The sequence below is a fragment of the Flagellimonas nanhaiensis genome (assembly GCF_003382275.1).
GTDB classification, from domain to species: Bacteria; Bacteroidota; Bacteroidia; order Flavobacteriales; family Flavobacteriaceae; genus Flagellimonas; species Flagellimonas nanhaiensis.
In genome coordinates this window covers 1498974-1556644 of record NZ_QTJX01000001.1, presented here as the reverse complement: position 1 = coordinate 1556644, position 57671 = coordinate 1498974, and the positions used below count along the sequence as shown (strand labels likewise).

Below are 57671 nucleotides of genomic sequence, written 5' to 3'. Positions count from 1 at the left end.
AAAAGAAGATACTCTGGTGGGTCTTGTACATCAATTTTGGGTTTTTCGTTATCGAAATGACCACGGGTTGGATTTCTTCCTCGATGGGCCTTATTGCGGATTCACTAGATATGCTAGCCGATTCCATTGTGTACGCGTTGAGCCTTTTTGCCGTAGGCGGCGCTATTTCCAGAAAAAAGAAAGTGGCGAAGTTCAGTGGCTATTTTCAAATGGCCTTGGCCCTGCTGGGATTTTCGGAAGTCCTGAGAAGGTTTTTGAGCAGTAGTGAAACCCCTTTGTTCCAATGGATGATAATCGTTTCCATTTTCGCCCTTATCGGCAACCTCGTTTCCCTATGGCTGATAAACAAGGCCAAAAGCAAGGAAGCGCATATGCAGGCAAGTGCCATCTTTACCTCAAACGACATTATTGTGAACGGCGGGGTAATACTGGCAGGGGTGCTGGTTTATTTTTTAGACAGTAAATGGCCCGATTTGGTCATAGGCGGTATTGTATTTGCCTTTGTGATGCGAGGAGCCATTAGAATTTTAAAATTGTCCAAATAACGTATTGGGAAGAAAAGAAATAGCAAAAGAAAGATTTTGGAAAGGAATCCAAATGCCATATCCCGAATAGGACTCAAAACTACCCTCGTAGGTATTTTGATCAGTGCATTATTGGCATTGATCAAAGGTTTGGGCGGGGTGTTCGGGCATTCTTATGCCCTTATTGCCGATGCGATCGAATCCGGGGCGGATGTGCTGACATCCGCACTATTATGGGCCGGGTTGAAATGGTCGTCAAGGCCACCGGATGAAAACCATCCCTACGGACACGGTAAGATAGAGGCCCTGGTGGCGGTGGGTATTGCTATAGCCCTAACCATTGCAGGTGGTATAATCATAAGGGACAGCATCGACCATATTCTGGTACCCCACAAAACTCCTGCACCCTTCACACTCTTCATACTGGTATTTGTTGTCCTCACGAAAGAGGCGTTGTATCGTTATGTCATGAAAACAGGTGATGAAATCAATAGTTCGGCCGTCAAGGCCGATGCATTTCACCATAGGAGTGATGCCATTACGTCGATAGCCGCTTTTATAGGTATTTCCATAGCATTGATCGGTGGCGAAGGGTTTGAGATAGCGGATGATTTCGCGGCACTCATTGCAGCGGGCATTATTCTGTTCAATGCCTATAAAATAGCTAGGTCATCGGTAAGGGAGTTGCTGGACGAAGCTGTTGAGCCCGAATTTCGAAATGAGGTTATCCGACAGGCCGAAGCCGTTCCTGAAGTGGTAAGGGTAGAGCGCTGCCATTCCCGAAAGATGGGAACGGCCTTTCATATCGATATGCATATTTGGATCGATGGGGAATTAACTGTGACCGAGGGCCATGATATTGCACACAAAGTAAAGGAGAGATTGTTCAGGTCATATTCCGAGATACTTGACGTGCACATCCATATCGAACCTAGCAAAGAGAGAAATGTTAAAATGACAGAATTATGAACAGTTGGCTATGGGTACTCGTTTTGGGCCTAGCGGCCTGGGCAGCACACTGGGGTGCGGATCGATTGTTGACCCCTTTAAAGTTGCTCCGCAAGCAATGGGGCCTTACCGCTTCCGCTGGAGCCGCTTTTCTTGCCTTTGTAACGGCAAGCCCTGAAGTTGCCATAAATATTACCAGTGCAGCTCGGGGAGTCTCCAATATTGGCCTGGGAAATTTGTTGGGTTCCAATATTATTTCCATTCCCTTAATGGTGACCATAGCTTATTTTGCTTCCCGGAAACAGTTCAAGAACAACAAGGAACATCAAGAGCATCTTGATAAAAACGTTCTGGCATTGAACAAACGTTCGGTTTCCGTACTGTCCCTTCCATACTTGGGCATTATCGCCCTTGTGGCCATTTTGACCTTGCCAAAGCCCTGGCGCGGGCTACAACCAATAGACGGGTGGATTATGCTGGTCGCTTATGCTGCCTTTTTGACTCACGCAATCATAAAAGGCAAGGAAAAGGGCAAAAAAGTAGAATGGAACAAAAAACAGGTCTGGTTATCGATTGCCGGGGCCTTGGCCATAGCAGTCGGAGCATTTTTCATAGTGAAGGCGACCGAAAATATTGTTTCTGCCCTAAATATTTCTGAAATCGTGGGAGGCCTTTTCATCACGGGCATAATGACCACCGCACCGGAAATATTCAAGACCTGGAGCGTGGTAAAAGGGGGAGAGGTGACTGCGGGTACCACCAGTGTTATAGCGGACAATGCCGTAACGATGACGGTGGCATTTTTTCCGCTGGCGTTGGTAACCACCCCCATTGAGGATTTTGAACTGTTCTGGGTCAACCTGGCCTTTGTCGGGCTTATGCCGCTGCTTTACACACTATTTGTGCATCAAAGCAAGGAACTGCACGGTTTCTCTCGTTGGCAAATTTTTGTGTTTGATGCTGCCTATGTCGCCTATTTACTGGTCATGGTTTTTTTCGTGTTGAAACTTTTTGATAGATGAAAAAGGAACTTTTTAAAGATTGCTCGATGAGGCTCAATATGCTGGATGAAAACATCCACAAATTGGCCGTAAAGTATGCTGAAGAATACTATATAACAAACCAATGCTCCAAGGAGGAAGCCCTTGAACGCGGTATTGTAAAAGCAGAGATGGAAGGGCGAAAGCTCTAAAAAAAGTATAGAATATGGACTGGACATTTGAAGATTTCAAAACAAAGCTTGATGGCCTACAGCCGTCAGTTCGGAAGAAGGCCCTCAAAATTGCGCAAGAATTGGTAAAGGAGAATGGGTATTCTCGTGAGAAGGCCATTACGGAGGGAATCAAACGTGCAGAAGAATGGTTTTATGACCTTAGGGGATAGCATTGGTGCGTTAATTTAAGTAAAGCACAGTACATTATGTCACGGGAAAGGAGAAAGCGGAGACTAGAGGAAAAAAAGGGTAATTCAATAAACAAAAAAGTGAGAACCAGAAAGGAGAAAGCGTATTGCCTGTTGGTTTTTGTGGCAATGTTCCTTGCGGTGCTGACAATTGCCTTTCTAGATGCAATTCTATATGGTTTTTACCTGCTTTTCAATTGAATAATTAAACCTAAAAAGAAAGATTAATGAAGTCAAATCAATAAAAACAAAATGATATGAAAGATGACGGAATTTTAATACCTGTAGATTTCACAGAGGTTTCAGAAAATGCGGTGAGCTATGCTATTGGGCTAGCACAAAAATTGAAATCAAAACTGGTTTTTGTCCACGCCTATTCAGTGGCATATCCATCCGGTACGCCCATCGGGATGGCAACTATGGCACACAATGTAACAGATACCACAGCATCACAAGAAAAAATCAATAAAGAAAAATTGGATAAGTTTCTAAGAGGCTTTCCTGAACTGGACAAGTTGGAATTTCAAGCAATGATCGGTTTCGGGGCAACGGTCGATGTGATTTCTGGCCTAGCTAAGGAAATAAATACCAGTCTTGTCGTTATGGGTACCAAGGGTACGGCTTCGGGATTTGATGAAATTTTTATTGGAACCGTTACCGAAAAGGTGACACAAAAGGCACCTTGTCCAGTACTGGCCGTACCTGAAGATGCCAGCTATACTGCATATAAGCGTATCGGGGTCGCAGTGGATACGGATAGTATGGATAATAGAATAGATTTTGAAATGTTGTCCAAATTATTGGAAAACTATAATGCACAATTGCACTTTGTACATATAGCGGACAAACAGGAAAGGGTGCCGGAGAAAGCATTTATTCGTGAAAGATTTGGCAAACTTCTTGTACCTAATCAATGGTCTTTTACAGTTATCGAGGAAGGCAAACCCGAAGAGGGTATCGATGAATTTTTGACTGAAACCCCAATAGACCTATTGGTTTTGCTTTACAGGGAACACGGATTTTTTGAGGCAGTTTTCAAAAAGGGGCTAAGAAAAAAAATGCTGTATGCCTCCAAGGCCCCATTGCTGATAGTTAAGTAGCCCTTCTACTTATGTGCTCTAGTAAATATTAGTTTTCGCTTACTACGCGAAATTATCGTGCTCATTCTGGAAGCTAGTGGACTTGCCACAATGTGGGAGGCCGTATTTGCCGATGTGGGAGTAGCGTTATTGGCAATATTCAATGCGGTTCGATTGCAGAAGATGAAGTGGACTTAGGAATAGTAAGTATCGAAATATAAATTTTCATTCTGACCAACGCACAATTTCCCACAGTACGGGATTTGCATAATTAAATCAACAACCCTTTTAAGATGTAAACACTTCTTTCTTGATAAATTACTATAAATAAATTTAGACTAAACTAAAAATATATTTATATTTACAAAAATATAAATATAGCAATGCCTAAAATTATTCAATTTTACATTGGTCTGTCCTTAATCGCTCTACTTGGCTGTGAAAATTTCGGCCCCGAAGAACCTATGGAGTTTGAGTTATTGGATGGGCCGTTGGATGGATTGTCCGTTAGTGAGCAACAGCGTTTTTTAGCCGGGGATATTGCCTTTAACGATGATGTTTTTACCGTTGAAAAAGGCCTTGGTCCCTTGTTTGTTGGCACCAGCTGTGCAAGTTGCCATTCAGGGGATGGAAAAGGTCACCCATTTAATCAACTTATTAGGTTTGGTAACAATGATTTGACCATACCCTCGATGTTATCCTTTGGTGATGGCAGGAACCAGATTCAAAATAAAGCCATACCGGGTTTTGAACCGGAGACCGTGCCGGAAGGCTTCCCATTTTCCATTTTGGTCGCTCCGGCGGTGACGGGATTGGGTTTGTTGGATGCTGTCTCTGATGCGGATATTTTGGCTCACGCAGACCCTTCTGATGAAAATCAGGACGGCATTAGTGGAAGGCCTCACTACAATATTCCTCCTGAATTCACCAAGATTCGGAATAATAGTGTTCCCCAGGGAAACAATTATATCTTCAGGTTTGGAAAGAAAGCGGGTAGTTATGATTTGTTGCACCAAAGCGTCAGCGCATATAACCAGGACATAGGAATTACATCCCTTTATGACCCTATAGACCCGTTCAGTGGACTTGAAGAGGATCCTGAAATAAGCACCCAGACCTTGAACGATGTCGTTTTCTACCTTAAAACCTTAAAAGCACCAATTCCCAGAAATCAAACAGACCCCGATGTAATTGCTGGGAAAGAACTCTTTGAATCTGTACAATGTGCTGTCTGTCACACACCCACGTTGACCACAGGATTTTCCCCAATTGAATCGTTATCCCTTAAGGAATTTCATCCCTACACGGATTTGTTGTTACATGACATGGGGCCTGAATTGGATGATGGATTCACCGAAGGAAATGTCGGGACTTCTGAATGGAGAACCCCACCGCTGTGGGGAATCGGTTTATCGGCCAATTCCCAAGGCGGGCAAATGTTCCTGTTACATGATGGAAGGGCTTCGAGCATTGAAGAGGCAATTGAATTGCACGGCGGTGAGGCCGATAATTCAAAAGCCCGGTATTTGTCCCTGACCCCAAAAGAAAAATCACAACTGATAAAATTCATTAATTCCCTATAGGTGCATAGAAAAGATTTTATTAAACAATTTGGATATCTGATTGCAGTCCTGCCAGCTTCTTCCGCTTTGCTCAGTAGTTGCGCAGGCCTGTATTATGCTTCCTTTGTTGAAGAAGGGAGAGTGCTACGAATTTCAAAGGGTGAGTTTCAACAGGTGAAAGGGGGAAAGCAGATTGAACGTGATTTCGTAGTCATCCAGAGCGATTCCATGCGATATCCGATCGGAATATTCAAAACACAAAACAGTAATTATCTGGCCAGTTTGATGCAATGTACCCATAGGGGCTGTGAACTCAACATTGGCGGCGGCATATTCAACTGTCCATGTCATGGCAGTGAGTTCGACCGTTCAGGCAGGGTTTTAGAAGGGCCGGCCGAAGAAAACCTAGAATCATTTGAAATAACCACCGATTATGAGAATATCTATGTGCATGTCCGGTAAAATATATGTGGCCTTTGTCTTAATGAACGTCTGCGTTTTAACCCTTAGCTCGCAAACCATCGATAGGGACAGTATTCGGGAATCCATGAATATGGATGCGGTTTATGACCGTCCGTTTTTGACTTTCGATAAATTTCCAGTCAATCTTGGTGGTTATCTTGAGGCGAACTCAATCTACAGTATTGAGGACGGATTGTCGGAGGGGCTTTCTTTTCAGGCCCGAAGATTGACCCTTTTCGTTTCGGCGTCCATTTCAAAGCGCATTAAGTTCTTGACCGAACTGGAATTTGAAAACGGGACAGAGGAAATTGCCATTGAATTCGCCTCAATGGACATTGCCTTGCACCCCTTGTTGAACCTTAGGGGAGGCATCGTACTGAATCCAATAGGATCCTTTAATCAAAATCACGACGGACCAAAATGGGAGTTTGTCGAGCGGCCAGATGTCAGCACCAATTTGTTGCCCGCCACTTTCTCCAATGCCGGATTTGGTATATATGGAAAGGCATATAAGGGAGCTTGGACCTTGGGCTATGAAGCATACCTCACCAATGGCTTTGATACAAGCATTATAGATAATGAGGAAGAAAGGACATTTTTGGCCGCAGTCAAGGAGAATTCCTCGCGTTTCGAGGAGAATTTTAGCGGCAATGCGCTCCTCAATGGAAAGTTCGCCATCAAGCACAGAAAATTAGGAGAATTGGGCATTTCCTATATGGGCGGGGCATACAACAGGAAAGAAGTTGATGGGCTTCAGGTTGATACAAAATCAAGAAGGGTAGATGTTCTTGCCCTGGATTTAAATACTGCCATTAAAAAAACGGGGACAAGGTTTATCGGTGAGATGGCCTACATATGGGTCGATGTTCCGGACACTTTTACGCAGCAATTTGGTGATCGGCAAGTTGGTTTTTTTGTGGACATTGTTCAACCGATACTAAGTACCGCAGTATTGGACTGGGAAGATGCCATACTCAATCTATCGCTCAGAACGGATTATGTGGATTACAACATTGGCAGGTTTGCCCAGACCAATACGAATATTGGGGATGATTTATTCGCAATTACACCTGCAATAAGCTTTAGGCCCGCACCACAGACCGTTCTAAGGATTAACTACAGATACCAGTGGCAACATGATATTCTCAACAATCCATCCTCAAGAACCGCTACATGGTATTTTGGATTCAGCACCTATTTTTAATAAAATATTCTACAAAGCTGCTTTGATTTCATACCGGGTAGAATGTACTTAAGTAAGGTGTGATTTTAAAAGAGCATCGATGGATAGTATTATTTAAGTATTTGCTTAAATAATTATATTAATATATCTTTGTCAAAAACAGTACTATGGCACTTGAATTAAGTTGTACACGCGCCGAGGCCGACCAAAAGCAACTAATGCGTTGTCGCGAAACCTTAGGAACAAACTCAGAGGCAATTTCCGAAATCAGCAAAATACTCGCGCTGGCCGGTAACGAAACACGGTTAAAGATATTATTCCTGTTATATGAGGAAGGTGAGCTTTGTCCCTGTGATTTTGCCGATATACTTGAAATGAGCGTGCCCGCAATTTCACAGCACATACGTAAAATGAAGGATGTGGGACTGATTGTTTCGAGACGTGAAGGGCAAACCCTGTATTATTCATTGGTCCAGAATCATAACGAAATATTGGAAAATGTGTTTATTAAAATTCAGAAAAATAAAAAGGTAGCATAAAATGGAAACAGGAAAAACCTCGAACAAGGTAGCCTACGCAGGAATATTGACGGCCATGGCGGCATCAATATGTTGTATAACCCCGGTTTTGGCTTTGATTGCAGGAACCAGTGGAATCGCATCCACGTTTTCTTGGGTGGAACCATTTCGGCCTTATCTTATCAGCAGCACTATACTCGTATTGGTCTTTGCCTGGTACCAGAAACTACGACCAAAAACACAGGAGGAAATTGACTGTACCTGTGAGGATGATACAAAACCCTCCTTTTGGCAATCCAAAAGCTTTCTTTTAATAGTTACGGTTTTCGCGGGATTGATGCTGGCGTTTCCATATTACTCCAATATGTTTTATGCACAGCCGAGTAAGGACATTGTCTATGTCTCGCAATCCAATATTGTAAAGCACACGTTTAATGTTGAGGGAATGACCTGCGCAGGGTGTGAAGCCCACGTAGAGAGCGAGGTCAACAAATTGGATGGCATATTATCCGTCAAGGCCAGTTACGAAGGTGCGAATACCCTAGTGGAATATGATAAGACCAAAACCGATTTGGCCGCAATCCAAAAAGCGATAAACAGCACAGGTTATAAAGTAATCGATGGTGAAAACAAAGAAAACGAGTAGATGAAAAAGTACGATGTTTTTGTTATCGGTTCCGGGATGGCAGGGATGACCATTGCCAATAAATGTGCTTCCAAAGGCCTTAAGGTAGGCATTACTGACGAACTGCCCTACGGTGGAACCTGCGCGCTAAGAGGTTGCGACCCCAAAAAGGTAATCATCGGTGCGACAGAAGTAAGGGATTTTGCAATACGCTTAAAGGATAAGGGTATCGATACGGTTCCCAATGTCAATTGGCGGGATATTATGGCCTTCAAACAATCCTTTGTGGATGCAATGCCGCCCAAAATAGAAAAAGGATACAGGCATAATGATATAGACACCTATCATTCTTCGGCAAAATTTCTGTCCAAAAATACCCTACAGTTGGGAACAGATACTATCGAAGCCGACAAGATTGTGATTGCAACGGGCGCAAAACCAAGGGTACTGGATTTTGAAGGTGGGTACTTGGCACTTTCGAGTACCGATTTCCTCAATTTAAAGGAGCTACCCAAATCCCTGCTCTTTATTGGCGGAGGTTACATCGCCTTTGAATTTGCACATATCGCCGCCCGTTGTGGTGCCGATGTAACTATTGTACATAGGGGCAAACGACCTTTGGAAAACTTTGAACAGGATATTGTAGTACACTTGATAAATGCCACGAAGGAATTGGGAATAAAACTGGTTCTAGCGACCGAGGTTTCTAAAATCGAAAAGAGAGATAACCACTATACAGTTAAAGGAACTACCGACGGTAAAGAAATGACATTTAGAACGGAAACCGTTTTCAATTCGGCCGGTCGCCCGCCTGCAATTTTTGATTTGGAGCTGGACAAGTCCGGAATATCCTTTTCAAAAGAAGGGGTTGCCGTCAACGAATATCTTCAAAGCGCATCGAACCCAAATGTTTATGCGGCCGGAGATGCGGCAGATTCAAAAGGACTGCCCCTGACACCTGTTGCCGTTATGGAAGGACATATTGTAGCTTCGAATATCATCAAGGGGAACACGAAAAAAGTGAGCTATCCACCTATGCCCTCCGTAGTTTTCACTTTGCCAACATTAGCAGCCGTAGGTCTGACCGAGGCAGAGGCCAAATCACAAAAAATCGAATATCAGGTCAATTATAACGAGGTGGGCAATTGGTTCAACGCAGAGCGGTTGAATGTTAAGGAATATGCCTTTAAGACTATTGTCGATAAAGAAGATCATACGATACTGGGAGCACATTTAATTGGTCCCAACGCCGAGGAAACCATCAATTTGTTCGCAATAGCGATAAAGACCAAGATGAGGATCAACGATTTAAGGACTATGATTTTTTCTTATCCAACATTATCCTCGGATATTCCCTATATGCTTTAACAAAATATCAAAATTTATGAAAAGTGATGAATACACTAAAAAGCACTGGGAAGAGGTTTATACCGGAAAAAGTGATGAAGAAGTAAGTTGGTTTGAAGGGAAACCCTCGACTTCATTGGATATTATAGCTTCCCTTGACTTACCCAAAGATAGTTCAATTATTGATATTGGCGGGGGGAACTCAAACCTTATCAGTCATTTGTTGAAAAATGGCTATAACAACCTGTCCATTCTTGATATTTCAGAAAATGCACTTCAGCGTACCAAATCAAAATTAGGCAAGTCAGCCACAAAGGTGCAGTGGATAAATTCGGACATATTGAATTTTGAACCGACCCAAGACTTTGAGTTATGGCACGACCGGGCTACTTTTCATTTCTTCACACGGGAAGAAGATATCTTAAAGTATATTGACATACTAGGTCGTTCCCTTAAGACGGGAGCGTATTTTATACTGGCAACTTTTTCGACCACCGGCCCAAAAAGATGTAGTGGATTGGAGATTGCCCAATATTCTCCTGAAAAACTAAAGGAATTGTTTAAAGTAGATTTCACCCTATTGGAATCCTTTGAAAAAATTCATAAAACCCCTTTTAAAACAGAGCAAAATTTTATTTATAACCTGTTTCAGAAAAAATAATATGGACTACGAGAGAATCCTTTTAAATTCAACCATTACCTGTCCCGAATGTGGACATACGAAAGAGGAGGAAATGCCAACAACGGCCTGTCAGTTTTTCTATGAATGCGAAAACTGCAATCAAATATTAAGACCAAAGGAAGGCGATTGCTGTGTCTTTTGCTCTTATGGGACGGTAGTCTGCCCACCAATACAAGAAGGCTCTGGTTGTTGTTGAATAATTTCGGGATAAATTTGTAGAGCACCCCCAGTACAATTATATATTGCCAAAATTTTAAAATCGATGATACCACGAGATTTAAGCAAGGACATAAAAAAGAGGTTGCAAAGTATCAATGGGCAAATTGGTGGCCTCATTAAAATGCTCGATGAAGATACAGACCCAGAGAAGATTTTAATACAGTTCAAGGCAGCACAGAAAGGATTGGATAAAGCTCATTTTCTGTTACTGGACGAAGTTTATCGAAAAGCTTTGGCCATAAAAATATCTGAAACTGTCGAAGCCTGCCCTGGAAACTGTGGCAATGAAGGCCGTATCGAATTTATAAGAAAACAGTTTCCAGATTTGGAATTGGACAGCCTAACGGAAAAGATGAGGGAGATAGATGCACTAAAGGCCAAGCTCGAAAACCACAAAAATGCTTGACCCCCGCAATCACAACCGATTTGATGGCCTGCACGACGCGGGCCATTTTTTTGAAATTTTATTTGGAGACCACCCTACCCACCAATCTACCTTTGATTCGTTGTTTGAATTCAATGACGCGTAAAGAAATTTTAAATAGTTAAAAAACAGAAATATGAAACGTCAAGTAGAAGTTTTTACGGCCAATTGTCCGGTCTGTGACCCAGTGGTCAAAATGATAAAGGAAATGGCCTGCGATAAATGTGAGGTAACCACATATGATTTGGTCAAGCAATGTGAAGACAAGACCTGTCTTGATAAGATGGATGAATATGGCATAAAGAAAGTTCCCGCTGTGGTAGTGAACGGTGAGCTCTTGGAATGCTGTAAGGATTCGGCTATCACCGAAGTGAAATTGGTAGAAGCGGGAATCGGACAATCCTAATTATAATGTGTTTGAGTATGATTAACAAAGTATTCCCTAAAATATCATTGAACATTCCCTATCTCAAATTGATATTGTTATTGGCCATATCAGGATCGGCGATGGCCCAAGGCCACGGCCCACTCTATGGGCTTCAGACACCGACCCTTGCCAAAGGTGGGGTCGATTTGAACGTGGCGGGAATGAGCCTAAGTACGGAGACCGAAACGTCCTATATGCTCCGCTATCTGTTTTCCTATGGCATTACGGAAGACCTGCAGATAAACCTGACCACCCCCACGATGATAGAAAGGTTGGGTGATGCACCGAGGACACGGGGCAACAGCAATATGCCCGCCAACGGGGATATTGAGGCTTCCCTTTGGTACCGGTTTTTCTCGAACGCCTTTGGGGTTGGAAAACGCTTTGAGTCCACCGCCATCGTGGGCGTTTCTGCGCCGACGGATGATGTCAGGGGACAGGCCAATGTGGGCAACTCGGTACACGCGGCCATTTCAACGGGCTATGCCTCGCGCACTTGGTATGGATGGATCGGTGGCGGATACCAATATTATTTTGAGAAAGGTGGCGAACAATTGGGCGACCTGCCCTACGCCAGTGCGGTAGTGGGGTATCGCCCCAATATATTTATGGGCGATTACCCAAAGCCCGATTGGCGCATTTTCATAGAATCATTGGCCGAATTCCCTGGCGACAATAAATTTGAGGGGCAAATGGACTTTACAGATTCGCGCAGTACAAAAATACTGGTCGGGCCCTCTTTTCTTGGACTATATGGCGCTTGGGGAATATCGTTCGGTGCGATGTTTCCGGTCGTACAGGACTTGACACTTGGGGCAGTGAAAGAAAGGTATCGATTGGCCATAAACTTAAGCTATTGGTTATAAAGCAAGAATTTTAAAAATGTATAAAATGAGAAATATATTTAGAATTATGATGATAGGTCTATTCGGAATTGGCACAGCATCGGGGCAAATTACCAAAGTTGACCAAGAAGTTTATGGAATGGATTGCGCCCCTTGCGCCTATGGCCTAGAGCGGGGACTGAAAAAGATGGATGGGCTTCAGGAAGTGCGTGTCAGCCTCAATGACGGAAAGGCATATATGGGATTGGCTGCCGAGAACGGACTTAAATTACGTAGCATTCAGGAAGAGGTAAAAAAGAACGGTTTTTCGGCAAAAAAAGCTGAAGTGACCCTAATTGGAAACGCAACGAAAGAAGATGGCCAATGGTACATTGAGACCGCTAATGAACGATTTTCGGTATCGCAGGATACGCCTACGGCGTTGTTACAAAAATTAACCGTTGGAACAGCAAGCATAAGCGGAACGGTGCAGGATGAGGAAGATGATAACCTCTCTGGCCAATGGTCCATCGTACTAACCAAAATCGAATAGATTTTATGAAGACTATTTCCAAAATGGTATTGGGAAGCAGCTTGGTTGCCGCCCTTCTTCCCTTGATGTGCTGTTTTTTGCCTGCTCTGCTATCGGTCGGCGCGGGATTGGGTTTCTTGGGCGGAAGTTTTGAATGGGTACATCCTGCCCAACCCTTTCTGACCACATTTTCGGTCGGAGCCCTTGGGTTTGCCCATTTTAAGAATTTTAAAAGTTCAAAAAAATGTAGTGGAGGGGAATCCTGCCAAAACGACAAAAGTAAACGTACCATCAATACTTGGTTTATGTGGACATTTACCTTGCTGATTCTTGCTCTTATGATTTTAAACTACTGGTATGAACTTTAGAAAGTTATTCATTTTTTCGGTTTTTGCTTTGGTTCTTCTCACATCCGGTTGTGAAAGAACGAAAGAACAATGGCAGTTCGAACGGAAAATTATACTTCCCAAAGAAGCCCGCCCCTTGGCTTTGGCCAAGGACGAGGAGGCCATTTGGTTTTCAGATCCGGATTATTTCCGCTTGTATAAAATCGACCTGAATGGAAAGGTGTTGGATTCCATCACGAGGATACAACGGCCGATGAACATCCATATGGATAAGGAAACACTTTACATACCCGAATTCTTGACCGACACCATCTGGCAATATAAAAAAGGTAAAACCAGTCCGTTGAAAATCAACAAACGGCCACAGGCCCCGGCGGGTGTTTCTGTATATGGGGATACCATTCTGGTAGCCGATTTCTATAACCATCGTATCATCGTTCAGACACCAAATTATAGCTATACTATTGGAAAGCAAGGCCATAATGAGGGCCAATTGTATTATCCAATAGATGTAAAACTAAAGGATGGTAAGGTATTCGTGGCCGATGCGTACAACCATCGGGTTCAGGTCTTTGATTTTGAAGGCAATCATATTGTTACGATCGGCCAAAATGAAAAAATAAACGTGGCCTCTGGCATTACTTTGAGCACTAATGAATTAGCTATCACCGACCAAGAAAATAACCGGATATTAATTTTTGATTATCAAGGAAAGTTGCTGCAAATATTAAAGGAAGGCATTTTCTATCCAACAGATATTCACTTTGACAAGGGAAGGCTTTTCATCGCCAATTTCAAGGACAATTCTATATCCCTTTATGGCAGGTAATATCAATTGGATATTTTTATAAAAGCTATCTTATGCGTTCATACTCCGTAAATTCGAACGTAGTCTCGCCATTTTCGTTTTTATCCGATTCACTTCTGACAAGTAATTGTTGGGCATTTAATTGAATTACAATATGGTATTCACTTGTATTAGAATTAACATGGCTCAGTTTTCCTGATTCTTCGAGAGACCAAGTGCCAATTTCAGTGAAAGTTTTTGATATCTGGCTATGACAGGCAATTGCCCCGATTCCCCAGAAATAGCGGTTATCTTCTTGCTCGTTACCCTTAACATATCTGAGAATATCATCTTTTCGGCAATTTTCGAATTGGGCAAACAAATCTTCCAAGGGCTCCAATATGCCCAATGAATCATTTGGTTGCCCTCTAAATTCTGCAATCCTTTTCCAATCTCCTGCTAAATTATTTTCGGTAAACAAAAGGTTGACTTGTTGTGAACTTTGGTCGTCTTTTTTGCAAGACCACATAACCAACAAGGAAAGTGACACTATGTAAATTGTTTGTTTTGGCATTACTTGATTGATATAAAGTTACATCTTATCCTAACATTTAGTACATCTATTTTACAGAACTATAGTTAGATAGGTTCCAAGTTGTTTTAAATGGCCATTCACTATATAATTTCAAAATACAAATAAGATTCTCGCATTGGAATTTAGACCTATTGGGTTGTCAAGGCCAAAAAAGTCTATCCAATTAGCGATGTTGCCTTTACGTTTCCCGTCGTTTTCCTGAAATCTCAAGTATTTTGACCTGATAGACAATCGGATTTCCCCTTTCGTATAATTTGCTCGAAAATTCATTGATAAACTCAACCTCTCTCCGTTCTTTTCTACGGATAATGCTCTTCACGCCTTCGGTAAAAAGGTGTAACTTTTGTTTGGCAATATTGCCCTCAAGTTCTTCGAATGTGCCGTGCACCATGGCCGATTCCCAATTGAACATCGATTGTATTTCTTCTACCTGTACGGTAACCGAGTTGTTATTTCGCATCGCATTGATTTTATGGCCATCCGAGGTATAGCTAATGATCGTATTGTCGGCAGGATCAAAATAATAGGTGATGGGAATCAAATAAGGCTTCCCTTGCCATAGATAGGCCAAGTGGCCGAGGTAATTGTTTCTGAGGACGCGCTCAATCGCACTAGTTGTTAAATCTGTCATTGCTATTGTTTTTGAATATTACTGATTGCTTATGTGTTTTTCAAAGTGTAGTTTCCACTTGTATTCCATCATCGATTATATATTTCCTTTTTTAAGTTGTTGTGCCTCATGATTTATCGCCTTGTCCGTACAGACAGATAAAGAGGCGAAACCATTTAACCACTTGCCAACATATTATAACCTATAATTTTTCAAAAACCTTAAATGCGGAAGAAAGGTTAGAAAAAGCATGGCTGTGCGTACCATTTGGTAAGAAATCCAATTACCCAACTTATTGAATATACCGGCTCTTTGTCTTAGACTCCCCTTTGTAATTTCGCTACACTGGCTTATAACCATTTCAAAGTCGGCCCGAAGAATTTTGGCAAAATTGACCGAGTGAACTTCTACGTTCATTTCAATACTGCCATAACAACTAAGACTGTTCAAGTTAAATGAGCCTATGGTAGACCATTTATTATCTACTACCGCAGCTTTACCGTGTACCACGGATTTGTTCCACTCATAGATTCTCATATGGTGGTCTAGAAAAGAGGAGTACAAATGTTCGGTAGCCCTACGTACCAAAGGCACATCGCTAATGCCCGCTAAGATCACCGTTGTTTTTATTCCTCTTTTACAGGCCTTTTTCAATGCCTTTGCTATTCTGCTTCCAGGCAAAAAATACGAGCCTATGATAACTATTTCCTTTTCGGCATGAATGAAGGCGTTCGTGTAGGCATCACAGACTTCCGTTTTTTGCTGTAGCCAGTCGTTCTGTAAAATTCCCACGAGTGCCCTACCTGCCGAATGTAACACGGGTGGTATTTTTTTTGAGCTTCCTTTTTTGAAAAAATAGTCGCTACACAGTTTTTGAAGATTTTCAGCTGCCGGGCAATTCAACTGAACGGCATAGTCCAACCAAGGTTCCGAACCTGTGGTTCCGTGGTATTTATTGGCAATATTGATTCCGCCTATCAACGCTATTTTTTCATCGGCGACCGCAATTTTATGATGCATCCGCCTGCCGATATAAAAATTGTTCAAGGAGAATAAAGGCGAAAAAAAACGAAGTAAAATACCATGCTGTACCAAATCCTGGGCAAAACTATCGGGTAATGCAGCGCTACCATAGGCATCCAATAAGACATATACCTTTACTTTTCGTTGAGCGGCTTTCTTTAAACAGGAGGCTATACGGTTTCCCGTGTCATCGTTTTCAAAAATGTAGGTCTGTAAATGGATTTCTTTTTCTGCCCTATCGATTAACATTTCCAGCCTTAAAAAATAGTCTTCTCCCGAACGGACCAATTCAACATATTTCGAATTGTCAACAGCATTTTGAAGTGCTGTTTTACTACGTTTTCTAAGTGCATATCGATGGTCCATCGCTACCCTTTTTTATGCTGGTCGGCCAATAATGGCCTGTCAATCCCTTTATTTGGTCGATTCAAAAAATAAACCAGTCCCATAGCACCCAAAATGGTTGTACCGGCAATAATAAAAGGATAATAAAACCCTCCCGCTATTAGCCAAGTCCCCAATACCGGACCCAAAATTTGACCGATACTATTCGTGGAACTTTGAATGGATATATTCCTTCCCGTGTTTTCCTTGGAAATCAAAGAAACTGCCGAAAGCAGGTTTGGTGTTACCATGGCTCCCCCTGCTGCGAAAATTATTATAGTAACATAAATGTATAGTTCACCGCTCACAAAAGGGAAGACAACTAGCGAAACACCGGAAATCAATAACCCCAATGTTATTTGCTGTTTCGAGGTCAGCATTTTTTCTCCATAGGTCGCAAATACAGGCTGTAAAACTGCCATAACGGAACCACAAAGCATAAAACCAATACCCACCTGATTGGTTGTAAAGGCCAACTCATCCTTCCCATAAATTGAAAACACGGTCTCAAACAAGGTAACCACGAACTGCATCACAAAGGACAAGAGCAACAAAATGATAAAATAGTTACTCAGGGAAAAACTGAATTTGACTGCCTCAGAAGCAATACGATTTTTTATTTCGGTATTCTTCAGCCATTTTATGATTATCAGCAATACCACAAAGCCCAAAAGAGCTGCCAAAATAAAGGGAACCGAAAAACGGTCTAAGTGGAACACTCCAAAAGAGTATGTATAGTGTAGGTTCGTTTGCGACAGAAATCCCCCCAGAACAGGGCCAAATATCACACCGGAACTGATAGCGACCCCAGACCAGGCCATTATTTTGGTCCTTCGCTTTTCTGAAGTGATATCACTTAAATAAGCATTACTGACAGGAATAACCGCAGACGTAAAGATGCCCCCTATGATACGGGCTATATATAGCATCGACAGGGAAGTGGCAAGACCCGTTAGCAAGTTCATCACGACAAAACCTACAAGCCCCAATAGTATTATAGGTTTACGGCCGTATTTATCGGAAAGCTTGCCCCAGACGATAACGAACAAGAGCTGGAACAATGGATAAATACTGGTTAACATTCCGATATGGAAGTTGATAAGGTCCGTATCCAGATTGTCTTTTAGAGCCAGTCTTTCCGTGTAATAGGGCAGGGTAGGCAATAAAATACCGTACCCGAGCATTACCACAAATAAACTTAACAGCACTAAAAATATCCTGTTAAGTTTGTCCTTTCTATTCATTACTTTTTCCCAATTTTTCTTTTCAACAATTGGGCGTTAATGGCTACAATAATGGTGCTCAAACTCATAAACACGGCACCAACTGCGGGACCCAGTACAAAGCCTGATGAGTACAAAACACCTGCTGCCAATGGGATGGCGACCACGTTATAGCCGGTGGCCCATATCAAGTTCTGGATCATCTTGTTGTAGGTGGCCTTGCCGAACAAAATCAAATTGGCAATATCCTGTGGGTTACTGTTTACTAGAATAATGTCGGCAGTCTCCGCAGCGACATCGGTGCCGGAGCCCACAGCTATTCCAACGTTGGCTTGTGCCAATGCAGGTGCGTCATTGACCCCATCGCCCGTCATGGCCACAAACTCTCCTTTGCTTTCCAACTCTTTTACGATTTCCACTTTTTGATGGGGTAGTACCTCGGCATAATAGCCATCCAACCCTAATTTATCGCTAACAGCCTTGGCGGTTTTTTCATTGTCCCCGGTGGCCATCAAGACTTTGATGTTGTTCTTTTTGAAAATTTTGATGGCTTCAGCGGATTCCGGTCTAATCTCATCCGCTAAGGCAATATAACCGACCAATTTTCCATCGATTAGAACAAAAACCACCGTTTCAGCGGCATCGCTATAGGCATCTTCAGGAATTGCAATTTTTTCATCCCTTAAATAACCCGGACTTACTACTTTCACTTGCTTACCTTCCACATTGGCCTCTACACCTTTACCAGTAATGGCATTAAAGTTTTTTGGTTTCGGGATTGTAATATTATCTTCTTTGACCTTTTTTATGATTCCAACTGCAATAGGATGTTCCGAGCTCTGTTCCAAGGCACTTGAAAGCCTTAAGATTTCTTCTGTTGAATATTCTTGTTTAACCGATTCAACTCTTGTGACACCAAAATCACCTTTGGTCAATGTTCCGGTTTTATCAAACAACAAAGCTGATATTTTTCGGGATTCTTCAAAAGCCGTTCGATTTCTTATCAGTAAGCCATTTTGGGCGGATACTGCGGTAGATATAGCGACAACTAACGGAATGGCAAGTCCTAATGCGTGTGGGCAAGCGATAACCATAACCGTTACCATTCTCTCCAAGGCATATACAAAAGGGAAGCCTAAAATCAACCAAACTGCCAATGTGCCAAAACCAATTGCCAGGGCTATGTATGTCAACCATTTTGCCGCCCTATCGGAAAGGTTCTGCATTTTAGATTTGGTCTTTTGCGCTTCCTCAACCATTGTGATTACTTTGTTGAGATAACTGTCCTTTCCGGTATGTTCTACCTTAACCTTTAAGGTGCTATTGCCGTTTACTGAGCCTCCAATTACTTTGTCGTTCTCATCTTTTTTCACTGGCTTGGATTCCCCTGTAAGCATTGATTCATTTAAGTAACTCGAACCATCTACTATAATCCCATCAGCAGGAACTTTTTCACCTGGCTTTACTAAAATCACATCGTCTTTTAACAAATCTTCCAAGGGAATATCTTCTATAGTATCACCCTTTACCCTGTGGGCTTCGGCGGGCATCATACTTACTAATAGCTGTAAGGCTTTTGATGCACCTAGCACACTTTTCATTTCTATCCAATGGCCTAAAAGCATAATTGCGATCAGTGTTGAAAGTTCCCAGAAAAAATCTTCACCTCTTAGTCCGAATACTGTGGCAGTACTATAAAAGTAGGCAACGCTTATGGCCATGGAAATTAGGGTCATCATTCCAGGTGCACCCTTTTTGACCTCTGACCAAAAACCTTTTAAGAAAGGCCAACCTCCATAGAAATAGACGATGGTAGATAGTGCAAATAGGATATATGGGTTTCCTGGTAAGAGAAATTCATATCCGAAAAACTCCTGTATCATTGGCGAGAAGAACAATATGGGAATGGTTAGCACGAGCGTTACCCAAAACCGTTTTCGAAAATCGGCAATCATCATTTTGTGATGGTCGTGACCCATTTGACCGTGACCTGGATTATGACCTGAATGGTCGCCAGAACCGTGATCCATTTTACTATGATCCATCTTGCTATGGTCGTCCGATTTTGGGTCTTCCATTTTCGAGTGATCCATTTTTGAATGGTCATCTTTGTCGTGATTCATTTTAGAATGGTCCATTTTTTTGTTCTTTTGCTCTTCGTGATTGTCCATAGTATTCTATTTAAGGGTTATCGTAATTTTTTTCGCATTGCTTCCGAGATATTTTCAGCATAGACCCCATAGGCATCTACCAAAAGCCCCTTTATACCATCTTTTGATGAAATGGCATAAAGAACACTGTTATCGTCCGTACTGCTCATACCTTCAAAACGATGGGTTTCATCCACATCAAATTCTTCGGGATGGATTTCCAATTCCAATGAAGCACATTTTATACAGTCGGGGGCCAAATTGAAATCATAGGTATATCCCCTGATCTGTAAGTCATTAATTGCTTCTGATAGGGTGTCATAGTTTCTCATAATTTATTGTTTGTATGTCATCGTAAAATAGCTGCCGTCTTTCTCGGTAAATTTCTGGAATGATAACAAGTTCTCACTTGTAAGTTTTTCACTTGCAACATAGTCCAATTGTTTAATTCGTATACCAATGGCATAGGCCTTAATATTGATTTTGGATTTGATTGTTTTCCCATTTCCGTTAGATTCCAACACGCGGTCATAAATTTTAATCTTACTGTTGGAACCAAAGAAGTTCAACAATCCCGAATCAAAGCTCATTTCGAGTTCAACATTCTCTAAGTTCCCAAGGTCATAGAGTTCCTTGAAATTTTTGGACACTGTATTGATTTCGGTTTCCTTGGATTTTGGCTTTGAAAAAGGGAAGGCCATTACTATAATACTGGATTCATCCGGTTTGCATCGGTAAGTGGTGGTATATTTATCGGTCGGGGTGCCTTTTTCATCAAAAAGCTCGGTTGTGACAACAATTTCATAGTAACCATTGGCTTCTTTTAGCTTTCCGGCTTTAAAAGTTTGCTTGTTCAGAAAGTCTCCATTTTTATCAAAATTTTCCCGTACCACCAATCTATCGGACAATTGTCCAATCAACATTTTATCTTGTGGGTATGCGGAAAAAATCATAAAAACGTATACTATTAAGTGCAATCCTATTTTCATATGTGGTGCATCAACTCTTTTACTTCCTTGGCGATCACATCGCTCAAATCAATTTTATTTGACTGGTGTGGAATCGTGTTGCAGGTAATGATGTCCTCCACATAAGCGTCCCACAAATCTTGATAGGCATTTCCTGAAAATACGGCATGAATGCCAATGCATATTGCAGGTTTCATTCCCGCACTTTTCAAATGCTCCGTAGTTTCTATCATGGTCCGGGCCGTAGAAATGATGTCGTCTACTAAAACTGGCGTCGCTTCCTTATATTTATCTACATCGGGAACGGAAACTTCAACATCACGGTCGCCATGGCGGACCTTTTGTAACACCGTGAAGGGTACTCCCGCTTTTTTTGCCACATCGGAAACCCATTGCTCACTTTCGGAATCGGGCCCGATAAGTACCGGATTATGAATGTTCTCCTTGATGTATTTGGAGATTTCGTCCGCTGCATGAATGACCCTGTTCGGAATGTTGTATACCTCGCCCAACGAATGTATTCTATGTAGATGCGGGTCAATGGTCGTGATGCTATCTGCAAAACCAGAAATCAATTTTCCGAAAAACCCAGAAGTAACCCCTTCGCCCTTATGAAAAACCTTGTCTTGCCGCATATAGGCCAAATAGGGAGCCACCAAGCATGTGCACATCGCGCCCAAAGATTTTGCGGTGTGGCTTAAAAAATACAATGGCAATAGTTTTTCATCGGGTTCGTGCAAGGTGCAGACCATGATTACACATTTGTCTTTTACATCGGAAAGGATACGCGTGTAGGATTCCCCATCCGGAAATTTGCGTATGGTACATTCCCCGATTTCCGCTTTCATTTTCTCTGCCAATAATTCCGTGAGTTCTTGGTTTCCCAGAAGACTGAATAATATAGTTTTCATTTGTCCTTTTTTTATTCTATTGTTATAATATCGTCATGGTTCTCATAATATTCCAAGGCATAATTCAACTCACCTTGCGATTCTGCAAAGAGCGTATACAGCAACTGGCCTTTTTCTATTTCATCGTTCAAATGAACGTTCAGTAAAATACCGGCAGATTTTGATTGGGGCGCACCTGAAAGTTTGGCGAGTTTTGCAATCTTTCTATTGTCAATACGCCGTAAAACACCTGTTTTTTTGGCTTTTATTTCGAATTTATAAGGTTTTAGGAGAGGTTGTTTAAAATTACCTTGGGCTTTACAGATAGCGAGAAATTTGTTATATGCCTTACCTGATTCCAATAGCCCTCTGGCGGTTTGCTTTCCTTTTCCCGATTCGATTTCGCCAGAAAGCTCTAACAGCTCGCCCGCCAACAGAACTGCCCTTTCTCTTAGGTCTTTCGGTGCATCAACTTCATTCTTGAGTACACTAAGGATGTCCATTGCTTCAAGGGCTGGACCAATACCTCTGCCGACAGGCTGTGTGCCATCTGTAATAACTACTCTTGTAGTAAGGCCAACAGCTTTGCCCACGACTTCGAGATGTTCCTTAAGCTTCATGGCAGCGTCATTGGTACGAACCTTGGCCGTTTCGCCGACAGGAATATCAATGACCACATGGGTAGAACCTGCTGCCGCTTTTTTGGAAAGAACCGATGCAATCAACTGCCCTTCGCTATCAATATCCAAGGCTTTTTCAATTTTGATGAGCATATCATCTGCCGGACTTAATTGGGCGGTACCCCCCCAAACAAAACATCCGCCTTCTTTTTCAACAACTGCTTTGATTTCTTCCAAAGAAAGGGTAACATTGGTCAATACCTCCATGGTATCGGCTGTTCCTGCCGGGGAAGTAATGGCTCTCGATGATGTTTTGGGCATGGTAAGCCCGTAGGCTGCAACAATGGCTACAACGATGGGTGTTGTTCGGTTTCCTGGCAAGCCACCGATACAATGTTTATCGACTACGATTTTTTTGTTCCAATCCAATTGTTTTCCAGAAGCTATCATGGCTTGTGTGAGATTCGAGATTTCATTGACATCCAATCTATTTCCGGCACAGGCCGTAATAAAAGCCGAAAGATGAATGTTGGAGTAATCTCCTTCAACAATATCTGTAATGATTTCTTCGAAGGCCGTATAAGCTAGTTTTTGATTGTAGATTTTGGCCCTTACATGGCTTAACGAATCTATAGGTTCCAAGTGCGACACCCTTAGTGTTTCATTTCCGGACACTTTTAATTTTTTCGCCGCCGCTTCCGATAAGCCTATCTCTCCGGCTAGCAGCACATCCGACGTTATTACATTAAGACTGGCAACGATGGAAGTATTGAAATTGGATACCCGGATTCTGGTTAATGCTTCAAAACCTTCGGAAACACAGACATGGCAATCTTCCCGCATATAAACCACATGTTCGTTCTGTGTATAAATGCCCAAGTGTTTATATTTTAAAGTACTCGATTTTTCTTCCATAACCTTTTCGTTATTTTATTTTTAATAGTGTTGGTGATGCCACCAATAGTATTCCTATAATCTAGTCCATTAACTGTTTTGAAAAGTTTCTACGGATTCAATGCTATATAATTTGGGAATTTCAGAATCCCAATCATAAGTTTCCTTAATGCCTTTTTGCAATGCCTCCGCACCTTCCTTCTCTCCGTGAACAATAAATATCCTTTCCGGTTTCTGTTCGACCTTGCTTAGCCAATCCAATAGTTCGGCATGGTCGGCATGCGCCGAAAGCCCTTCTATTTCTGCCACCTCCATTTGAAAGGATACTGTTTTTCCGTACACTCTCAATTCCCTGTCGCCGTCCAACAATTTCCGTCCCCGAGTACCTTCTGCTTGATACCCAACAAAAAGCAAGGTGTTTTTTGGTTTTTGCGCCTGGGTTTCCAAGTAATTAAGCATTCTACCTCCCGTGAGCATTCCGCTTCCAGCGATGACGATTTTAGGTGTATCATCGCTTCTCAATTCCATTGTTTCCCGATAACTGCTTACGACCGTAAAGTGCGAACATATTTCGTCACACTCAGCATCTTCCAACCTATGCCAGTCTCTAGTTCGATGGAACAGTTCCAGTACGTTGGCCCCCATCGGGCTGTCCATAATCATCTGTACTTTGGGAATTTTATTTTGTTTTAACAACCTCCAAAATATCAGCATCATCAATTGGGCACGCTCTACGGAAAAACTTGGTATGAAAAGGCTTCCGCCCCTTTCAATGGTTTTGTTGACCAATTTTTCAATTTCGGGAAGTGCCTCCGCCTCTTCGGGATGAAACCTGCCGCCATAGGTCGATTCTATAAAAAGAACATCCGCCTTTTTTGGTTTTAGCGGTGGATATAGCAATAAATCGTTGGTTCTGCCGATATCCCCTGAAAAAACAAAACGTTTTCCGAGAACATCCAATTCAATGTAGGTAGCACCTAGGATATGGCCGTTGTACTGAAATCTAGCCTTTATGTTTTTCATTAAGGGCAGCCATTGGCCGGGGGGTACTCCCTTAAAAAAGGGAACGGTTTTTTCAACATCCTTTAAGTCATAAAGTGGTTCGGCGGGGCTGTGTTTGGAATAACCTTCCTTATTGGCCCGTTCGGCTTCCTGTTCTTGAATCTTGGCACTATCGTTCAATATGATTTTGGCAATGTCCAGGGTGGGGTACGTTCCATAAATGGGCCCCTTAAAACCCTGTTTGACCAATCTGGGCAGATAGCCTGTATGGTCCATGTGCCCATGCGTAAGCAAGACCGCATCAATTTCCGAGACTTCAACGGGTGGATACTCCCAGTTTTTTAGACGTAGTTCTTTTAGCCCTTGAAAAAGACCACAATCAATCAAGATTTTGCGTTCGCCGGTATCCAAGAGATATTTTGAACCGGTAACGGTTCCAGCAGCTCCTAAAAAGTGAATGTTTATTTTGTTGTTTTTCATTTATAGTACCCGTTTAGTGTCCCCCACAGCAGGAAGGTGTGTTCCCTTTATCTTGGTCCGGTTGGCATAACTCCGCTATTTCTTTGTAGAGATCATGAAAATCCTCTTTGATGAGAAGGGCTAGTTTCTTGGTGGATTTGGGTTCGGAGTTTACCATCTCCAGTAATGTTTCGAAGGCCTCTTCAAGTAAGCTTGGATCATCTTCCATTGCTTGGTAAAATGGCTCTAGGTCTATACTGTTCTGTTTTTGTAATGTTTCTGTTCTCATCTGTTTTCTTTTTAGGATTGATCAATGTTTATTGGTTTAATGTGCTGTGCATAATTCTTCTGAATCTTCGAGAATTTTTTTTTGTCGTTGCTTGGCGATACCTATTTGCCCCAAAAATGATGGGTTTTCGCTAATGTCCTTGCAGAGCACAATGCCCTTATCCAATAATTTGGATTTCTCGGCCTTTGTCAATGTTGTTAAAGAGGTTAAGGGATGTAGGCCGGATCTGTCTATGCGTTCTTTCAGACCGTTCCCTTTCGGATAATCCCAACTTGTAAGCATCAGCCCAACACAGGTACCATATTGTATGGCATCGGTGGTAAAGCGGGTATTGGTATAAACACCCCCTTGATGAAACTTGGTTTTATGGCCTTGCTGTTTTTCCCATTGTTTTTCCACATCCAAAAATCTTGAATGGATATAGAGCGGGATTTTCACATTGCAAAACCGGCCCTGATCACTATGGTATTTACATTCAATCATATAATGCTTGTTGTCTTTTTCAGCTATCACATCCACTTCATGCTGTACACAATTGCCTTGAACGATTACCCCGACTTTTGTATCAAAACCTTCTTGACTCAATAGGGCCCCAACAAATTTTTCAAAGGGATAACCCGAAGGCCCGAGTTCCATAAGGGCTTTTTTTAGTTTATACCGCGAAGCGCTCACACGGGCCTTGCTCTTTAGCATCCTAAAGGCACTTCGGTATATTTCTTTGGTGGTCATGCCATGGGATACCCTGTCCCTAATTTCATTGGCAATTTCTTGAACAAGCGTTTCGTCAGCCTTTGAACGGCGCAATGATTTGATGAGCTTTTTGATATCGAATTCCTCAAGTTCACCGGAATATTTTCTTATCTGTACCTGCTGGGTCATTCTCTATATTTTAATGGTCATCACTGGTAGCGAAGAATGGTTGGCGACCCCTTCTGTAATGCTTTTTGAGAACAAACTTAAAAATCCTGTATTCCCATGTGTACACATGGCGATCAGGTCCGCTTTGTTGTGTTTCAAATATGTATTGATGCCCGTTTCAACTTGGTTTTCGTTATACACGTTCATGGAGAAATTCTTGAGTTCTGGAAAACCCTCCAAAAACTTTCGTATGGGATCTAGGCCAAGGGCGATACTATTATGGTCCGATGCCGTGTTGATGCGTAATAGATGAATTTTCGCATTACATTTTTCTGCGATGGAGAGTACTGCCCTAAAAGCACTGCCCACATCTTCCATAAAATCTGAAACGAAAACGATATCCTTGAAAGGAAACCTTACATCATCTTCTTTTACCACAACGACCGGCACATCGGATTTTCTTACCAAACGCTCTACGTTGCTACCAAGAAGTTCACGAACTATGCCTTTGGTGCCACTGCTTCCTGTAACGATGAAATCATGGTCATAATGACCCGAATGTTTCAGAATGTTGTCTTGATCTACATGAAATTGTAAAAAGGTTTGGCATTTTAGATGTTCTTTTTCGGCCTTTTTTTCCAGTTCACGTAACGAGGCTTTCGCTTTTCCAATTTTTTTGAGGGTTTCTGGATACCGTTTTTCCTTTTGCTTATCCAATTTGACCCAATCGACAGGAGTCTTTAACAAATGGAAAAAATGAATTTCCGCATTATAAAGTTTGGCCATTTCAATGCCCAAATCGGCGGCTTTGTTGCAGTTTTCTGAGAAATCCGTGGGTACGAGTATATTTTTCATAGTGCTATTGTTTTTAGGTTTATATAGATTTAAGTACTTCCTATGGAAGCTTGTCGTTTTATTTGCTGGCTACTTCGTTTCCCGAGTCGATTTGTTTTTCAAAACAATCCAGATTATGTATGGTGGTTTCGGCAATATTCGTCAGTGCCGTATCGGTCAAGAAGGCCTGATGGCTCGTTATCAGAACATTATTGAAGGTCATCAAACGAGCGATTACATCGTCCTGTAAAATCTCGTCAGAATGGTCTTCGAAAAACAGTCCTTCCTCTTCTTCATAGACATCCATACCAAAGAACCCGACCTTTCCGGTTTTTAGTCCATCGATGACCGCTTTGGTATCTACCAGACCGCCCCTGCTCGTATTGATGAGCATAACACCTTTTTTCATGACCCCAATTTGCTCGGCATCTATTAAATGTTTCGTGTCGGTAGCCAAAGGCACGTGAAGACTGATAATATCCGATTCGGCACATAATGTTCTACAATCGGTATAGCGGGCACCAAATTTTTCTACTAGGTCTTCATCCTTGTTGACATCATAGGCTAGAATTTTACAGCCAAACCCATGAAGGATTTTGACCAAGACTGCGCCAATCTTTCCGGTGCCCAATACCCCAACCGTTTTGCCGTTCAAGTCAAAACCAGTGAGTCCGTTTAAGGAAAAGTTTTGTTCACGCACTCTATTATTGGCCCTAATTAGTTTTCTGTTCAAAGCCAATATGAGTGCGACCGTGTGTTCTGCGATGGCGTAAGGCGAATATGCGGGAACACGAGCCACCTTGATGTTCATTTCATCCGCCTTTTCCATATCCACATGATTGTAGCCTGCCGAACGAAGAGCTATGTATTTGACTCCGAACGCACCTAATTTTTCCAGTACGTTGGCGGATGCATCATCCCCTGTAAATAGACTGATGGCCTCCGAGCCTTTTGCCAAGGGAACGGTATGCTCGGATAATCGTTCCTCTAGTAGCCTCAATTCATGTTTGCCGTCATTGGCGGATGTTAAATAGGATTCTTCAAACTTATGGGTGCTGAATACCGTTGTTTTCATTTGCGTTTTAATTTTATTTACCAAAAATCTTTACGAGTTCGTACAACTCGTCTTGTACCTGGTGTTGTTTTACCACTTGGTCAAAAGGCGTGAGGCTAAGTTCGTTGTTGAGAATACCGACCATAACGCTCTTTTTTTCTTGTAAAAGGGCCTTTACCGAAGCTGCCCCAAGTCTTATCCCCAACATACGATCGGCAGCGGAAGGGTTTCCACCGCGTTGCACATGCCCCAGTTTTGTGATACGGAGGTCTAGCTTCGGATTTAATTCTTTAATCTTTGATGCCGCTATTTCGGCACCAAGTTCATCGCCTTCGGCAACAACGGCTATGAAGGCTTCTTCGCTATCATAAACACTTGCCTTTTCGAGCAAACGGACAAAATCTTGTCCACTTTCCGGCACTAAAATGGCATCGGCACCTACGCCCAACCCAGAATGCATTGCTATATATCCGCAGTCCCTTCCCATTACCTCAATTAGAAATATTCGGTTATGTGATTCTGCTGTGTCCCTGATCTTATCAATGTTTTCGATTGCCGTATTCACTGCGGAATCAAAGCCCAAGGTGAAGTCGGTTCCGGCCATGTCATTGTCTATGGTACCTGGAATACCGATAAATGGTAGTTCGCAAATCTCCGAAAAGGCGAGCAGCCCTTTAAAAGTACCATCCCCGCCCACGGCGATAAGTGCATCGATGTTATTTTTCCGAAGGTTCTCCAGGGCCTGCTGTCTTCCCTCTTTAGTTAGGAATCTTGCGCTTCGTGCGGTCTTAAGAAAAGTACCGCCCCGATGCACTAATTTTTGAAGTTCCTGGGTATCCAATTCGACTAAATCCCCATCGATTAGGCCTTCATAACCTTTACGAAAACCACTTAATTTTATGCTGTTCACTTCGGCAGTTTTTGCAATGGCAAATAAAGCTGCATTCATGCCTGGGGAATCCCCTCCCGAGGTAAATACCCCAATATGTTTCATATTCGTGTTCATGATTTAGTGGTTTTAAGATTAGCGGTAATCAGATCGGGTATTTTTCCGTAAAACCGATTGAAAACCATACAAGCCGTTAAGTCTCCGGTAACATTCACTGCAGTTCGGAACATGCCGAGCAAGCGCTCCACCCCGATTATTATGATAATTCCCTCAGAAGGTATTCCGGCCCCCGATAGTACCGAAGCCAGTATGACAACGCCACCTCCAGGTATGGCCGGGGTTCCGATTGAGGCCGCAACTATCGTAACGACGACGACAATAATATTTAAAAGGTCCATTTCTAATCCGTAAGCCTGTGCTATGAATAAAGTGGTTATGGTCTGATAGAGGGCCGTCCCATCCATATTTACAGTAGCCCCGATCGGAATTATGAAATTACTGATAGAGCTATCTACTTTCAGTTCTTCCTCTGCTGTTTTCAGCGATAAGGGCATGACCGCGGCAGAACTTGTAGTCGAGAATGCTAAAAGTTGGACATCCGTAATCTTTCTCAAAAATTTAAGAGGATTAGTCCGGCCAAGTGTGCTTACCAATAAGAGGTAGATAACAATCAACATAAATAGGCCCAACAGTACAACGAGCACATAAAAACCCAATCCTGAAAGGGAGCTTAACCCGACACTGGATGTAAGCTGGGCCATCAATCCGAATACTGCCACCGGCACCAACAACATGGCCCATTTTACTACGGTCATACAGATTTCCTGTACGGCACTCAAAAGTAATTTTACTGGTTTGAGCAAATCATTGGGTAACGACAGAACGGCTACCCCTATTATAATGGTAAAAATGACAATGCTCAACATTTCGCCACTTACCATGGAGGCCAATGGGTTTTCGGGCAGTAGATCCGTTATGGCATTCGGAATATCATTTATTCCAAAGGATAGTTCCGAACTTTCGGCAGTATCGGCCAATGCATTTGCATGATCCATTTCCGCCTGTTGGTGCAGATACTTTCCAGGTCTGAACAGTGCGGCTAGCAACGTTCCTATGGTTACTGATATAATTGTTGTTGATATAAAATATAAGAGCACACCACCCCCCAACTTTTTTAGATTTTCCTTGTCGTTACTGGCTATGCCCGTAATGATGGAAGCCACAATCAAGGGAATCATTATCATCTGCACCAATTTAAGGAAGAGCATTCCCGGTAGGGCCAACCAATTTCCCAACATATCGGCAGTCGCCTTACTGACCCAACCGTTTTGAGGACTTAATAACAACCCGAAACCTACACCCAAAAACAAAGCGATAATCACTTTTAGCCATAGCCTGCTCTCTACCAGTCTCTGCAAGTAATGGTTGAGTGATTTTAAAGATTTTATTTCAGTTTCGAACATGGTATTTTATCACTTAGGCTATCGTTATTTTCTCCTCCAAATAAACACTTTGGACTGCATGCAATAATTCTACCCCTTCCTTAATGGGTCGTTGAAAAGCTTTTCTTCCAAGTATCAGACCCGAGCCTCCTGCCCGTTTGTTTATGATTGCGGTTGTAATGGCCTCGGTCAAATCGGATGCTCCTCTGGAACCCCCACCGGAACTGATCAGTCCTACTTTGCCCATATAGCAATTGGCAACCTGTAAACGACACAAATCGATGGGGTGTTCGGTGGTCAGGGTTTCATACATGGCATCGTCATATTTCCCAAATTGAAGGTCTTTAAAACCGTAATTTGTAGTGGGTAATTTTTGTTTGATGATATCCCCCTGTATTGTTACCCCAAGGTGGTTGGCTTGTCCCGTTAAATCTGCAGCGGTGTGATAGTCCTCTTTATCCGTTTTGAAAGCATCGTTACGGGTGTAACACCACAAAATCGTGGCCATGCCCAGATTATGGGCCTCGGCGAAGGCTTCCGCAATCTCCACTATCTGTCGATTACTTTCCTTAGATCCAAAATATATGGTCGCCCCAATAGCAACTGCGCCCATATCCCAAGCGTCCTTGACCTTTCCGAACAAGGTTTGGTCGTAGGCATTGGGATATGACAGTAGTTCATTGTGGTTTATCTTCACGATGAACGGTATTTTATGCGCGTATTTCCGAGCGTACAGACCTAATACACCAAAAGTCGAGGCCACCCCGTTACAACCTGCGCCAATGGCAAGTTTTATAATATTCTCAGGGTCAAAATAATCGGGGTTTTTATAGAAGGAAAAAGCGGCACTATGTTCGATTCCCTGATCTACGGGAAGTATGCTTAAATACCCTGTATCCTTCAGGTTGCCATGCCCGTATAATTGGGCAAGACTTCGAAGCGTTTGTGGATTACGATTGCTGTTGACAAAAACTTTAGAGACAAAATTTTTATCGGGCAATTGCAGTTCATCCTTGGTAATCTTTTCGCTAACATGATCTAAATAGAAGGACGCTTTGTCCCCCAACTGCTCTATTATTTTTTCGTGAGAGTTCATTGTTTTAACTATTGATTAATACCTAGACTTTTATTGGTCTTAGCGATGGATTTATTACCATCCATCTCGATTCCGGTAAGTGCCCGAATGGCGTCGATGGTCTCGGGAATTACAATCGCTTGATTGTCCACCACGTAGGCATAAAAGAGTTCATCGCCCACCACTTTTAGCATATCTTCCCATAGGGCTACCTCGTACATGTCGCCCCAAGGCCTGCCCATATCCAAAAACATTTCCTTGATGGTGTTGTTGGAGACCAAGCCTTGATCATAGTGAATAAACTTGATTCTACTTGAGGTTTTGAGGGCGTTCAACACCTCTTCCTTTGATGTTTCTTTCTTTAGTTTCACGTTCCAGTAATGCATATGGCTCAAGGTTTGGGGAACTTTGACCGCTGAAGTAATGACATCCAAATCAGGATCCACGCTCTGTGCGTCGGGACCTTGGTGGCTCGGGATTTCTTTTTCCGGTACCATGGTGTTCATAATCCCTCCTAAATGACTTTCCCAAGGGTCGGTCGCCCTTCTTAAAAGTGTGCCACGTGCATAATCCAGTAAATCGGCCCTTTTTAAAGCGGTCAATGTTCTCAGGATTGATGTGGTATTACAGGAAACCACTCGGGTTGCATTGATATTCAACGCCGTGTTATAATTGTTTTCAGCACTAAAGGAGTGGCCTGTTGTCTCGTGCTTTTCCCCACCGTGCAGAATGAATTTGATATTGTGTGTTTTATAGGTTTCCACGTTTTTCGCCGCAATCATTTTTGGGGTGCAATCCACCACAAGTTCCACTTTATCCAATAAGTCCTGCATATTGCCCATTACCGAAATGCCCGAAGCCTTCATTTGTTTTTCCGCTTCGGTGGTTGTCGCATAGATATCATAATCCTTTCTTACAGCGTTCTGTATGCGCCAATCGCTGATAATGTCGCAAACCCCGACTAGTTTCATGTCATCCTGTACCTTTATGGCATCGGCAACTCTTTTGCCGATGACCCCGTATCCTACTACTGCAATATTTTTCATTTTCAATTGTTTTTAGTGATTCAATATTTATTCTTGGGTTGATGTGTATTGCGCATCAACTTTCTTTGTTCTTTTGAAACTTCTTATGATTACCCTATTACTTTTTTCGTAAGTAAAATAGCTGATGGCCCAATTGAAGCCCACCAATAGTTTGTTCCTAAACCCACTGATGGAGACCAAGTGAACAACAGACCATAAAAGCCAAGCGGCATAGCCACCGAAATGAAACTTCCCCAAATCAGCGACCGCTTTTCTCTTGCCGACAGTGGCCAATGAACCTTTATCTTTATATGTAAAGGGTTTTGAAGGCTTTGAAAGCAAGGTGTTGAGCAGTACTTTGGCCAAATGTCTGCCTTGTTGTATGGCGGTTTGGGCTACTTGGGGATACCCTTTCGGGGTCTCATCTGTGATTACCCCGGCGATATCCCCAATGGCAAAGACATTGTCCATTCCATAAACTTTTAGGTGGTGGTCCGTTTTAAGACGATTGCCCTTGACAATAGACGTCTCATCGAATCCTTTTGGAAAATCTCCAGTTACCCCTGCTGTCCAAATCAAGTTCTTGGCTAAAATGGTCTTGCCGCTTTTGGTTTTGACCACCCTGCCATCATAGTTACTAACGGATTCTTTCAACATCACCTTAACGTTCAGATTCTCTAAATAGGTCAGCGTTTTTGAAGAAGCTTTGTCCGACATGGCAGAGAGCACTTCGTCCATAGCTTCCACCAAATAGATGTTCATGATGGAGGAAGGATACTCGGGATAGTCTTTAGGAAGGATGTACTTGCAAAACTCCGCCAAAGCACCTGCCATTTCTACTCCGGCGGGACCGCCACCCACGATCACAAAATTCGTGAGGGCATCGCGTTCCTCATCATCGCACGTGATCGCGGCCTGTTCCAAATTTTGCAGCATCATGTGGCGGATATTTAGAGAATCCCGGATATCCTTCATCCCCAAACTATTTCTTTCCACTTCTTCCATACCGAAGAAGTTGGTCTTTGTTCCCGTTGCCAAGACCAGATAATCATAGGTAAGTTTTCCTTTGTCCGTTATGACGGTATTGATGGAGTTTTGAATTTCCTTTACCTCGGCCAGCCTGAAGCTCACATTCTTATATCCCTTGAATTGTTTTCTAAAAGGGAATACAATGCTATCGGGTTCAAGCCCACTGGTGGCTACCTGATAAAATAAGGGCTGAAACTGATGAAAGTTATGGCGGTCAATAAGTACCACCTGAACATCTTTATTTTTCAACCCTTCCACCAATGCCAGACCCGCAAAGCCACCACCTACAATGACTATTCTTGGGAACCTGGAATGCGGCAAGCAGATTGCATCCGTCACTTTGCGTGTATTGTTTTTGCTATCGTCTAACATTTGGTTCTTGCCTGTTAACTTTTCAATAGTTGTTTTTCTCTTTTGAACCGCGTTTTCGGACTATCATGACGGAACAGTCGGCATGTGTTGCCAAGGACTGGGAAACCGAGCCGAGCAAAAATCTAGAGAATGCGCCATGGCCCTGCGACCCGACTATGATCAAATCGGTATCAAAGGCTTCGGTCTTTTCTAAAATTGCACTTTTGGGAAGCCCCTCTACCACGGCTGTTGTTATCGACAATACGTCATTCTTGTCCCTTAATGATTTTGAAGCTTCATTAACAAGATCTTCTGCCGATTTTTTCGCACTGGAGACGGTTTCTTCATAATAATTTCCAAGCGTGCCGCCCAAGGGTAGGGCACCAGGAGCGGCCAACATGGGATTTTCGAACACATTCAAAATACATACTTCGGTACCCGCAGGGAACGGCAGCGTCGCAAGTTCATCTATGGCGACTTTACTAAAGTCAGAACCATCTATTGCCAATAGTATTTTCATCTTTGTAGATTTATTTGTTCATGATTAATTATGTTAATTCCCATATTGCCAAATCAACTTATGGCCAAGGGTTTCATCAATTTTTTCCAATACAAATGCTCGTATAGCCCTGACCAGTACATTCCGAAAGTAAAAGCGAACAAAAGCTCTTCAATTGGAATGCCGGCCACTAGAATATCACTAAGGTTTTCCAGATTCCAGAAAAGTTCTACATAGTTGGGATAGAACGGGAGTATACTTCCAAAATAAACAAAGTACAATGCCGTGAACAGAAATCCACTTATCCAGATTTTGGTCTTTAAATCCGGACGGCAGTATAGCGTGGCCATTCCACCCAAAAACATGGCCAATATTCCACAGTAGATATGATTCAAAGGCGTGAACAGGGCCAATACCAAAAACACTACTGCCGGTACGAAAAGGATATATAGGTGCAACCGGTGCCTTTCATGTTTCCGTTCGGTATGCGGTATTTCAACATACTTTCGCTTAAAAATAAGATTGTAGATTACCGTGCCTATGCCCCCTATGGCAAAAGAGAAGATTAGGCTTTCAATATCGAACCCTGTCTTTATTGCCAAATCGAAAAGCGATGGCGGATGCCAATATTGGGGAACAAAAAGGGGTTCGGTAAGCCCAAAGGGCATGGTTATCCAACTCATCTTCAGCATTTCTCTTCGAGAATCTTTCTTCATTAGATAGACCACGCCCCAGAGGGCTAGAATAATAAGGGACCATATGAACCAGACGTACTGCATTTATCGTTTTAGCTGTGCATTGTAAAAAGCTGCGATCAGCGCTCCTGTCAGCCATCCGATAATGAATGTTTGGATCATCCCAATTATAGCTTCCCAAAAAGGAACATCCATGCGAATAATACTGGTTGTGTCAAGCCCATGGAGCAGGCTGTTGAAAAAATCTATGGTACCTTCCCTGCCGGCCGTAAACATGACGACCATACAGCCAATGTAGAGGATGGCGGCAGTGAGACCGAATGCAAATCCGAATTTTTTAATGTTTATACGGTTCATGATTTCTGTTTTTAGTTATTTGTCCGTTTCCAAGGTTTTTTTTGAATCTTCATATTCTTCCTTGGTAATTTCTCCTTTTGCAAATCGTTTTTTTAGAATTTGCATGGGATCTTCATTGCTCGATTTTTGGTAGGGTACGTCATACGGGATAAAGAAAATCCACACCAGTAGTACGAGCCAGATAATCCACCATATAATGTGCATGCCGCCCCAATGTCCTTCGAAATAGTGCATAGCTAAAAGTTTTAAATGTTAGTAATTAATTCAATTCTGAAATTGTATAACCTTCAAGTCGATTCAACTGTTTCTGCAGATCATCGACCGAAAGGTTCGATTTCATACTGATCTTGGCGACTCCTTTCGGACTTAAAAAAATCTTTGCCTCCTCAATGTCTTCATGAGACTCCAATACTTTTTTGACCTTTGTTATGCAACCGCCACAACTGATTCCGTCTATTTGATATTTTCTTTTCATTTTTTTTGCGGATTTCAGTGTTGATGCTGTTTTTGGTCGTGCTTTTCCTTTTCTTCCTTTTTTCTTTTAAGGTTATCCTCCGTTAGCCCATGGGTATGGCCACCATGTCTCATAGGCATCAAGAGATGCACCGCGAACATGATTACTATGAACGTAAACAGTGTGAGGTTGCCTTTAATGCCGAATGCTGGTGCAAAAAAGATGAAAAGAAGCGGAAGTCCGCAACCTAGTATCATCCATATCCAATGATTTTTCATAATCGAAAATTTAAAAGTTAATCCTTAATGGTGTTCAGAATGGTCTTGCTCAGATGGTTCCATTTTATTTGAACCGTCCATCATGCCCATTCCTTTCATATCCATTCCCTTGTCGCCCATCATCTTCTTACAAGACTCCATACAATCTTCGCTCATCATGCCCTTTTCGTGCATCATTTGCATCATATTGCCTATCATTTTTCCATCTTGCATCATGGATTGCATCATGTTTTTCATCATCATACTATCTTTCATCATCATCTGTATTCCCTGGCCCTGTATCATAGTACCCATCATCTTTTGATTGCCCTGCATCATCTGCATGGCATGGTCGTTGCCTTGCATGTTGTCCATGAATTCAGTCATGTAACTGTGGTTACTGGCAATTGCCTCAAAGAGTTCCGTTCTCGTTTTCGAATTTTCGAGCATTGCGTTAGGATTTGTTTTCTGGTTGCAACCGGATAGACTTACTAAGCCAATTGCCAGTAAAATAATTGCTGCCGTTCTCATCATATTTGATTTTTAATTAATATTATTTCGGTTATTCGTTTTGTATTTATCTCTAATTGTCTTGTTTTAGTAGCATTTTCAATTCTTTTTTTAATTCTAAACATTTGCTTGTTTTTCTGGTAATCTCCAAGGTTAAATCTATGTATTGCCAAAAGCCTTTGTCTGCATAATTCTCTTTATTATTTATATAATTTCGTCAAAGAAATTTCGTTCCCAGGCTTGATCATTTTTATAGTCGGTCATGCTCATGCCCATGATTTCCTTAAACTGCCTGGATAAGTGGTTGACACTGCTGTAATCGAGCAAATAAGCGATATCAGAAAAGGTATGTTGCCGCAACTGAATGAGCTCTTTTACCTTTTCTATCTTCAGCTTTATGAAGTATTTTTCAATAGTGATATTTTCATTTTTTGAAAAAATCTTGCTCAGTACCTTGTACTCTCGATGTACTATGTTAGCCAGATAGTCCGAGGTTTTTCCCCGAATGTTGATAGGGATATCTGCGACCAATGAAATCAAGGCGATCTTGATTTTCTCGACTATCATCTCCTCTTCGCTTTTGGCTATTTCAAAACCGTTGGAATGGAGGACGCCCACCACTTTTTGGTCTGCTTCGACAATAGCTATTTCTGGAGCCTTTACCGTAAGTTTCCCAAGTTCAAGGGATAGTATGGTAATGCCCAAATCATACAATTCTTGCTTTATGACCTTTAGGCAACGCCTACAAACCATATTCTTTATCCAATATTCCCTTATGGAATCCATGGTGCACGTATTATGGTTTACAATAAATCTCAACAGGTAAAACCCTGTTTGGCAATCAATCTGAATGTTCTGTCGTGGGCATGGGGTACGACAAAAAGGGGCCACTTAAGAGGTATGGCCAATGCGAAGAGCGGACTATTGCATAAACAATCCGCTTAAATATAAATCAAATTAAGAAAGTCTCGTGAAGAACTAGTAAATCCTTCTGAATCAACGGAGGTTTATAGTTTTTGAAGGGAACTACATTTTCCTCAAGTCCTTCAAAAAGGTTTATATAAGTGTGGACAAAGGCCTTTAAGAAGACAAAATTTTGAGAATCAATCTCAAAGGAAACCTTTTGGAGATTATCATTACCTTGCTGTATAAATGAATCATCACTACAACAGTCTCCAACTCCAATTGAACATTTTTTTGAAGTGTTTTCCGTCTTTTGGATTTTTTGATCACAGGGCGTTGCTTTACCGAACACGGCAATATCTACCAGTTTTTCACAGCAAAAATGCATATCCGCCGTAAACGAGGTAGTCGAAAAGAGTACCGCCAACGTCAAAAAGATGGATAATATTTTGCTAAAAAACTGCTTCACATTCTAAAATTACAAAATTTTGTTTACCCCCAAAAATAATCGATTTTTTTGATAATCTCACTTAATTATCTGAAAATCAAATATATATTCGGTGATACATATAGCCTTAATACCAAATGTAAACTAAAGGCTTAAACAAATAAATGATATTTATCATATCGCCGATAATTGATTTTGTTCATACGTGACTTGAAAGAAAAATCAAGGGATTAGATTTCCAAAATTTTGTTAAACAAAAAAAGAGTGTTAAAATTTTTGTAGTTTTGCAGAACGGATGAAAAGTGTTTTCCATAAAATAACATCGTTTACAATGGCACTATTAGTGCTGTTATCAACCTTCTCTTTTTCGGTTGCACAACACTATTGTGGTGATGTTCTGGTTGATTACTCTTTCTTGGGCCATGCAGAATCTTGCGGCATGGAAGTTCAGGAGACAGCAGAGTTACCAGAGTGCAATTTGGTCAAAGCCGATTGCTGTAGCGATGAAGTCCTTACCGTTGATGGCCAGAACGACTTAAAAGTATCGTTTGAAAAATTAAGCTTTGAACAACAACAGTTTGTTGCCAGCTTCATCTACACCTATCTTAATCTTTACGAAGGACTACCTGAAAACATAGTCCCGTTTAGTGATTACCCCCCTCCACTTTTGGTCAAGGATATACAGATCCTAGATCAGATTTTTCTCATTTGATTTTTAAGTAATAGCATTTTACAGCCCGACTGATAGCAGTTTAGGGCTTATCCTGTTTTCGTTGGTTTCCGGCCAGCACTTCTAATTACTTAATCATCAATACCATGCTGAATAAAAGCATCAAATTCCTTATCGAAAATAAATTGGTAGCCGTTTTGCTCCTAGTCCTTTTTGTAGGCTGGGGAACCGTAAACGCCCCTTTCGAGTGGAGCACTGGCTCATTACCAAGAAACCCTGTTGCCGTAGATGCCATACCTGACATCGGGGAAAACCAGCAGATTGTTTTTACCAAATGGGACGGTCGTTCCCCACAAGATATCGAGGATCAAATTACCTATCCATTGACAACCTCACTCTTGGGAATACCAGGGGTTAGGACCATCCGTAGCTCCTCCATGTTCGGATTTTCAAGTATCTATATCATATTTGAAGAGGATATCGAGTTCTATTGGAGCCGCAGTCGAATCCTTGAAAAATTGAACTCCTTACCGAGCGGTTTACTGCCCGACGGGGTCAACCCTGCATTGGGGCCGGATGCCACAGGACTTGGACAAATCTACTGGTACACTTTGGAGGGACGCGATGAGAAAGGAAATGTCACAGGCGGCTGGGATTTACAGGAGCTTAGAAGTATTCAGGATTTTTATGTCAAATATGCCCTATCATCGGCAAGCGGTGTTTCAGAGGTGGCCTCTATAGGGGGTTATGTACTCGAATATCAGGTAGATGTGAATCCCGAACTGATGAAGCAATATGGTATTGGGCTACAGCAGGTGGTAAAAGCTGTAAAACAAAGTAATCGTGATATTGGGGCACAGACCTTGGAAATCAACCAGGCCGAATATCTCATTCGCGGGCTTGGGTATGTGAAGTCCATCGAGGATCTACAGAATGCAGTCGTTACCTCTGAGGATTACACGTCCATTCGCTTAAAGGACATTGCAAATGTTTCCTACGGACCGGCCACACGGCGCGGCATATTGGATAAGGAAGGAGCAGAAGTTGTCGGGGGGGTAGTGGTCGCACGGTATGGTGCCAATCCCATGGAAGTCATCAATAATGTCAAAGACCAAATCAATGATTTAAGTGCCGGACTGCCCTCAAAAGTACTTGAGGATGGCAGAACATCCCAACTTACCATTGTTCCTTTTTATGATAGGACCGAACTTATTCAAGAAACGCTCGGAACCCTCAACGAGGCCCTGACCTTGGAAATATTCATTACCATTTTGGTCATCATTATCATGGTCTTCAATTTAAGGGCATCCATCCTGATATCGGGACTGTTACCGGTTGCAGTGCTTATGGTGTTTATTGCGATGAAGCTATTCAATGTGGATGCAAACATCGTGGCACTTTCGGGTATAGCCATTGCCATTGGAACCATGGTGGATGTAGGGGTCATACTCTCGGAAAACGTCATACGGCATTTGGACGAAAATGAAGAGGGCCTACCCATTAATACCGTTGTCTACAATGCCACCGCAGAGGTGTCGGGGGCCATATTGACCGCCGTGATGACCACCATCATCAGTTTTATTCCGGTATTTACGATGATCGGGGCCGAAGGAAAACTCTTCAGACCCTTGGCCTTTACAAAAACCTTTGCGCTTACCGCATCCATTATCGTAGCCTTATTTTTGATACCACCATTTGCGGCCTTTCTATTTAGAAAAAAAAGCATAAAGAAAACTACTGGATACGCCGTTAATGGAATATTGATACTTCTAGGGATTATAGCCCTTGCTTATGGCTTTTTATTAGGATTTATATTGATTGCCTTCGGTATCGTAGGCTTGCTAAAAAATCCGGAATTGGCATCACGTATTTCCACTGGATTTTCGCTTTCCGAAGAACGAGCCAATCTTATCAATATCATTATTTCGGCCTTTGCAATTGTTTTTGTTTTGGCGGAATACTGGAGACCTCTCGGTCTTGATAAGAGTATTTTTTGGAACCTGATTTTTGTTTCGCTTATATGTTTCGGACTACTGGGCTTCTTTACCATATTCCGGAACTATTATACAAGGATACTTCGCTGGGCATTACGGAATAAGCTGATATTTCTTTCCATACCCACCGCCATTGTGGTATTCGGAGTAATGATTATGCGCAATACGGGCAAGGAGTTTATGCCTTCATTGAACGAAGGTTCGTTTTTGTTGATGCCTACCTCCCTTCCGCACGCCGGTGTCGAAGAGAACAAACGGGTATTGCAGCAACTGGATATGGCTGTAGCCAGTATTCCTGAAATAGCAACGATAGTCGGCAAATCCGGTAGAACCGAATCCGCATTGGATCCGGCGCCCTTGTCGATGTATGAGAACGTCATCCAGTACAAGCCAGAATACATGTTGAACGAGAACAGGGAGCGCCAACGGTTCAAGGTCAATGAAGATGGCCTCTTCGAACTCAGGGACGGCACCTTTGTGACCAATCCGAACATGGTTGTAGATGATGAAGGAAATTACGATGAATCTGCCATAGTTTCTGCATTCTCTGTTAAACAAAAGGATTTGATTCCCGACGATGATGGGGAATATTTTAGAAACTGGCGGCCTGAAATTGAATCCCCCGATGATATTTGGAACGAGATTGTACGTGTAACGAAACTTCCAGGCGTTACATCCGCGCCCAAACTGCAACCTATTGAAACCCGCTTGGTCATGTTGCAGACCGGCATGCGTGCGCCCATGGGTATCAAGGTAAAAGGGCAAGATTTAAAGGAAATAGAAGCCTTTGGCCTCAAGCTGGAGGACATTTTAAAGGAGGCCGAGGGGGTCAAGGATGAAGCCGTGTTTGCCGATCGAATTGTCGGAAAGCCTTATTTGCTTATAGATATCAACAGGGAGCGTTTGGCACGATACGGCATTACCATTGAAGATGTGCAAAGCGTGTTGCAAGTAGCGGTTGGCGGCATGGTGCTTACCCAAACTGTTGAAGGCCGTGAGCGTTATGGAGTTCGAGTACGGTATCCAAGGGAATTGCGAGAGAATCCAGCGGACTTAGAGAATATTTATGTTCCCGTTGCCAAGGGAAGCCCGGTTCCTTTGAGCGAGTTGGTTACCATTCGATATGAAAAGGGACCACAGGTCATCAAGAGCGAAGACACCTTTTTGGTGGGTTATGTACTGTTCGATAAGTTGGACGGTTTTGCCGAAGTCGAGGTGGTCGAGAATGCACAGGCCCTTATACAAGAAAAAATAGATAATGGAGAATTGGTGGTTCCCAAGGGCATCAATTATTTGTTTACCGGTACCTATGAAAACCAACTACGTGCCGAAAAGACGCTATCGGTCGTAGTACCGCTGGCATTGGCCATCATATTCTTGATTCTTTATTTCCAATTCCGTTCAGTAGGTACCTCATTGATGGTGTTTACCGGGATTGCTGTTGCCTTTGCCGGAGGTTTTCTGATGATTTGGTTCTATGGTCAGGATTGGTTCCTGAACTTCAACTTTTTCGGGGAAAACCTACGAGACCTCTTCCAGATGCATACCATTAACCTGAGTGTTGCCGTATGGGTTGGGTTTATTGCGCTCTTTGGTATTGCAACCGATGATGGTGTGGTCATGGCCACCTACCTGACCCAAACTTTTGATAGAAACAAGCCCGATTCCCTTGTATCCGTTAGGGATTCGGTTGTCGAAGCTGGTGAAAAACGTATCCGTCCGTGTTTGATGACGACCGCAACCACTATTCTGGCACTGCTTCCGGTATTGACATCCACCGGCCGTGGTAGCGATATTATGATTCCGATGGCGATCCCTTCTTTCGGGGGGATGCTTATCGCCTTGATTACCCTATTTGTTGTTCCAGTGTTGTACAGTTGGAAGGCCGAGTTTCAATTAAAAAGAATGTCCAAATGAAGAAATACCTATACATATTGATCGGAATAGTATCCATCGCTTCTGTGAACGGACAGGAACTGGAAAGCCTTATCCAACAGGCCGAACTCAACAATCCGGAAATCCAGGCTTTTGAGCTGCGGTACAATATTGCCTCCGAAAGAGTGAACGAGGTCAATACTTTGCCCAATACGGAGGTAAGTGCCGGACTTTTCGTAAGCGAGCCCGAAACACGGACCGGAGCACAGAAAGCACGGTTCTCGGCAAAACAGATGATCCCGTGGTTCGGTACCATTACCGCCCGTGAAAATTATGCAAGTTCATTGGCCGATGCCCAATACGAAGAGCTGGTCATCGTCAAAAGAAAATTGGCGTTGTCGGTATCTCAGTCCTATTACCGATTATTCTCGATAAGGGCGAAGCAAAGCGTTTTGGACGAAAATATAGAATTGCTGGAAACCTATGAACGATTGGCCTTGACCTCGGTAGAAGTTGGTAATGCCTCCGCAGTAGATGTGTTGCGCTTGCAGATTCGGCAGAACGAACTGCTTCAGCAAAAAGAAGTTTTGGAACAGGAGTATTTGGCCGAACAAACGCTGTTCAACAATCTATTGAATAGGGACGAACAAACACAAGTCGAAGTTTACGAAGGGCTTACGGTACCCGAACAAGACCCGATAACGGAAGAAGGAAGCCTTGACCTGCATCCTGAACTTTTAAAGTATGACAAGTTGTACGAGTCGGTCGAACAATCTGAAATCTTGAACCAAAAAGAAGCCTTACCGAATCTTGGTTTCGGATTGGATTACGTACCCGTTGCCGAAAGGCCTGATATGTCTTTCGATGATAACGGAAAGGACATCTTGATGCCGATGGTATCGGTGTCCATCCCGATATTCAACAATAAATACAAATCCATTTCCCAACAGAACAAATTAAGGCAAGAGGAAATAACCGCCCAAAAGCAAGAACGAAGAAACAAGCTCGAAACACTTTTGAGCGAGGCCATTAACAACAGAATGGCTGCCAGGATTCGTTTTAGGACCCAAACAAAAAATATCGGACAGGCCAAGGACGGGGAGGAAATCCTTATCAAAAGCTACGAGACCGGAACCATCGATTTTAACGATGTGCTCGATATTCAAGAGCTTCAGCTTAGGTTTCAAATCAATCGAATTGAATCCATCAAGGGCTACTTTGTGCAGTCGGCCATTATCAATTATCTAAGGAGTTAATGTCCGTATCGATAGGAGTAAGGTATCTCGACTGAATAAAATAAAATATTATAAACCACAAAAATGAGAATCATGATCAGAAAAATTACAGTGTTGTTGGTACTTCTCATTTCGTGCAACATTGCCGCACAATTAGTATCCAATGAAAGCGAAGAAAATGTGGATAATTGGCCTGAACGGGTCTATGATTTGACCATTGGTTACGAAACGGTCAACTATACCGGAAAAGATGTGAAGGCCATGACGATCAATGGTGGTATTCCTGGACCCAATCTCGAATTCAACGAGGGCGAGTTTGCCATTATCAACGTAACCAATACGATGGATGTCGAAACCTCGGTACACTGGCATGGGTTGATACTGCCCAACTTCTACGACGGCGTACCTTACCTTACAACGCCACCAATTGAACCCGGCGAGACCCAACAATACAAATTTGCGCTGAAACAGTCGGGCACGTATTGGTACCATTCCCATACGGGTTTACAGGAACAACGTGGTGTTTATGGCTCCATCCAGATCAATCCCAAAGAAACAAATCTTGAGTATGACAAAGATTTGGTACTGATACTTTCGGATTGGATGGATGAAAATCCCAAGACACAACTGAGAAACCTTAAACGAGGCAATGAGTGGTACCTAATCAAAAAGGACCAGGTTCAAAGTTGGGACAAGGTAATCTCAAAAGGTGCGGTAGGTGCGAAACTAAAAATGATGTGGCAGCGTATGCCCGATATGGCCATATTGGACAATTATTACGACCTGTTTTTTATAAATGGAAAATCTTCTAATGAATACCCTGATTTCAATCCCGGCGAACGGGTACGATTGCGCTTCGTAAATGCGGCCGCAGCTTCCTATTTCTGGCTGACATTTGGTGGTAATGACCCTATGTTGGTCTCTGCCGACGGCCTTGATGTAGTGCCGGTAAAACAGAACAAGACCCTTATCGGTGTGGCCGAGACCTATGATTTTATAGTGACCATACCACAAAGCGGAAAACTTGAAATACGTGCCACTTCTCAGGACGGATCTGGTCAGGCTTCCGCCTATCTAGGGACGGGCGATGTTTTGGAAGCCCCCACGGTACCTATACCCGACCTTATCAAACTAATGGAAAACATGATGTCGATGGACATGAAGATGGGTGCACCCGCGGCCAAATTCAATCCCTCCAAAAACGATTCCATCAAAGTGATGAAAAAATATGCGATGGATATGGGCGGTATGAAAATGGACCATTCCAAAATGGATATGCAAAAAGAAGATCAAATGCAGAAGAATGACCAAAAGATGGAAGATGAAGGGGGTAAGATGAAAATGCCAAAGGATAAGACGGATCATGCCAAAATGGAGATGAAAGACGATAAAATGGATATGAAAATGGGCTATGTGCTGCCCGCCGACAAGGTCATTGGCGATGCCATGAAAACCGGGGGCAATCCGGAATTTAACTACAACTATCTCAAAGCACCCGGAAAAACGGTATACGAAGACAACAAACCTGTTAGGGAAATGCTGTTCAACCTTACGGGAAACATGAACCGTTACGTATGGAGCATCAACGGGGTTCCGCTTTCAGAAACCGATAAAATAAAAATTGAACAAGGCGAAGTAGTGCGCATTACTTTGAACAACCTGACCATGATGCACCACCCGATGCACCTACACGGACACTTTTTCAGGGTACTGAACGAACACGGCGAATATTCGCCCTTAAAACATACGGTCAACGTGGCCCCGATGCAAAAAGTGGTCATCGAATTCGATGCCAATGAATATGGCGACTGGTTCTTTCATTGCCACGTACTGTACCATATCAACAGTGGTATGGCAAGGGTATTCAGCTATGACACCCCAAGGGATGAACGATTGAAAGGGTATCCCTTATCCAACCTGACCACCGAGGCCGACCATATGTGGACATGGGGTGAGGTTACGGGTGCCAGCCACATGGGCGAGTTTTTTCTGACCACTACGAACATCCGAAACCAGTTCATATTGCGAGCGGAATATGGATGGAACGAGAACTTGGAAGCCGAATTTACCTATGAACGATGGCTGAACAGTTATTTCCGTGTTTTCGGTGGGGTAAATGTCGAAAACGAAATGGAAGATAGTATGGATGAAATAGGCACCACGGGAGTAGTGGGTATCCGGTACTTCTTGCCATTGTTGATAGATTCTGATCTACGCATCGATAATAAACTACGGCCGACGATTTCATTTTCGACGGCTACGATGATCTTTCAGAGACTCGCCCTTTTTGGCGAATACGAATATCAAATGGATTTTGGCTGGGTCAATGATTTTGAACCGGGAACCGATTTTGAACAAGAGCAGACCTGGCAAGTAGGATTGGAATATGTCCTGAGCAGAGATTTTTCCTTAATGGGCAGTTACGACAACCGTTTCGGTTGGGGAGGCGGACTTTCAATGCGATTTTAACACATGGGACAATACAAAAAAAATAGCCTGAGTTTGACCGGTGCCGTATCTCTAGGAACGGGGGTAATGATTGGCGCAGGTATCTTCGCGCTGTTAGGGCAGGTAGCAGAATTGTCTGGTCAGTGGTTTCCCTATGCGTTTTTGCTGGGGGCCATTATCTCGGGTTTTAGTGCCTATTCGTATGTTAAGATGTCCAATGCCTATCCCTCTGCGGGCGGTATCGCCATGTATCTCAAGAAGATATATGGTAAAAGTGCATTGACAGCTTCCGGAGCGTTGTTGATGGCCTTGTCAATGGTCATCAACGAGAGTTTGGTTGCACGTACCTTCGGCTCGTACACTCTACAATTGTTCGATGTAGATGATAACAGTGTTTGGGTGCCCATTTTGGGGGTATTCCTGCTGATTGTCGCCTTTCTTATCAATATTTCGGGCAACAAAGTTATCGGAAAGGCCTCTTTGGTCATGGCCATTCTAAAAATAGGTGGGATAGCCATTTTTGCCATAGGCGGTCTATGGGCCGCAGGTTTTTCATTCTCCGAAGTAGTTCCGTCCGAAAGTCTGACGGAATATCCAATCACTAATTATTTGGGAGCATTAGCTCTATCTATTTTGGCTTACAAAGGTTTCACTACAATTACCAATAGTGGCGATGAAATAGTCAAACCCAATAAAAATGTTGGGCGTTCAATTGTCATTTCTTTGCTCATCTGTACGGTGGTCTATTTATTGGTCGCTTTTGCGGTCTCTTCCAATCTTTCGATAAACGAAATCATAGCAGCGAAAGACTATTCATTGGCAGAAGCTTCCCGCCCCGCTTTTGGCAAGTATGGGCTTTGGTTCACAGTGGGTATCGCCATCATATCGACAATTTCTGGTGTGATAGCAAGCATTTTTGCAGTATCCAGAATGACAGCAATGCTGACCGAAAAGGAATTGATTCCCCATGAGCATTTTGGTATGCCGGGCAGGCTTCAAAAACATATGCTGGTGTATACAGTAATTCTGGCCATAACCTTAACGGTTCTATTTGATCTTACGAGAATCGCTTCATTGGGTGCTATATTTTATTTGATTATGGATATAGGAATCCATTGGGGAGTGTTTAAAAATCTTCGTAAGGATGTTAAGGCCAATCCTGCCGTTTTGATTACTGCTATTATTCTAGACGTAGTGGTTCTTGGGGCTTTTCTTTGGATAAAGGTAAGCAGTGATGTATTGGTCGTACTAGTGGCGGTCCTACTAATGGTCTTGATTTTTTTCGGAGAAAAATGGTTTTTGAAAAGAAATGATAGTGATGAAAAAGAAGATTTTAAAAATGATGTATGAATCTATAAAAATTAGAAAAATGAAAACAAAAGGAATTTTAATGACAATCGGATTAATAGCAACGATGGTTGGCTGTAAATCAACTTTCAATGCCTCCGAGACCATGCAGGTAGATGAAAATAGAAATGCCATCTATCAAGAGATTATCTCAAATCCGGTGCAGTTTGCCAATTTTATCAGTGAGGCAAGAAAGAATGAAGAGGCCAAAAAATTATTGATGAAAGCCCATATGGAGCAGATGGAATCTGGGGATATGAAAATGATGATGGACAAAAATCCCGAAATGAAAGAAAAAATGCAGGCCCATATGCAGAAGATGATGGAGAAGAATCCTGAAATGAAGGAAAAGATGCAGTCCAAAATGCTCGATAAGATGATGGAGAGTGAAAAGGGCCGTAAGATGTTGATGGAAAAAATGCACAAAAACGAAATGATGAAAAAACAGATGAAGGAAAGAATGAAAAATATGATGGATGAGAATCCTGATATGATGGAAGAAATGATGCAGAAAATGATGGAAAAAAATCCAGAGATGATGAAAAAGATGAAAGAAAAAATGAAAAATAAAGGAGCGTAAGCCTTTGAATACCGAGGTGGATTGAAAACAGAAAATAACTATTGAAATTCTACAATTATGATGATGTGGTGGTGGGTATTGATACCGGTCATTTTGGTGTTGGCCTTTTTTATGTATAACGGACGAAATAGCAGAGGTTCCAGGACCAAGGAAAATCCTATGGAAATTCTAGACAATCGATTCGCCAAAGGCGAACTATCCAAAGAAGAATACGAAGAACAAAAACGAACTATTAACTCTAAAAATTAAAACGATGGAATATTATTTCAACAAGACCCTTAACGAAGACTTTGATAAGGTAATCGAGAGAGTAACGGAAGAACTGAAAAAAGAGGGTTTTGGCATCTTGACCGAAATCGATGTCAAGGAAACCCTGAAAAAGAAACTGGATGTTGATTTTAAAAAGTACAAGATCCTCGGTGCCTGTAATCCGCCCTATGCCCATAAGGCACTGGAAGCCGAAGATAAGATAGGTACCATGTTGCCTTGCAATGTAATCGTGCAGGACGTATCGAAAGGGAATGTAGAAGTGGCGGCGGTAAATCCAATGGCTTCAATGCAAGCAGTCGACAATGAAATATTGGCTGAAATCGCAAATGATATTACCGCCAAATTGGAAAATGTGATCGAGAAACTTTAGAAGGGATAAATATGGAAAATAATAAGGGTAAAAGCGAATGGGTCTCGCAACAAAATTATTCAGAAAGTCAGAGTACCCCTTATTGCATTACGCGGAGGTACGGTAGTTTGACATTTGAGGAAACCGTACAAAACGTAAAAAATGGCATTAAAAAGTTAGGTCTTGACCTTGTTGGTGAATTTGACGTGCGCGAGTATCTCAGTTCAGATATGGAAAAGATGCCTCGGCACCTCATTCTAATGGTATGTGAAAAAGAAACTGCATTAAAACTGATTTCAAATGATATTCAAATGAGCGTTCTTTTTCCGTGCAATGTAACCATTAAGGAAGTGGAAAATAATACGATTATCGAAGTGTCGATAGAAGATACAGATTCGACTTGGTCTTCCGCAAAGAAGAAAGAAATAATAGAGGTGGCCAAAAACACAAAGAACATCTTGAAAAAATTGCTCGACACTATTGAACAGCAAAATGTAAAACTATAATTAACATCAAATTCAACAATCATGAGAAAATCAAATGTAACAACTGGAATTTTGGCCATGGCAATCATAACCCTATCGGCCACATCTTGCAAAGACAAGAAAAAAGTGCAGGAAAACCAAGAAGGTCACCAAACAGAACAAATGGAGGACAGCGGCCATATGGATGGCGCTATGGAAGACCATTCGCAAATGGACCATGACAACATGAATCATGGCGAAATGGCAATGATGTCATCTGAAGTCATCGCTGACTATCTGACGCTAAAGAATGCTCTTGTGTCCGATGACAAAGATGGGGCCGCAAAGGCAGGAGAAAAGCTTGAAGGCAGCCTAAAGAACTTCGATACGAGCAAATTCAGTGATGAACAGCAGGATGAGCTGAAAGACATTATTGAAGATGCCACCGAACATGCAGAACATATCGCGAAAAGTGACATCGGGCATCAACGTGAGCACTTTAAAACCTTGAGCAAAGATGTAGTCGATATGGTCGCCATTACTGGTACAGAAAATACTTTGTATGAACAATATTGCCCAATGTATGATAACAACAAAGGAGGTGCCTGGCTAAGCATGAATGAAGAAATCAAAAATCCATATTTCGGGGATAAGATGCTCACTTGTGGAAAAGTACAAAGGGAAATCAACTAAGTGAAGAAAAGTATAAAAATCATAGCACTAGTGTTTTTGGTCGGGTTTGTGGGGATACAGTTTTTTCCCACTTCCCGAAACCAAAGCGACACAATACCAAAAACTGACTTTATGCTTGTGAACGATGTACCGAAACAAGTGGAGAACATCATCAAGACCTCTTGCTACGATTGCCATAGCAACAACACGGATTATCCTTGGTACAACAAAGTGCAACCCGTTGCCTGGTTTTTGGAGGATCATGTTACCCATGGCAAGGAAGAATTGAATTTTAACGAATGGGCCGATTATTCAAACAGAAGAAAGAACAGCAAGTTAAAATCGATCATAAGTCAGATAGAAAATGGAGAAATGCCCCTTTGGTCTTATACACTAATTCATAGGGAAGCAAAACTTTCGGAGGACAAGAGGAAAACCGTTCTCGATTGGGTTTCAAAATTAAAGGACAGTTTATAAACTAAAAATCCAATAAATGAAGAATTTAAAACATGGTGTAGTAACCCTGCTCATGTTGGGGACTACAATGGGCTACGCACAGCACAAAATAGAACTGAACCATGACCATAGCAAGATGGAGATGAAAGTGGTCGAGTTGGAATTTAACGACAAGAACATCGCCAATGCCTACGAACATTACGAGCACATTAAAAATGACTTGGTCGGTTCCAATCCGGGCGATACCCAAAAGGGAGCGGTTATGTTGAACGAAGCGCTAGAAAAAATCGAGGGTTCCGAAGCGGCATTGGCGGCCTCGCAAAAAATCGCTGCTACCGATAATTTAGAGAGACAGCGAAAGGCTTTTTCCGATTTGAGCAATGAAATGGAACCCTTGTTGAAAGGAACCGTTACATCGGGAAAAATCTATAAGGATTTCTGCCCCATGGCCTTGAACGGAGGTGCTTATTGGTTATCTGCCATTAAGGACATCCGCAACCCATATTATGGAGCAAAAATGCTAAGCTGTGGAAAAGTGACAGCCATCATCGAAAAGTAAAGCTGATTGGGGAGGTTGAATATAGTTAATGATTAGTGTTTAAAATGCTTCCCCTTTTCAGGTAGTAACAATTGATTGTCTCGGTATAGTTATAGGAGTTTTTAAAAATAACGTGTAGAAAAAGAAAATAACATTCGCAAAATCTAGATGGAAACATTAAGCCTTGACATTTTTGTTGTGCCCACCGTTGCGCTGACTTTGGTCATTCTGATGTATATCTATTTTGCCAAACAGGTACGGAACAAAAAAAATTATAGGAACTATATCATCGGTATTGCATTAATAGCGTTTTCGTTCAATTTTATTTGGGAGCTGGCACAAGGTCCGCTCTATGAAGGTTTTGAATACGATTGGCAACATATTTCGTTTTGTGCCTTGGCATCCATCGCCGATATGTTGATGGTGCTTATTCTGCTTTTCGGATTTGGCCTGTTGTATCGCAATGTGTTTTGGATAGATGATTTAACTCCAAAACAGATTTTGGTACTAGTTACAATCGGAACGATCGGTGCCATATTGGGAGAAATTTGGCATACCTCAAGAGGCGATTGGAACTATGCAGGGGCTATGCCTATAGTGCCATGGGTAAATGTGGGGTTGTCGCCGCTATTACAATTTGCGGTATTGCCCTATTTGATTTTTGTGATTGGTAAAAACTATATAAACAAGGGGAATTTGGAAAAGTAAAATCTGGGCTGGTCGGGAATGTGTTTTTTGATTGGTTAGTTATTTAGTGTATTTCATGACCGCCCAGATTGTTTTAATGAAGAAAAAGTCCTGTTATGGGAAGGGGAACTTCGTTGATGTAGTGTTTAACGCCCTTCCCTTGACAGGCACAATATAGATAATGTTGTAATGAAAGATTGTTGTAAAAGGGGGCCGGAAAAGTCAGGGAAACAAGGTTGGAAAAAGTGGTTCAACTATACCATTTACATCGTTATAGGCGCTATTGTATTAGGTGCGCTTATTGTACAGTTAACGAATAATGCATCATAAAAACGATTGATTATGAAAAAAACGGTCTCATTTTTAGTATTACTTCTAAGCCTAATGTCGCTTCATGCAAGTGCACCTAAGTCCATTGAGAACAGTTCAGGGTATTCGGCGAATAGTTTAGGAACCTTTAATACTGTTGAATTGTCCGAAAAACCACAGCAACATACCGAAACCCACGCCGAAAAGCCCATAAACAAAGAAGAGGTAGGTTTGGATGAATTCGACAATTTACATCCGTTGGTAGTGCATTTTCCTATCGTACTCCTGTTGTTTGCGGCATTGCTCCAAGGTATTCAGCTCTTCGTCCTTAAAAGGAACTTGGACTGGGTTATCCTGTTTCTTATCGGTACGGGTTTTATTGGGGCCTACGTAGCGGGAACTTTTGTACACCCGCATACCCATGGCCTTACGGATGTAGCTCAAAAAATCCTGGACAACCATGATAAATATGCAGATTGGACTATTTGGTCAAGTGCTTTGGCCGCAGTTTTAAAAATTATCAGCCTTTTTTGGATAAAACTGAATCGAGGTTTTGAAATTGCCGTTCTCTTTATTATGGCCTTTTCGGCGTTCTCCGTTTCGCAAGCAGGGCATTATGGCGCTCAGCTCGTTTATATTCAGGGTGTTGGACCACAGGGCCAGTATTTGGAAACTGAAAGGGCAGGGGAAGAAAGCCATTCGCATTGAAAAACAAAGCATGAGAAGAATATTTTTAATATCGTCGATAACGCTTTTAGTGGTACTTGCAGGGCTCATAATGTGGAAGCCTCATTTCTGGTGGCTTGCGCTGTTGATCACACCTTTTATGCTTCTCGGCTTAAGAGACTATTTTCAAAAAACCGATAATATCAAAAGAACCTATCCGTTGTTGGGCAGGATTACGAAGCTTCTGGAAAAACAACGTCACGTCGTTCAAGAAACGGTTTTATTGAATAGAACAGAGGGAAAACCTTTCAATTGGATACAGAAAGAAATTGTTTATAAACGTGCCGAGGACGCGGTCAAAAACCAACCCTTTGGAACGCAGATTCCGTATGACGAAGTTGGTCGCGAATGGTTTACCCATTCCACGTATCCTGTTAAGGAAATCAAAGATGATTTTAGGGTTGCCATAGGGAGTTCAAAATGCTCAAAACCCTATTCAGCGAGCATTCTAAATCTGGCAGGGATGAGCTATGGTTCCATCAGTAAAAATGCAACGCTGGCCCTTAACGGCGGTGCAAAAATTGCTGGCTTTGCGCAAAATACCGGCGAAGGTGGATTTACGCCCTACCATCAGGAATATGGAGCTGATATTATCTTTCAGTTCGGTACAGGCTATTTTGGGTGTAGGACAGAAGAAGGGAATTTCGACCCTAAAAAATTTGTGGAAATCGCATCCAATGAAGTGGTCAAAATGATTGAAATAAAAGTCTCACAGGGTGCAAAACCCGGTTTTGGGGCCATTCTTCCTGCCAAAAAAAATACCGAGGAAATCGCAAAGTACAGGGACGTAGAAAAAGGAACCGAAATTCTATCGCCACCACATCACGCTGCATTTGGTACTGATTTGGAAATGGTAGCTTTTATCCAAGAATTACGGAAGCTTTCCGCTGGAAAGCCCATAGGGATTAAAATGTGCATCGGACAGCAGGATGAATTCGAAAGAATGGTCCGCATTTTCGCCGAAAAGCAAAACTATCCGGATTTTATAGCCATAGACGGTGCAGAAGGTGGTTCCGGTGCTGCACATATGGAATCGCTGCATTGGGCTGGAATGCCAATAATTGAAGCCGTGCATTTCGCAAACGGCATTCTTAAAAAGTATGGGTTGCGCGATGAAATAAAAGTAATGGCAGCAGGAAAAATAATTTCAGCTTTTGATATCTATAGAATGTTGGCACTTGGTGCCGATGCTTGCTATAGTGCCAGAGGGATGATGTTTGCCTTGGGCTGCGTACAATCCTTAAAATGCAATCTGGATACCTGCCCTACGGGAATCACCACAATGGAACCTTCAAGGGTCGCATCATTGGTAGTAGAAGATAAAAAGACCAAAGTAGCCAACTACCATAAAAACACTATGGAAGCCTTTAAGGAGCTGCTTAAATCAATGGGAATTGAAAATAGAAGGGGTATCACCAAAATGTATATAAAGAGAAGAATCAGTGAGAATAAAGCAAAAGGCTATGATGAAATTTTTATAGATAACAAATAAGAATGGATAAAGAAAAAGACATAGAAACCACAGGGGCATTTTATGGACAGCTTTTCAATAGCTCAAAGTATGTTCTATTGGTGATGCTTATTGCTTCAGTAATCGAACTGTATGCGCTACCTACTATGGAAGGGTTTTATGCTATGATTATCCTACTGGCCTTAACATTACTAAAGATAGGATTCATTATAGCCTTGTCCTTTAACCAATTGATGAAGATAATTGGTCAGAGCCATCTATTGAGCCACGTACTGGTGTTGTTCGGATACCTGATTGTGTTGATAGTTTTCTCGTTTGCAATAGATTACACAGCGTTGCAGTTTGTGGATGCTATTCATTTTAAAATGAACAACAGTATTGGCAAAGATGGACTGTCGGTATTTTTTGATTTATCCTATTTCAGTTTGATAACATTCTCATCAGTAGGATATGGTGATATAGTCCCAATTTCCTTACCCGCGAAAACCTTGGTGGCGCTTGAAGTGGCACTGCGGTTTTTCGTCCTGGTCTTTGGTATCGCAAATGTGAATAGAATACGAGTAAATAAATAACCTTTAAAAACTAAAAGTATGCAAACACTAAAATCAACTACAGTAACAATGTTGCTCATAATAGCGACAAGTCCACTATGTGGTCAAGATGCAAAAACAGAAAAAGAAGCAGTGCTTACAGTAATGAAAAGCTATAAGGATGCCCTACAAAACCTAACGACCGATGGTACTTTCGAATTATTTACCGAGGATTCCGAGGTTTTTGAATCGGGAGGCGTCGAGGGTACGTACAGCCACTATATAGAACATCATTTAGGACCGGAATTAGGTCATTTTGAAAAATTCGAATTTTCAGATTATGAAATCGATGTAAAGGTAGATGTACCCTATGCCTTTACTACCGAAACGTACATATATACCATTGTCCTCAATCCAGACGACAAGGGAAATAGCCGGACTATAAAGAAAAAAGGGGTAGCAACCTCAATCCTTAAAAAAATAGATGGAAAATGGAAAATAATAAAAACCCATTCATCTTCAAGAAATATTAAGTAACACCCGATGAGTAGATATATTTCAATTAGTATAGTGTTTGGTCTTCTTCTTATTACCAGCTGTAAAGAGAAGAAAACGGAGCCAATGCCAGAACCGTCAAAAGAAGCAATCACAGACCAACCGCCAAAAAAAGTGTTAAGCCCTCACACCTCTGCAATGGCGACCATTGGTAATGCGCACATCCATATTGATTATTCATCGCCAGGGGTTAGGGACAGGATGATTTTTGGTGGTTTGCTGGCGTATGACGAAGTCTGGCAAGCTGGGGCACATATGGCTACGTGGATAGAGACGGATACGGATATAGAAATAGATGGTAAGGAACTAAAAGCAGGTAAATATGGATTTTTTACCATTCCTTCAAAGGAAGAATGGACCATCATTTTAAATTCCAATTGGAACCAGCACGGTAAGGATGAATATGACGAAAAAGATGATGTAATACGATTTAAGGTGACACCGATTATTGCGGATAGCCTAAAGGAACACTTAGAATATAATATCGATAAAATTAGTGATACTGAAGGTGAGATAACATTAGCTTGGGAAAAAGTTAAAGTAGTAATTCCATTCAAAGTAAAATAACAAGATAGGGTCAACAAGGGTACGATGATAAAAAAATTAAAAAAACGTGTATCATCAAAGAATAAAAACTAATACAGTTTAAACCGTGAACGAATTTTTAAAACAATGGGGCGAAGCCGCCTATACGACTACCGGATTTTTCTGGATGGCGCTTTGGGCATTCATTTTGGGTTATATCATCAGTAGTATGATACAGATTTTCGTGACCGAAAAACGGATGCAAAAAACAATGGGCGAAAACGAAGGCAAAAGTGTGCTGTTGGGCACGTTTTTCGGCTTTATAAGTAGCTCGTGCAGTTTTTCTGCTTTGGCAGGTACAAAATCCATCTTTAAGAAAGGTGCAAGTTTTGTGTCTTCCATTGCTTTTCTGTTGGCATCGACCAATCTCGTCATAGAATTGGGGATTATCATTTCCATCTTTTTAGGTTGGCAGTTCGTGGTGGGCGAATATGTAGGTGGTATTCTCTTGATTGGTATTTCGTGGATTCTGATACGACTCATCAATCCTAAAAAACTCATCGAAAAAGCCCGCAAAAATATCGAAAATGAAGATGATGATGAGATGGACGGTTCCAAAGATTGGAAGAAACAAATCAAGAACGAAGACAGTTGGGCGCGCGTTGCCAAAAAATACAAGATGGAATGGCAAATGGTCTGGAAGGATGTAACCGTAGGTTTTACCGTTGCGGGTATTACAGCGGCTTTTGTGCCAGATTCGTTTTTTCAGACCTTATTTATAAATAGTGGTCAAGGCAATACAGATTTCACTTTTCTCGAAATTCTGGAACATATTGTTGTTGGTCCAGTTGCCGCATTCTTAACATTTATCGGTTCAATGGGTAACATCCCATTGGCAGCATTACTATTCAGCAAAGGCGTAAGTTTTGCGGGCGTAATGGCCTTTATTTTTAGCGATTTGGTGGTTTTTCCAGTACTGAGAATCAATGCAAAGTATTATGGTTGGAAAATGTCACTCTTTATTCTATTCTTACTTTTCACGGCATTGATTGGCACCTCTTTGACCTTGCATTATGGTTTCGATTTGCTGGGAATATTGCCCGACCCTTCGCAGGTCAAGATTCAGGATAAGGAACATTTTAAGATTGATTATACCTTTTTCTTGAACGTTGCTTTTCTCATCATTTCGGCCTATCTCGTTTATCTGGGTTTTTTCAAAAAAAAAGATGTAGAACATTCAATGAGCGAGATGGCACCCAAGAGTCCATTGTTGGAAAGTGTTTTAAAATATGCAGCCTTCATCTGTTATATATGGCTCGCTGGGGGACTTATTGTAAAATTTTTAGTGAACTAAAATTCGGATATAGAATAAAACAAATATGGTCAACAGAAAAACAGCAAAATGGATTCGAAAAGCCCACCGCTACTTGGGCATCTTCCTAGGTATTCAGTTCCTGATGTGGACGATTAGCGGGATGTATTTTAGCTGGACGGATATCGATGAAATACACGGCGACCAGTTCAAAAACCAGAAGCCAAAACAGACGGCTTTTTCAGATTTATTGGGTACAGGCCAATTAGATAGTACGCAGCCCATCCAAACGCTTGAATTATTGGAAATAGCAGAAGAACCTTACTATTGGATAAACGAAGCAAAGCTTTATAATGCCAAAACAGGAGAGGAAAAGGACGGTATCACTAAAGAAGAAGCCCAAGAGGTAGCACAAAGATATATACTTCCAGAGCTTAAAATAGCCGCAATAAAAAGGATAGAAGAAGTCGGAGACCACCACGAATATCGAGGACGTCCCCTACCGGCTTATGAGATTTCGTATGAAACACCACAAAATTTAAAGGCTTATGTGGCTGTCGAAAATGGGGCGTTTCAAACGGTGCGGCATAGAGATTGGCGCTGGTTCGACTTTCTGTGGATGACCCATACCATGGACTATGACACAAGAGATAATTTCAACACCCTTTTGTTAAGGTCATTTTCGCTTTTGGGACTAATAACCGTGTTGAGCGGCTTTGTCCTATGGTATATATCATCGCCATCTATTCGAAAGATAAAAAAACAGATTTAGAAAGTAATTTAATGAATGGAGACGTAATTTATGGAAGAAAAGAACCCGAACGGCGAGATTAGAAAAGTGCCATTTGAAAAGGAAGGCGCCTATATTTTAGCGGGCATTATCATACTTTTTATAGTACATACGCTCATTGTACTGGTTTTGAAAACTATTAGTGAATCCGTATAAATTTTTAAGAAACAATAACATTTCAATCTTCAAT

Annotated in this window: 69 protein-coding genes (1 of these 69 only partly in view); 41 read left to right on the top strand and 28 right to left on the bottom strand. The window is 42.0% G+C overall.

Annotation, left to right across the window (positions count from 1 at the left end; translation table 11 throughout):
* The 20 genes from DX873_RS07170 to DX873_RS07080 form a co-directional block, all read left to right on the top strand.
* Window positions 1–545, top strand: partial view of a cation efflux transmembrane domain-containing protein gene (locus DX873_RS07170; RefSeq protein ID WP_067036940.1) — the 3' portion only. Its footprint begins 256 nt before the window's first position; the window shows 545 of its 801 coding nt (coding positions 257–801); its start codon lies beyond the left edge, outside the window; it ends in the stop codon at window positions 543–545.
* Between the two features lie 36 nt (window positions 546–581).
* Entirely contained in the window at window positions 582–1493 is a 912-nt protein-coding gene (locus tag DX873_RS07165) for a cation diffusion facilitator family transporter (RefSeq protein WP_083158134.1), read from the top strand.
* Window positions 1490–2494, top strand: a complete 1005-nt coding sequence (locus DX873_RS07160; protein ID WP_067036935.1) for a sodium:calcium antiporter — start codon at window positions 1490–1492, stop codon at window positions 2492–2494. Before DX873_RS07165 ends, DX873_RS07160 begins: the two co-directional genes overlap by 4 nt.
* A complete protein-coding gene (locus tag DX873_RS18855; RefSeq protein WP_166247885.1) occupies window positions 2491–2664 on the top strand; it encodes a hypothetical protein in 174 nt (57 codons plus the stop codon). The genes DX873_RS07160 and DX873_RS18855 overlap by 4 nt, the downstream gene beginning before the upstream one ends.
* A gap of 14 nt (window positions 2665–2678) precedes the next feature.
* Window positions 2679–2855 (top strand): hypothetical protein, encoded by a 177-nt coding sequence (locus DX873_RS18850; RefSeq protein WP_162987829.1) that lies wholly within the window; start codon window positions 2679–2681, stop codon window positions 2853–2855.
* A 275-nt stretch (window positions 2856–3130) separates the two neighbouring features.
* Complete coding sequence (locus DX873_RS07150) at window positions 3131–3973, top strand: universal stress protein (RefSeq protein WP_067036932.1); 843 nt, start codon at window positions 3131–3133, stop codon at window positions 3971–3973.
* Window positions 3974–4335: 362 nt separating this feature from the next.
* Entirely contained in the window at window positions 4336–5535 is a 1200-nt protein-coding gene (locus DX873_RS07145; RefSeq protein WP_083158133.1) for a di-heme oxidoredictase family protein, read from the top strand.
* On the top strand, window positions 5536–5976 hold the full coding sequence (locus tag DX873_RS07140) for a QcrA and Rieske domain-containing protein (protein WP_067036929.1): 441 nt from the start codon (window positions 5536–5538) through the stop codon (window positions 5974–5976).
* Window positions 5966–7180: a hypothetical protein gene (locus DX873_RS07135; RefSeq protein ID WP_067036927.1), complete on the top strand. Its 1215-nt coding sequence runs from the start codon at window positions 5966–5968 to the stop codon at window positions 7178–7180. Before DX873_RS07140 ends, DX873_RS07135 begins: the two co-directional genes overlap by 11 nt.
* A 146-nt stretch (window positions 7181–7326) precedes the next feature.
* On the top strand, window positions 7327–7698 hold the full coding sequence (locus DX873_RS07130; RefSeq protein ID WP_067036925.1) for an ArsR/SmtB family transcription factor: 372 nt from the start codon (window positions 7327–7329) through the stop codon (window positions 7696–7698).
* 1 nt (window position 7699) lies between these two features.
* A complete protein-coding gene (merTP, locus tag DX873_RS07125) occupies window positions 7700–8323 on the top strand; it encodes a mercuric transport protein MerTP (RefSeq protein WP_067036923.1) in 624 nt (207 codons plus the stop codon).
* Window positions 8324–9670 carry a dihydrolipoyl dehydrogenase family protein gene (locus DX873_RS07120; protein WP_067036921.1) on the top strand — a complete coding sequence of 449 codons (1347 nt, stop codon included), beginning with the start codon at window positions 8324–8326 and terminating at the stop codon, window positions 9668–9670.
* A gap of 16 nt (window positions 9671–9686) precedes the next feature.
* A complete protein-coding gene (locus tag DX873_RS07115) occupies window positions 9687–10310 on the top strand; it encodes a class I SAM-dependent methyltransferase (protein WP_067036919.1) in 624 nt (207 codons plus the stop codon).
* A 1-nt stretch (window position 10311) separates the two neighbouring features.
* The gene (locus tag DX873_RS19080; RefSeq protein ID WP_083158132.1) at window positions 10312–10527 is read left to right on the top strand and encodes a GDCCVxC domain-containing (seleno)protein; all 216 of its coding nucleotides are present in this window, start codon (window positions 10312–10314) and stop codon (window positions 10525–10527) included.
* 66 nt (window positions 10528–10593) lie between these two features.
* Window positions 10594–10956, top strand: coding sequence for a metal-sensitive transcriptional regulator (locus tag DX873_RS07105; protein ID WP_067036917.1), 363 nt, complete (start codon window positions 10594–10596; stop codon window positions 10954–10956).
* A gap of 154 nt (window positions 10957–11110) precedes the next feature.
* Entirely contained in the window at window positions 11111–11380 is a 270-nt protein-coding gene (locus DX873_RS07100) for a thioredoxin family protein (protein ID WP_116183711.1), read from the top strand.
* 17 nt (window positions 11381–11397) lie between these two features.
* Window positions 11398–12267 carry a hypothetical protein gene (locus DX873_RS07095; RefSeq protein WP_083157918.1) on the top strand — a complete coding sequence of 290 codons (870 nt, stop codon included), beginning with the start codon at window positions 11398–11400 and terminating at the stop codon, window positions 12265–12267.
* Window positions 12268–12292: 25 nt separating this feature from the next.
* Window positions 12293–12778 carry a heavy-metal-associated domain-containing protein gene (locus DX873_RS07090; protein ID WP_067028999.1) on the top strand — a complete coding sequence of 162 codons (486 nt, stop codon included), beginning with the start codon at window positions 12293–12295 and terminating at the stop codon, window positions 12776–12778.
* A 5-nt stretch (window positions 12779–12783) separates the two neighbouring features.
* Window positions 12784–13125, top strand: coding sequence for a mercuric transporter MerT family protein (locus tag DX873_RS07085; RefSeq protein WP_166247886.1), 342 nt, complete (start codon window positions 12784–12786; stop codon window positions 13123–13125).
* Window positions 13115–13933 carry an NHL repeat-containing protein gene (locus tag DX873_RS07080; RefSeq protein ID WP_067028995.1) on the top strand — a complete coding sequence of 273 codons (819 nt, stop codon included), beginning with the start codon at window positions 13115–13117 and terminating at the stop codon, window positions 13931–13933. Before DX873_RS07085 ends, DX873_RS07080 begins: the two co-directional genes overlap by 11 nt.
* A gap of 25 nt (window positions 13934–13958) precedes the next feature.
* Here DX873_RS07080 and DX873_RS07075 read toward each other — a convergent pair whose 3' ends face one another.
* The 28 genes from DX873_RS07075 to DX873_RS06940 form a co-directional block, all read right to left on the bottom strand.
* The gene (locus tag DX873_RS07075; RefSeq protein WP_116183710.1) at window positions 13959–14465 is read right to left on the bottom strand and encodes a hypothetical protein; all 507 of its coding nucleotides are present in this window, start codon (window positions 14463–14465) and stop codon (window positions 13959–13961) included.
* Between the two features lie 199 nt (window positions 14466–14664).
* Window positions 14665–15117 carry a pyridoxamine 5'-phosphate oxidase family protein gene (locus tag DX873_RS07070; RefSeq protein ID WP_067035861.1) on the bottom strand — a complete coding sequence of 151 codons (453 nt, stop codon included), beginning with the start codon at window positions 15115–15117 and terminating at the stop codon, window positions 14665–14667.
* Between the two features lie 174 nt (window positions 15118–15291).
* Complete coding sequence (locus DX873_RS07065) at window positions 15292–16485, bottom strand: phospholipase D-like domain-containing protein (RefSeq protein ID WP_067035864.1); 1194 nt, start codon at window positions 16483–16485, stop codon at window positions 15292–15294.
* Window positions 16486–16487: 2 nt separating this feature from the next.
* Window positions 16488–17747: an MFS transporter gene (locus tag DX873_RS07060; protein WP_067035866.1), complete on the bottom strand. Its 1260-nt coding sequence runs from the start codon at window positions 17745–17747 to the stop codon at window positions 16488–16490.
* Window positions 17747–19897 carry a copper-translocating P-type ATPase gene (locus DX873_RS07055; protein WP_176712428.1) on the bottom strand — a complete coding sequence of 717 codons (2151 nt, stop codon included), beginning with the start codon at window positions 19895–19897 and terminating at the stop codon, window positions 17747–17749. Before DX873_RS07055 ends, DX873_RS07060 begins: the two co-directional genes overlap by 1 nt.
* Before the next feature lie 17 nt (window positions 19898–19914).
* Window positions 19915–20208 carry a phosphoribosylpyrophosphate synthetase gene (locus tag DX873_RS07050; protein WP_067035869.1) on the bottom strand — a complete coding sequence of 98 codons (294 nt, stop codon included), beginning with the start codon at window positions 20206–20208 and terminating at the stop codon, window positions 19915–19917.
* Window positions 20209–20211: 3 nt separating this feature from the next.
* Entirely contained in the window at window positions 20212–20865 is a 654-nt protein-coding gene (locus DX873_RS07045) for a hypothetical protein (protein WP_067035872.1), read from the bottom strand.
* Window positions 20862–21755, bottom strand: a complete 894-nt coding sequence (locus DX873_RS07040; RefSeq protein WP_067035874.1) for a ribose-phosphate pyrophosphokinase — start codon at window positions 21753–21755, stop codon at window positions 20862–20864. Before DX873_RS07040 ends, DX873_RS07045 begins: the two co-directional genes overlap by 4 nt.
* 11 nt (window positions 21756–21766) lie before the next feature.
* Window positions 21767–23269: a thymidine phosphorylase family protein gene (locus DX873_RS07035; protein ID WP_067035877.1), complete on the bottom strand. Its 1503-nt coding sequence runs from the start codon at window positions 23267–23269 to the stop codon at window positions 21767–21769.
* A 69-nt stretch (window positions 23270–23338) separates the two neighbouring features.
* Window positions 23339–24730 carry an MBL fold metallo-hydrolase RNA specificity domain-containing protein gene (locus DX873_RS07030; RefSeq protein ID WP_067035879.1) on the bottom strand — a complete coding sequence of 464 codons (1392 nt, stop codon included), beginning with the start codon at window positions 24728–24730 and terminating at the stop codon, window positions 23339–23341.
* 13 nt (window positions 24731–24743) lie between these two features.
* Entirely contained in the window at window positions 24744–24998 is a 255-nt protein-coding gene (locus DX873_RS07025) for a hypothetical protein (protein ID WP_067035882.1), read from the bottom strand.
* A gap of 36 nt (window positions 24999–25034) precedes the next feature.
* Window positions 25035–25877 carry an ATP cone domain-containing protein gene (locus DX873_RS07020; RefSeq protein WP_067035885.1) on the bottom strand — a complete coding sequence of 281 codons (843 nt, stop codon included), beginning with the start codon at window positions 25875–25877 and terminating at the stop codon, window positions 25035–25037.
* Between the two features lie 3 nt (window positions 25878–25880).
* Complete coding sequence (locus DX873_RS07015) at window positions 25881–26711, bottom strand: universal stress protein (protein WP_067035888.1); 831 nt, start codon at window positions 26709–26711, stop codon at window positions 25881–25883.
* Between the two features lie 58 nt (window positions 26712–26769).
* Window positions 26770–27765, bottom strand: coding sequence for a 2-hydroxyacid dehydrogenase (locus DX873_RS07010; RefSeq protein ID WP_067035891.1), 996 nt, complete (start codon window positions 27763–27765; stop codon window positions 26770–26772).
* A gap of 13 nt (window positions 27766–27778) precedes the next feature.
* Complete coding sequence (locus DX873_RS07005) at window positions 27779–28750, bottom strand: ATP-dependent 6-phosphofructokinase (RefSeq protein ID WP_067035894.1); 972 nt, start codon at window positions 28748–28750, stop codon at window positions 27779–27781.
* A complete protein-coding gene (locus tag DX873_RS07000) occupies window positions 28747–30096 on the bottom strand; it encodes a dicarboxylate/amino acid:cation symporter (RefSeq protein ID WP_067035898.1) in 1350 nt (449 codons plus the stop codon). Before DX873_RS07000 ends, DX873_RS07005 begins: the two co-directional genes overlap by 4 nt.
* A gap of 13 nt (window positions 30097–30109) precedes the next feature.
* On the bottom strand, window positions 30110–31171 hold the full coding sequence (locus DX873_RS06995; RefSeq protein ID WP_067035901.1) for a class I fructose-bisphosphate aldolase: 1062 nt from the start codon (window positions 31169–31171) through the stop codon (window positions 30110–30112).
* Between the two features lie 8 nt (window positions 31172–31179).
* Complete coding sequence (locus tag DX873_RS06990) at window positions 31180–32196, bottom strand: type II glyceraldehyde-3-phosphate dehydrogenase (RefSeq protein WP_067035904.1); 1017 nt, start codon at window positions 32194–32196, stop codon at window positions 31180–31182.
* A 27-nt stretch (window positions 32197–32223) separates the two neighbouring features.
* Entirely contained in the window at window positions 32224–33576 is a 1353-nt protein-coding gene (locus DX873_RS06985) for an NAD(P)/FAD-dependent oxidoreductase (protein ID WP_067035907.1), read from the bottom strand.
* Window positions 33577–33598: 22 nt separating this feature from the next.
* Window positions 33599–34075 (bottom strand): universal stress protein, encoded by a 477-nt coding sequence (locus DX873_RS06980; protein ID WP_067035909.1) that lies wholly within the window; start codon window positions 34073–34075, stop codon window positions 33599–33601.
* A 53-nt stretch (window positions 34076–34128) separates the two neighbouring features.
* Window positions 34129–34833, bottom strand: a complete 705-nt coding sequence (locus DX873_RS06975) for a lycopene cyclase domain-containing protein (protein ID WP_067035912.1) — start codon at window positions 34831–34833, stop codon at window positions 34129–34131.
* Entirely contained in the window at window positions 34834–35106 is a 273-nt protein-coding gene (locus tag DX873_RS06970; RefSeq protein ID WP_067035915.1) for a DUF5676 family membrane protein, read from the bottom strand. It lies immediately after the preceding gene.
* Window positions 35107–35121: 15 nt separating this feature from the next.
* Complete coding sequence (locus tag DX873_RS06965) at window positions 35122–35340, bottom strand: SHOCT domain-containing protein (protein WP_067035918.1); 219 nt, start codon at window positions 35338–35340, stop codon at window positions 35122–35124.
* Between the two features lie 25 nt (window positions 35341–35365).
* Window positions 35366–35581: a heavy-metal-associated domain-containing protein gene (locus DX873_RS06960; protein ID WP_067035921.1), complete on the bottom strand. Its 216-nt coding sequence runs from the start codon at window positions 35579–35581 to the stop codon at window positions 35366–35368.
* Window positions 35582–35595: 14 nt separating this feature from the next.
* Window positions 35596–35838 (bottom strand): hypothetical protein, encoded by a 243-nt coding sequence (locus DX873_RS06955; RefSeq protein WP_067035924.1) that lies wholly within the window; start codon window positions 35836–35838, stop codon window positions 35596–35598.
* A 24-nt stretch (window positions 35839–35862) separates the two neighbouring features.
* A complete protein-coding gene (locus tag DX873_RS06950) occupies window positions 35863–36267 on the bottom strand; it encodes a hypothetical protein (RefSeq protein WP_309474604.1) in 405 nt (134 codons plus the stop codon).
* Between the two features lie 264 nt (window positions 36268–36531).
* The gene (locus DX873_RS06945; RefSeq protein WP_067030424.1) at window positions 36532–37113 is read right to left on the bottom strand and encodes a helix-turn-helix domain-containing protein; all 582 of its coding nucleotides are present in this window, start codon (window positions 37111–37113) and stop codon (window positions 36532–36534) included.
* Between the two features lie 166 nt (window positions 37114–37279).
* Window positions 37280–37699: an HYC_CC_PP family protein gene (locus DX873_RS06940; protein ID WP_067030421.1), complete on the bottom strand. Its 420-nt coding sequence runs from the start codon at window positions 37697–37699 to the stop codon at window positions 37280–37282.
* Window positions 37700–37973: 274 nt separating this feature from the next.
* On the opposite strand from DX873_RS06940, the gene DX873_RS06935 reads away from it, so the two are divergent.
* From DX873_RS06935 to DX873_RS19075, 21 genes are all read left to right on the top strand, one after another.
* Window positions 37974–38390: an HYC_CC_PP family protein gene (locus DX873_RS06935; protein ID WP_067033774.1), complete on the top strand. Its 417-nt coding sequence runs from the start codon at window positions 37974–37976 to the stop codon at window positions 38388–38390.
* 104 nt (window positions 38391–38494) lie between these two features.
* Complete coding sequence (locus DX873_RS06930; RefSeq protein ID WP_067033771.1) at window positions 38495–42259, top strand: efflux RND transporter permease subunit; 3765 nt, start codon at window positions 38495–38497, stop codon at window positions 42257–42259.
* Entirely contained in the window at window positions 42256–43473 is a 1218-nt protein-coding gene (locus tag DX873_RS06925) for a TolC family protein (RefSeq protein WP_067033769.1), read from the top strand. The genes DX873_RS06930 and DX873_RS06925 overlap by 4 nt, the downstream gene beginning before the upstream one ends.
* A 72-nt stretch (window positions 43474–43545) precedes the next feature.
* On the top strand, window positions 43546–45921 hold the full coding sequence (locus DX873_RS06920) for a multicopper oxidase domain-containing protein (RefSeq protein WP_067033765.1): 2376 nt from the start codon (window positions 43546–43548) through the stop codon (window positions 45919–45921).
* 3 nt (window positions 45922–45924) lie between these two features.
* Entirely contained in the window at window positions 45925–47250 is a 1326-nt protein-coding gene (locus DX873_RS06915; protein WP_067033762.1) for an APC family permease, read from the top strand.
* 19 nt (window positions 47251–47269) lie between these two features.
* Window positions 47270–47827: a DUF4175 domain-containing protein gene (locus tag DX873_RS06910; RefSeq protein WP_232520874.1), complete on the top strand. Its 558-nt coding sequence runs from the start codon at window positions 47270–47272 to the stop codon at window positions 47825–47827.
* Between the two features lie 57 nt (window positions 47828–47884).
* Complete coding sequence (locus tag DX873_RS06905; RefSeq protein ID WP_067033759.1) at window positions 47885–48076, top strand: SHOCT domain-containing protein; 192 nt, start codon at window positions 47885–47887, stop codon at window positions 48074–48076.
* Window positions 48077–48080: 4 nt separating this feature from the next.
* The gene (locus DX873_RS06900; protein ID WP_067033756.1) at window positions 48081–48467 is read left to right on the top strand and encodes a DUF302 domain-containing protein; all 387 of its coding nucleotides are present in this window, start codon (window positions 48081–48083) and stop codon (window positions 48465–48467) included.
* Window positions 48468–48478: 11 nt separating this feature from the next.
* Window positions 48479–48952, top strand: coding sequence for a DUF302 domain-containing protein (locus tag DX873_RS06895; RefSeq protein WP_067033754.1), 474 nt, complete (start codon window positions 48479–48481; stop codon window positions 48950–48952).
* 21 nt (window positions 48953–48973) lie between these two features.
* Complete coding sequence (locus tag DX873_RS06890; protein ID WP_067033751.1) at window positions 48974–49603, top strand: DUF3347 domain-containing protein; 630 nt, start codon at window positions 48974–48976, stop codon at window positions 49601–49603.
* The gene (locus DX873_RS06885) at window positions 49604–50059 is read left to right on the top strand and encodes a heme-binding domain-containing protein (RefSeq protein WP_067033748.1); all 456 of its coding nucleotides are present in this window, start codon (window positions 49604–49606) and stop codon (window positions 50057–50059) included.
* Window positions 50060–50075: 16 nt separating this feature from the next.
* Complete coding sequence (locus DX873_RS06880) at window positions 50076–50597, top strand: DUF3347 domain-containing protein (RefSeq protein ID WP_067033744.1); 522 nt, start codon at window positions 50076–50078, stop codon at window positions 50595–50597.
* A gap of 147 nt (window positions 50598–50744) precedes the next feature.
* Entirely contained in the window at window positions 50745–51284 is a 540-nt protein-coding gene (locus tag DX873_RS06875) for a hypothetical protein (protein ID WP_067033742.1), read from the top strand.
* A gap of 321 nt (window positions 51285–51605) precedes the next feature.
* Entirely contained in the window at window positions 51606–52280 is a 675-nt protein-coding gene (locus DX873_RS06870) for a DUF2231 domain-containing protein (RefSeq protein WP_067033778.1), read from the top strand.
* A 10-nt stretch (window positions 52281–52290) separates the two neighbouring features.
* The gene (locus DX873_RS06865) at window positions 52291–53790 is read left to right on the top strand and encodes an FMN-binding glutamate synthase family protein (RefSeq protein WP_067033740.1); all 1500 of its coding nucleotides are present in this window, start codon (window positions 52291–52293) and stop codon (window positions 53788–53790) included.
* A 2-nt stretch (window positions 53791–53792) separates the two neighbouring features.
* Window positions 53793–54341 carry an ion channel gene (locus DX873_RS06860; protein ID WP_067033738.1) on the top strand — a complete coding sequence of 183 codons (549 nt, stop codon included), beginning with the start codon at window positions 53793–53795 and terminating at the stop codon, window positions 54339–54341.
* An 18-nt stretch (window positions 54342–54359) separates the two neighbouring features.
* Window positions 54360–54836: a YybH family protein gene (locus DX873_RS06855; protein ID WP_067033736.1), complete on the top strand. Its 477-nt coding sequence runs from the start codon at window positions 54360–54362 to the stop codon at window positions 54834–54836.
* An 84-nt stretch (window positions 54837–54920) separates the two neighbouring features.
* Entirely contained in the window at window positions 54921–55421 is a 501-nt protein-coding gene (locus tag DX873_RS06850; RefSeq protein WP_232520873.1) for a DUF2911 domain-containing protein, read from the top strand.
* A gap of 85 nt (window positions 55422–55506) precedes the next feature.
* Window positions 55507–56733 (top strand): permease, encoded by a 1227-nt coding sequence (locus tag DX873_RS06845; protein ID WP_067033730.1) that lies wholly within the window; start codon window positions 55507–55509, stop codon window positions 56731–56733.
* 25 nt (window positions 56734–56758) lie between these two features.
* Window positions 56759–57463 carry a PepSY domain-containing protein gene (locus tag DX873_RS06840; protein WP_067033727.1) on the top strand — a complete coding sequence of 235 codons (705 nt, stop codon included), beginning with the start codon at window positions 56759–56761 and terminating at the stop codon, window positions 57461–57463.
* Between the two features lie 30 nt (window positions 57464–57493).
* Complete coding sequence (locus DX873_RS19075) at window positions 57494–57637, top strand: hypothetical protein (protein ID WP_162987835.1); 144 nt, start codon at window positions 57494–57496, stop codon at window positions 57635–57637.
* The last annotated feature ends 34 nt before the right edge of the window (window positions 57638–57671 follow it).

Coding starts and splice junctions, on each gene's coding strand:
- DX873_RS07160 (WP_067036935.1), top strand. CDS start 1,490: ATGAACAGTTGGCTATGGGTACTCGTTTTGGGCCTAGCGGCCTGGGCA.
- DX873_RS18855 (WP_166247885.1), top strand. CDS start 2,491: ATGAAAAAGGAACTTTTTAAAGATTGCTCGATGAGGCTCAATATGCTG.
- DX873_RS18850 (WP_162987829.1), top strand. CDS start 2,679: ATGGACTGGACATTTGAAGATTTCAAAACAAAGCTTGATGGCCTACAG.
- DX873_RS07150 (WP_067036932.1), top strand. CDS start 3,131: ATGAAAGATGACGGAATTTTAATACCTGTAGATTTCACAGAGGTTTCA.
- DX873_RS07145 (WP_083158133.1), top strand. CDS start 4,336: ATGCCTAAAATTATTCAATTTTACATTGGTCTGTCCTTAATCGCTCTA.
- DX873_RS07135 (WP_067036927.1), top strand. CDS start 5,966: ATGTCCGGTAAAATATATGTGGCCTTTGTCTTAATGAACGTCTGCGTT.
- DX873_RS07130 (WP_067036925.1), top strand. CDS start 7,327: ATGGCACTTGAATTAAGTTGTACACGCGCCGAGGCCGACCAAAAGCAA.
- merTP (WP_067036923.1), top strand. CDS start 7,700: ATGGAAACAGGAAAAACCTCGAACAAGGTAGCCTACGCAGGAATATTG.
- DX873_RS07120 (WP_067036921.1), top strand. CDS start 8,324: ATGAAAAAGTACGATGTTTTTGTTATCGGTTCCGGGATGGCAGGGATG.
- DX873_RS07115 (WP_067036919.1), top strand. CDS start 9,687: ATGAAAAGTGATGAATACACTAAAAAGCACTGGGAAGAGGTTTATACC.
- DX873_RS19080 (WP_083158132.1), top strand. CDS start 10,312: ATGGACTACGAGAGAATCCTTTTAAATTCAACCATTACCTGTCCCGAA.
- DX873_RS07105 (WP_067036917.1), top strand. CDS start 10,594: ATGATACCACGAGATTTAAGCAAGGACATAAAAAAGAGGTTGCAAAGT.
- DX873_RS07100 (WP_116183711.1), top strand. CDS start 11,111: ATGAAACGTCAAGTAGAAGTTTTTACGGCCAATTGTCCGGTCTGTGAC.
- DX873_RS07095 (WP_083157918.1), top strand. CDS start 11,398: ATGATTAACAAAGTATTCCCTAAAATATCATTGAACATTCCCTATCTC.
- DX873_RS07090 (WP_067028999.1), top strand. CDS start 12,293: ATGAGAAATATATTTAGAATTATGATGATAGGTCTATTCGGAATTGGC.
- DX873_RS07085 (WP_166247886.1), top strand. CDS start 12,784: ATGAAGACTATTTCCAAAATGGTATTGGGAAGCAGCTTGGTTGCCGCC.
- DX873_RS07080 (WP_067028995.1), top strand. CDS start 13,115: ATGAACTTTAGAAAGTTATTCATTTTTTCGGTTTTTGCTTTGGTTCTT.
- DX873_RS07075 (WP_116183710.1), bottom strand. CDS start 14,465: ATGCCAAAACAAACAATTTACATAGTGTCACTTTCCTTGTTGGTTATG.
- DX873_RS07070 (WP_067035861.1), bottom strand. CDS start 15,117: ATGACAGATTTAACAACTAGTGCGATTGAGCGCGTCCTCAGAAACAAT.
- DX873_RS07065 (WP_067035864.1), bottom strand. CDS start 16,485: ATGGACCATCGATATGCACTTAGAAAACGTAGTAAAACAGCACTTCAA.
- DX873_RS07060 (WP_067035866.1), bottom strand. CDS start 17,747: ATGAATAGAAAGGACAAACTTAACAGGATATTTTTAGTGCTGTTAAGT.
- DX873_RS07055 (WP_176712428.1), bottom strand. CDS start 19,897: ATGGACAATCACGAAGAGCAAAAGAACAAAAAAATGGACCATTCTAAA.
- DX873_RS07050 (WP_067035869.1), bottom strand. CDS start 20,208: ATGAGAAACTATGACACCCTATCAGAAGCAATTAATGACTTACAGATC.
- DX873_RS07045 (WP_067035872.1), bottom strand. CDS start 20,865: ATGAAAATAGGATTGCACTTAATAGTATACGTTTTTATGATTTTTTCC.
- DX873_RS07040 (WP_067035874.1), bottom strand. CDS start 21,755: ATGAAAACTATATTATTCAGTCTTCTGGGAAACCAAGAACTCACGGAA.
- DX873_RS07035 (WP_067035877.1), bottom strand. CDS start 23,269: ATGGAAGAAAAATCGAGTACTTTAAAATATAAACACTTGGGCATTTAT.
- DX873_RS07030 (WP_067035879.1), bottom strand. CDS start 24,730: ATGAAAAACAACAAAATAAACATTCACTTTTTAGGAGCTGCTGGAACC.
- DX873_RS07025 (WP_067035882.1), bottom strand. CDS start 24,998: ATGAGAACAGAAACATTACAAAAACAGAACAGTATAGACCTAGAGCCA.
- DX873_RS07020 (WP_067035885.1), bottom strand. CDS start 25,877: ATGACCCAGCAGGTACAGATAAGAAAATATTCCGGTGAACTTGAGGAA.
- DX873_RS07015 (WP_067035888.1), bottom strand. CDS start 26,711: ATGAAAAATATACTCGTACCCACGGATTTCTCAGAAAACTGCAACAAA.
- DX873_RS07010 (WP_067035891.1), bottom strand. CDS start 27,765: ATGAAAACAACGGTATTCAGCACCCATAAGTTTGAAGAATCCTATTTA.
- DX873_RS07005 (WP_067035894.1), bottom strand. CDS start 28,750: ATGAACACGAATATGAAACATATTGGGGTATTTACCTCGGGAGGGGAT.
- DX873_RS07000 (WP_067035898.1), bottom strand. CDS start 30,096: ATGTTCGAAACTGAAATAAAATCTTTAAAATCACTCAACCATTACTTG.
- DX873_RS06995 (WP_067035901.1), bottom strand. CDS start 31,171: ATGAACTCTCACGAAAAAATAATAGAGCAGTTGGGGGACAAAGCGTCC.
- DX873_RS06990 (WP_067035904.1), bottom strand. CDS start 32,196: ATGAAAAATATTGCAGTAGTAGGATACGGGGTCATCGGCAAAAGAGTT.
- DX873_RS06985 (WP_067035907.1), bottom strand. CDS start 33,576: ATGTTAGACGATAGCAAAAACAATACACGCAAAGTGACGGATGCAATC.
- DX873_RS06980 (WP_067035909.1), bottom strand. CDS start 34,075: ATGAAAATACTATTGGCAATAGATGGTTCTGACTTTAGTAAAGTCGCC.
- DX873_RS06975 (WP_067035912.1), bottom strand. CDS start 34,833: ATGCAGTACGTCTGGTTCATATGGTCCCTTATTATTCTAGCCCTCTGG.
- DX873_RS06970 (WP_067035915.1), bottom strand. CDS start 35,106: ATGAACCGTATAAACATTAAAAAATTCGGATTTGCATTCGGTCTCACT.
- DX873_RS06965 (WP_067035918.1), bottom strand. CDS start 35,340: ATGCACTATTTCGAAGGACATTGGGGCGGCATGCACATTATATGGTGG.
- DX873_RS06960 (WP_067035921.1), bottom strand. CDS start 35,581: ATGAAAAGAAAATATCAAATAGACGGAATCAGTTGTGGCGGTTGCATA.
- DX873_RS06955 (WP_067035924.1), bottom strand. CDS start 35,838: ATGAAAAATCATTGGATATGGATGATACTAGGTTGCGGACTTCCGCTT.
- DX873_RS06950 (WP_309474604.1), bottom strand. CDS start 36,267: ATGCTCGAAAATTCGAAAACGAGAACGGAACTCTTTGAGGCAATTGCC.
- DX873_RS06945 (WP_067030424.1), bottom strand. CDS start 37,113: ATGGATTCCATAAGGGAATATTGGATAAAGAATATGGTTTGTAGGCGT.
- DX873_RS06935 (WP_067033774.1), top strand. CDS start 37,974: ATGAAAAGTGTTTTCCATAAAATAACATCGTTTACAATGGCACTATTA.
- DX873_RS06930 (WP_067033771.1), top strand. CDS start 38,495: ATGCTGAATAAAAGCATCAAATTCCTTATCGAAAATAAATTGGTAGCC.
- DX873_RS06925 (WP_067033769.1), top strand. CDS start 42,256: ATGAAGAAATACCTATACATATTGATCGGAATAGTATCCATCGCTTCT.
- DX873_RS06920 (WP_067033765.1), top strand. CDS start 43,546: ATGATCAGAAAAATTACAGTGTTGTTGGTACTTCTCATTTCGTGCAAC.
- DX873_RS06915 (WP_067033762.1), top strand. CDS start 45,925: ATGGGACAATACAAAAAAAATAGCCTGAGTTTGACCGGTGCCGTATCT.
- DX873_RS06910 (WP_232520874.1), top strand. CDS start 47,270: ATGAAAACAAAAGGAATTTTAATGACAATCGGATTAATAGCAACGATG.
- DX873_RS06905 (WP_067033759.1), top strand. CDS start 47,885: ATGATGATGTGGTGGTGGGTATTGATACCGGTCATTTTGGTGTTGGCC.
- DX873_RS06900 (WP_067033756.1), top strand. CDS start 48,081: ATGGAATATTATTTCAACAAGACCCTTAACGAAGACTTTGATAAGGTA.
- DX873_RS06895 (WP_067033754.1), top strand. CDS start 48,479: ATGGAAAATAATAAGGGTAAAAGCGAATGGGTCTCGCAACAAAATTAT.
- DX873_RS06890 (WP_067033751.1), top strand. CDS start 48,974: ATGAGAAAATCAAATGTAACAACTGGAATTTTGGCCATGGCAATCATA.
- DX873_RS06880 (WP_067033744.1), top strand. CDS start 50,076: ATGAAGAATTTAAAACATGGTGTAGTAACCCTGCTCATGTTGGGGACT.
- DX873_RS06875 (WP_067033742.1), top strand. CDS start 50,745: ATGGAAACATTAAGCCTTGACATTTTTGTTGTGCCCACCGTTGCGCTG.
- DX873_RS06870 (WP_067033778.1), top strand. CDS start 51,606: ATGAAAAAAACGGTCTCATTTTTAGTATTACTTCTAAGCCTAATGTCG.
- DX873_RS06865 (WP_067033740.1), top strand. CDS start 52,291: ATGAGAAGAATATTTTTAATATCGTCGATAACGCTTTTAGTGGTACTT.
- DX873_RS06860 (WP_067033738.1), top strand. CDS start 53,793: ATGGATAAAGAAAAAGACATAGAAACCACAGGGGCATTTTATGGACAG.
- DX873_RS06855 (WP_067033736.1), top strand. CDS start 54,360: ATGCAAACACTAAAATCAACTACAGTAACAATGTTGCTCATAATAGCG.
- DX873_RS06850 (WP_232520873.1), top strand. CDS start 54,921: ATGCCAGAACCGTCAAAAGAAGCAATCACAGACCAACCGCCAAAAAAA.
- DX873_RS06840 (WP_067033727.1), top strand. CDS start 56,759: ATGGTCAACAGAAAAACAGCAAAATGGATTCGAAAAGCCCACCGCTAC.
- DX873_RS19075 (WP_162987835.1), top strand. CDS start 57,494: ATGGAAGAAAAGAACCCGAACGGCGAGATTAGAAAAGTGCCATTTGAA.